We start from the raw sequence: 57,671 nt of genomic DNA on the forward strand, positions 1-57,671 counted from the left end.
CATATAGAATCTCGCCATTTTCTTGAGTTTAGGATAGACTGCATCTCTAAATTTAATCCAATGAGTGTTGTCGATATCCGTGCTAAATGTTTTTGTTGTTAGCTTGAAAAGAAGCGTACATCGCCGTGAAAAAATTTCGAAAGAAATGGCTGAGAAAAATATCTCGTTTACATTTTTTGATGCTGTCGATGGTAGCTTAGGTATACCGGAACTTGCCCTTGATTACGATTACGCAAAACGTCTTTGGTTAACAAGTGGTTACATGCCATCCAAAGGCGAACTTGGTTGCTATGCCAGCCATTATGCTCTTTGGGTTAAATGTTTGGAAATGGGAGAACCAATTGTAGTGTGCGAGGACGACATCACACTATCAGAAAATGCGTCTAGTACACTTTCATTGGCACTTGAAAAAGTGCAGCACTATGGTTTTTTACGCCTTGAAGAAGTAGAGCTCGGGAGCCCAAGTGTTCCAGTCGAAGACTTGGGGAGCAGCACTATTAGTTTGATGAAAGACAATTATGGAGGGCTTCGCAGTTATGCGATATCTCCAAAAGCTGCAATGCGCTTGGTAAAACACAAATGGTATTTTCCTGTCGATTGTTTTGTCGGAGCGAATTATATTCACGGTCAATATTCTTACCAACTATCGCCTTGTCTTGTTGAATCACACGGTCAATATGAATCGACTATTCAGGAGCCTAAGGTGTACTCAAAATCGAGGACGCCAATCTACAGAAAACCGTCGCGGGAATTATATACACTCTATAAAAAAATCATGCTTTCGCTTATGTATTGGAAAAAGCGGAAGGAACTAAAAGTAAGATAACTCAACACTGGACTCTCTCAGTCTAACGCGCATGGAAATGCATTGTATTCGAGTTTCCCGTTTAGATATTTAAAGATGACCGTGACTACTTTTCAATTTATGTCCCCACAAAGTAAACAGCGTCTTGAGGCGCTGTTTTTGCTTAGCCCTCTTATTGTTTTGTTTGTGGGCATATTTAACATTCCTGATACAAAGTCGATCCTATCTAGATTGATTCCAATGATTGGTATCTATTGTTTGTTCTTTTACCGTAATGAAATAAAGCACAACTGGAAAAACGTACACACTCGTCTGTTTATTATTGCAAGTCTGCTAGCATTTTTTTACTTTGGGCTTATGCATCTTTTTCGGGGGGATGACTTCGGCTATTCGCGTACATTAGTTACTTGCTTAGTATATCTTATGCTACTTCCTTGGAAGCGATTACCAAGTAAGTACTTGACGAGATTTTTGCCATTCGCGGCCATCTTATGTGGGTTAAACGCCATGTATGAATTTTGGATCCTCGATATTCCGAGGGTAGGTATGGCAACTAATCCGATTCCTTATGCCTTATTTTGTGCATTTATGGCGTTGAGCTCTCTTCATCAACTACTGAACGATAAGTCGTGGCTAATGCGCTTGGTTTCGCTTCTCGGTATTGGTTTTGCGAGTACAGCATTGGTGCTCACTGATGTCCGAGGAATGATTATTTTCCTACCTATCGTCATGATGTTTCTGGCGTTGCGCTTATTGCCTCTGTCTTGGCGCGCTTATTCTGGAGTGCTAATTACTATTGTGTTAATTTGTGGTCTTGGGTACAAGGCTTTTGAGTCAAAAATCGATCAACGTATCGAGTCAACGCAAATAGAGCTTTCACAGATTGCTAAAGGTGATTTTAACACTTCGATTGGTATTCGATTTACGCTTTGGTTGCAAGGAAAAGACACAGCTCTTCGTGCCCCTATTTTTGGTGTCGGTGATGAAGCGTTGCAAGCCGATATTAAAGCTGTGATGGGTATTGCTGCAATTCAACCACATCTGCACAATCAATACATTGACACTCTCGCCCGCTATGGCGTGATTGGGCTACTCATTTTGCTCGCTTGGATGGTCTCACCGCTTCTGTATTCCAAGCCTAATGGTGGTGTTGGCATCCAGTTTGAACCATTGCTAAGCAGCATGATTTTGATGATAGCCTTAGCAGGGCTGACGGATGTGCCTTTCCACCATACACACTTGGTTTATTTGTTCACTTTGTTTACTGGTGCCTGGTTAATGATGGCGAAGGATGACAGAGAGATCACTGTGCAGAGCAATAGCTGACATTACCACTCTGATGAGAGCTTATGTAACCAAGGTACCCTAAAATAAGTTATCCCTCCCAGACCATGTTTGTGAGGGATTTTTTCTTCTTTGTGTTAAGGCATGATGGAGCGAATACTCACACGCAAGGTGCGATATGCACATCACTCACCACGGCGCCAGAACTGGCGTAACGGGTTCATGCCATCAACTCACTACGGAAAAAGGAAAGCTGCTTATTGATTGCGGTTTGTTTCAAGGTGACGAAACGCGGCCGCTCGATATCGAGTTTGATGTGCATGATATCGATGCTCTGATCCTGACCCACGCTCACATAGACCATATTGGTCGTCTGCCTTGGCTTCTCGCAGCCGGTTTTCAAGCCCCGATTTACTGCACACTGGCCACCGCAAAGCTGGTTCCCATGATGTTGGATGATGCCCTTGGTCTTCAGCTTGGGCTCAAAAGAAAAGACCGCCAGCGCATCCTCAAACTTATCGAATCCCTGACTGTCCCCGTCAATTATCATACCTGGCATACTTTGAATCATCAGCGCAGCGTGGTCGCCGATATCCGCTTCCAGCCTGCAGGTCATATCCTTGGTTCAGCGTATGTTGAAGTTAAATTCCCCACCAAAGAAGTGGTCGTCTTTTCAGGCGATCTCGGTCCTAACAACACGCCTTTACTCCCGGACCCAACACCACCAGGAAAAGCAGATGTACTCGTCATCGAAAGTACCTACGGTGATGGGGTACACGAGTCTATTGAACTCAGAGCGCAAAGACTCAAAACCTTAATAGATCGTTCACTGCAAGACGGTGGCGTAATACTGATCCCCGCATTCAGCGTTGGGCGAACCCAAGAGCTGCTCTTTGATATCGAAGCCATTATTGCCACCCAACTAGATGATGTTCAAAAGCGAGAGTGGTCGAAAATTCCCGTTTTTCTTGATTCCCCCATGGCGGCAAAAGTGACTGACCGCTATCGTGAATTCAAAACCCTTTGGGGAGAAGAAGCGAAAACCAGATTGGAAGCGGGTAGGCATCCACTCGGTTTCGAACAATGTATTACCATCGATTCGCACCGCGACCACCAAGCGCTTGTTAACCGTCTTAAACAAACTGGCGAGCCTGCTATTGTCGTTGCCGCCAGTGGCATGTGTAATGGCGGGCGCATTTTAAATTACCTGAAAGCGCTATTGCCTGATGCCAGAACTGACGTGATATTAGCAGGCTATCAAGCCAGAGGAACGCTGGGGCGTAAACTACAACGCGGGCAAAAGCAGGTAGAAATCGACCATCAACGGATTGATGTTAACGCCCACATCCACACCATGTCAGGTTACTCCGCCCATGCTGACCAAAGCGACCTGCTGCAATTTATTGAAGGCATTCCCACAAAGCCAAAAGAAATCAGAATCGTCCATGGTGATAGCGACGCGCAAGAAGCGCTGGCGAAAGAGATAGAGCAGCGGGGTTTGGCGGAGAGGGTGGTGATGGCAAAAGACAGCCCCTAGGGTAAGAGAAAGTGATTTAAGGGACGAGAATGGGAAACAGGAAAAGATGACTCCAGAAAAGCTTGAACTGGTTGGGGTATTGGAAAAAATCCGTAATCCATCACCTCCTACCCCCTAAATAGCCACAAAACCTCCAGTCTCCCTCCAAGCAAATAAGCCATCCACCTTCAGCCCTCCAACAGCCCCTCACCGGTATTATCAAAATCTATACACCCTGTAAGGCTAACTTGGTCGAGTATTAAAACTCAGTCATCTTGTCTGGCTATTTGTAGAGGTAGATATGGAGAAGTCCATTCTTATAGTGACTCACGGAATGGGAGATCATGATGCGCAAAGTCTTAAGAAAACCGTGGTCGATGCTGCCAACCTCTCCCTGAACCGTTATCCCACCATCAAGGCTCGCTTACAGCAGGAAAATAAGGCCTTTGAAGACTATGTCGATGTTGTACCGATTGAATACAACAACATCTTCGAGGAAGAGCGGCAAAGGCTGGTTGAAGCCAATAAACCCGTCAGTGATTATTTCCGGACGGTGGCCAATGCCGACCTGCGCTTTGTGAAAGAGTTGGTGAAGTTGGAAGGGAAGCTGGCTGACGATAATTTCTATACCACCCACCTTGCTGACGTGCTTTTTTACGCCAGTCTTCTGTGTGAGCGGGTACGGGTACAAATGCTAAAAGTACTGGTGGAAGTGCTGAGCGGGCGTGGTAACAGGGATGTACATATTCTGGCTCACTCTTTGGGAACGGCTGCCATGCACGATACGCTGGAAAAGGCCTTTACCGGGGGGATTATCGACCAGAATACCGGTCGCAGGTATGCCTTGGATTCGACAAGAGACAAAATAGACAGTTTGTGGATGGTGGCCAATATCAGCAATCTGCTGTTTGAGCTTAATCCTATCCGCACTGGGTTCGATCCGTATAGCAGCCGGGTAAAGCCCAGTGGCACCGGAACGGGCGCTATTCGCTATTTTTACAATGTCTATCACCGCTTTGACCCTTTTACCCTATTCAAGCGTTTTGAACCGGAACTTGAAGATAACTGGGTTGCCGCTGACGATTTTGAGGAAATTTACCGGGAAATACGCACCAAAGACTTGTTCACTTCAAAGAACCCTCATGATCTCGGCGGATACCTTTCCGACCCCTTGGTGGCTGACCCGTTTTTACGACGCGTGATGCCCTCTGGCACTTTCTCTCCCCCTAGGGAGGAAGCGAGACAGGTCAGAGACAGTGTTGTCGGTGCCTTCGCTAAGATTGACCAAATCGGTGACCATGTGAAGGAGATAGATTCGGTAGAGGACTTCAGTGCCTTCATTAAGATGCTGAAAGATTTCAAAACATTCATTGATGACCTCTGAATACAATTATCTTCAGGTTGTTTGGTTATAAGCAGGAGACACATGATGAAACTATCGGTTCAGTTAATTGTACTGCTTTTGGCTTCTTTGTTCAGTGTGAGCGGGGGTGCTGCAACCTGCAAGGTGCCGGATAGCGGCACCGCCTATTGGTCAAAAAAAGTGGCAGGCTCTTCAAAAGCACTGGGTGATGCCTTGCTGTTGGCGAAGTTGGAATCGCGGCCATTAAGCAGTCAGGAAATCCAGAAAGCCCGGGATTGGAAGGAGTCGATACAGCGCAGTGCGGTGGAGGTGAATACTGTGTTCGGCGTTCAGCAGGGGCGTGGGGCGGACTGGCTGGTCACACTGTTGCTTGAACAGAATCTGGTTGATGGTGAGTGGCAGTCAAATACAGAAAGCTTGGCTGGGCTCAAGTTTGCCGTCAATGATGATCTGGACGATCTCCAGGGTGATAGGGTCCATTTTGGCGCAAAAAACACCCAAGAAACGGTGTATTTTGATACGGAAAGCCGAGAGGCCGCTTGTGCTGCAGTCATGGGCTGTGAAGTGCCCGGCGGCGGGACGAATGTCTGTCAGTCTTACTTAGAGGGTTGGTCAGATGCGGTGGCTTCTTATCGGAATGCGGTGAGGGAAGAAAATGCCCTCCAGATGGCAAAATTATCAATTGCATACAGTGAGGCCTGGGATCGCTATCTTACAGAGGCACGCTCACAAACATTGTTCGATAGGCTGTTGACGGCGGGTATCTATAGTGATTACCTGAAAGAAAGTCATTTCCAGTTGCCACCGGAATACCAGTTTTTTGCCTTTCACCCAAGTGTGTTGATGGAATACGTTGATGACGCCGCTGATGGCAGTCAATTCAAAGCGGCACTGGCTGTGGAATGGATAGGTATTAATGCCTGGCAATCCTGTTTCGGCGCAAACTTTGCCTGCGGAGCGTCGATTGTCAGCACCTATTCCGACCGGGCGGGCGTTGATGACTTCGGTCATGGTCTGATGTTCCATATCGAAAACAGTTATTCATTCGGCGTCACCGAACGCGATGGTGACGTAGGCTATTTTCTGACAGTCGATTTGCTTAAAGCGTTTGAAGATAAGAAAAGCGAAGTGAAAGGGTGGCAAGAGAAGGCGAATGAGCTGTTGGGTAAGGAGTGACCAAGACTAACATGTCTTCCCAGTTTAACACTCCCTTTATCTGGAAAGGTTCCTATTGGGGAGCCTTTCTATTGTTTAGCCTTTAGGTTCGTAATCACCGGAAGATAGGAGAATTCGACCTTTGAGCTAAACCTTCATCTCCATGACTCTAAATAATAAGAAAAGTGTCATCCTTGACACTTAACCTGAAGCTAATTGACTACGTGCTTTGCTGAAGGGATGAAAAGAGGATGGACGATAGATGAAGGTAGCAGTGGTTGGTACTGGGTATGTCGGTCTTTCCAATGCAATGCTGCTGGCACAACATAACGACGTCGTTGCGGTTGATATTATTCAGGACAAAGTGGATTTACTGAATCAAGGTCAATCTCCTATCTCAGATACCGAGATAGAACATTTTCTCCAAGACCCAGAGCTGAGATTCTACGCGACCACCGATGCTCACACTGCCTACCATTGGGCGGAGCTTATTTTGGTGACCACTCCCACCGATTACGATCCGGAGACCAACTTCTTTGATACCAGTAGTGTCGAGACGGTTGTCGCTGACATTCTGTCGGTGAACCCTGCTATCCCCATCGTGATTAAATCGACGGTGCCCGTCGGCTTTACCCACTCGCTCCGCAAGCGGCATCATGCTGACAATATTTTGTTCTCCCCGGAGTTTCTAAGAGAAGGTCGTGCGCTTTACGACAACCTTTACCCTTCCCGAATCATCGTCGGTGATTTTTCTGAGCAGGCAAAAACCTACGCGGCACTGATGAATGAAGGCGCGTTAGCAGAAGAAGTCCAAACTCTGTTTGTGCATTCGACGGAAGCAGAAGCGGTGAAGCTTTTTTCCAATACTTATCTTGCGATGCGCGTTGCGTACTTTAACGAGCTGGACTCTTATGCGGAATCTTTGGGGCTGGATTCGAAACAGATCATTGAAGGGGTGTGTTTAGACCCGCGGATTGGCCATCACTACAACAACCCTTCTTTTGGTTATGGTGGCTATTGCTTACCGAAAGACACCAAGCAGCTTCTCGCCAACTATCAGTCCGTACCCAATAACATTATCGGCGCCATTGTTGATGCGAACCGCACGCGAAAAGACTTTATTGCTGAATCTATATTGAAACGAAAGCCCAGAACCGTGGGTATTTTCCGCCTGATCATGAAGTCGGGTTCTGACAACTTTCGGGCTTCTTCGATTCTTGGCGTGATGAAAAGGTTGAAGGCGAAAGGCATAGAGATTGTGATTTATGAGCCTGTTTATAAGGAACAGACCTTGTTCAACTCGCTGGTGGTGACGGATTTGGCCGTGTTTAAAGAGGCGGTGGATATTATTGTTTCTAACAGAATGGATGACGCTTTGTTGGATGTAAAAGATAAAGTCTACACGCGGGATTTGTTCCAAAAAGATTAGGGTCTATTGACCTTTGGTGATGATTTTTGCAGCAGTGTGTGGGGGCTTTATACAAGGCAGAGGCTTCGATGTGTAGCTGGCCTACATGAGAAGCCGATAACGCAGGAGAAAGTCCCCACAAACGCTGCCCGAAGGGTTCTGCCCTAACCGTTTTATGCTTTGTTGAGGTGTATTTGCTTAGAATAACTAGGCGTCACACACCTCGCCGCGCCTAAAACGCTTAGGGCTAGAACAAAATTTAACCACCAAAGATCAACAGACCCTATGGTAGCAAATCACTACCCTTTATCGTTCGTTTAAGAATGGTACTGCTCACAGGCCAGCAGCGTATTCTCAATTAGCGTTGCTACTGTCATTGGGCCTACGCCGCCGGGTACTGGGGTAATATGGCTGGCTTTCTCTGCGGCCACACCGTATTCCACATCACCGACCAGTTTTCCATCATCTAAGCGGTTAATACCGACATCAATCACCACAGCACCCGGTTTAACCCAATCACCCGGAATGAAGTTGGGTTTACCTACCGCGACAACCAGTAAATCTGCCTGGCGGACATGGCCTTCCAAATCTTTGGTGAAACGGTGGCACGTGGTGGTGGTGCAGCCCGCCAGAAGCAGTTCCATCGTCATTGGGCGGCCGACAATGTTGGAAGCACCAACAACAACAGCATGCTTACCACGCAGCGGCACATTGTAGCGTTCAAGCAGAGTGATGATGCCTTTTGGTGTGCATGAGCGTAGCTTTGGCATGCGCTGGCACAGGCGGCCGACGTTGTATGGGTGGAAACCGTCAACATCTTTCTCTGGGTGAATGCGCTCAAGCACATTGGTTGGATCCATTTGTGCGGGAAGCGGCAGTTGAACCAGGATGCCGTCGATGTCTGGGTCAGCATTCAGGTCATCAATCAAACCCAGAAGCTCTGCTTCGCTGGTGGTCGAAGGAAGGTCATAGGACTTGGAAACAAAGCCGACTTCTTCACAAACACGACGTTTACTGCCAACGTAAACTTGCGAGGCAGGGTCGTCGCCGACCAGCACTACCGCAAGGCCGGGGGCTCTGAGGCCAGCCGCTTTTCTTGCTTCAACACGTGCAGCAACTTCTTGTCGAACGGTCTGCGAAATAAGTTTTCCATCAATGATTTGGGCGGCCATGTTTTTCCTTTGGCGAAGATAGACGGGAAAGTGCCGCTATTTTGACAAAAAAAATGTGACATGGCTATAGCGCAAACGTTTGCGTAGGTCGCGAATTTAAAGCCCAACGTCTTGTGTTGGGCTGAATGATTAGATATCGACAGATACCGCTTCGTCGACGCCATCTGTGCCGGTAGAGCGGTTACGTTTGGTGGAACCCAGCATATACAGTAGCGTTGCCGCGAAACAGACCACGAAGTAGAGCATCAGGCCGCCTTTCATGGACATAGCTTCACCGGCCACGATCGGACCAATCACCGAACCCACGCTGTAGCTCAGTAGCATCAGCTCTGCTGCTGCCACGATTTTTGATTCATCGACGTTGCGGCAAGCCAGGGTGATCGCCACCGGGTAGAGTGCAAATGCTGATGCACCCAACAGGAACATACCTGCCATCACGCCGCCTGTTACTGTGGCGATTTCAATCATGGCGATGGAAAGCAAGCCCAGGAAACAGAACAAGGCCATCAGCAGGGCTTTTTCCATGCGAGAGTTCAGCCAGCTCACCAGAGGTTGCACTACCATGCCGCCCAAGATCACGATTGCCATCAATGCGCCGACTTGATCGTGGCTGTAATTGCTTTCAAGCTCCAATGGCAGCAGGCCATAAATTGATCCCAACACCAAACCTGATACGATGCAGCCAATATAAGCAGCAGAAGGTAAAGTTTTCATTTCGCTGACTTTGATACTGGCATGGCCAACAGCTTTCGGTCGGCCTCTTTTGAACACCAGTGGTGGCAAAATCGCAGCTGAGAACAAAGTGGCAACCACAATCAGTGGCATGACGCCTTCAGTGCCAAACATACCGATGCCAAGCTGGCCGAGCGCAGAGCCGCCGTAAAGCGAAGCCATGTAGAGGCCTAAGCGTTTTGCGCGGGCTTTCTCTGAGTCAGCCATCAGCAGCCATGATTCAATAACAACAAAAACACCGGCTACGGCAACACCAGCCACAAAGCGTGCAAACAGCCATGCTGCCGGTGATGCGCTGAATGCCATCAAGCCCACAGTACTGACGACGATAAGTAAAAACGCAACTAACGAACTGCGATGGCCAAATTTGCCAACGATGCGCGCACTGATCAACGCACCGCCAAGCAGGCCTGCGTAAAACAAGCTCGCGAGCCAGGAGGCAAGATTCACCGACATGCCATGTGCGTCAAGCGCAAGCGGAATGAGGCTCATCAGGAAACCTGACGCAACGGCAAAAAGGCTTAGGCTAAGAACAGGCACAAGAGGACTGTTGCGATCAGCCTGCATAACAGGGTTCTGTTGCAATGTTTTTCCTTAATGGTCTGAATTGAAATTAAAAAACCTGCACAGGAAGCACAGGTTTTCACGCAGAGAAAGGTGCGTTCAGGCGCGATTATTGTTTCGCCACCCACAAACGTAAAGAGAGATAATTTTGTGGTGACGATGAAATTTTTTAATGAAAATGGTCACACAGAATGACCACTTACTAGTCGATGATATCTGCATGTTTTTCCGTCTTTTTCCGCTTTCCCTCCCAGCGTTTATGCACGCCTTTTGTGAGGGAAGAAAAGGTGGTTTCCACTTTATCTAGGCCAACCAGAACAAAAAGTACGAACGCACAAAGCAGCATTGCCTGGCGTCCATAGTCAAAAGCGATCACCATGCCGAGGCCTGCCATCAGCCAGACGACAGCCGCAGATGTCACTCCTTGAATTTGACCATCACGTGCCATCATCACGCCAGCACCCAGAAAGCCGACGCCTGTCACTATCTGACCCAATACACGGGCATGATCCAAAGAGTTGTCTGAAAGGGACATTGCCAGACGCATAAAGAGGTAGGTCCCAAGAATGATCAGGATGGCCGTTCGAATACCAACGGGCTTACCACGGAGTTGGCGTTCCAGGCCTAAAATCCATCCGCAGGCCGCACAGGTGAGCACGCCTTCCCAGCTAAATGGGGTGATATCCCAAAATTCAGTCATTTCTTTCTCTTCTTGGCTAGGGGCTGTTGACCCTTGGTATTTGTGGCGCAGAAATATCCGCTTTAGACAGAAAAAGAACAATAGCGAACTCGATGAAATCATTTTATCGTCAGTGCGTAAGTTTTTTAATGACGAAGGTAGAGGATAAAAGAAGGGATTTTTTCGTCTCAGGGCATTAACTGTGTTTGTTTCTTAGGCATTTAACAGCAAAGCGCAAGGAAAAGCGTTGACGATAAAACTCGTGCCTTTATAATCCTGCCCTGCGTTCGCACACTGTGTGAATGAAGTGCGCCCTTAGCTCAGTTGGATAGAGCAACGGCCTTCTAAGCCGTGGGTCACAGGTTCGAATCCTGTAGGGCGTGCCACTTTATCTCTCTTGACTTCTCCATAAACACTCATCGAACATCTTCCCCGTAACCCGTAACCCGTAACCCGTAACCCGTAACCCGTAACCCGTAACCCGTAACCCGTAACCCGTAACCCGTAATCCGTCCGTTTTGCCACCGCTTTATTCGGTTCAAATACACGCCAAAAACCTGCATTCCACCCCTTGAAATCCATTTTCCCGCCCCAATCTCACAGAAACATGACGATGGACCTAGCCCGTCTCGACTCGACAGGGCGGTGCCGCTATAATGGCGCGTCTTAAAAATCATGCCTCGTTTGTTGAGGCTAATCGATACCCGCGCAAACGCGCCGTGTATCCAGATTCACAGGCGCTATGGCGAACGATTCGCTGTAGCACGAAAGGATGCTACCGGCAGAAGCCGGGCAACATCACTCAGCGACCCTGAGTAAGTTTTGAGGTTATTAATACAATGCAAGTTACCGTTGAAACCACAGAAGGCCTAGAGCGCCACCTGACAATCACAGTTCCAGCAGCAAACATCGAAGACGCAGTAACTGCAGAGCTTCGCAACATTGCTAAAAATCGTCGTTTCGATGGTTTCCGTAAAGGTAAAGTGCCTTTGAAGATGGTTTCACGTATGTACGGCAAAGCAGTACGTAACGACGTGATGGGTGAAGTGATGCAGCGTCATTTCATCGAAGCGATCATCAAAGAGAAAATCAACCCAGCGGGTGCACCAACTTTCACTCCAGTTGACGCTGAAGAAGGTAAAGATCTGGTATTCAAGGCTTCTTTCGAAGTTTACCCAGAAATCGCGCTGAAAGATCTGGACAAAGTTGAAGTGGTTAAGCCACTGGCTGACGTTAAAGAAGAAGACGTTGCTGAGATGATCGAGACTCTGCGTAAGCAGCAGGCTTCTTGGTCAGAAGTTGACGCAGCAGCTGAAGCTAGCAGCCGCGTAACGATGGACTTCTCTGGCTCTGTTGACGGTGAAGAGTTCGAAGGCGGTAAAGCTGAAGGCTTTGCACTGGTTATGGGCCAAGGCCGCATGATTCCAGGTTTCGAAGACGGCATCGTTGGTAAGAAAGCCGGCGAAGAGTTCACTATCGACGTGACTTTCCCAGAAGATTACCACGCTGAAAACCTGAAAGGTAAAGCCGCGAAGTTCGACATCAAACTGAGCAAAGTTGAAGCGCAAGAACTGCCAGAGCTGACTGAAGAGTTTGTAGCACGTTTCGGCGTTGAAGATGGCAGTGTTGACGGCCTGAAAGCAGAAGTTCGTAAAAACATGGAACGCGAACTGAAGCAAGCAGTTAAGAACAAAGTGAAAGAGCAAGTGATCGATGGTCTGGTTGCTAACAACGACATCGACGTACCTGCTGCTTTGATCGATCAAGAAGTTAACGTTCTCCGCCAGCAAGCAGTTCAGCGTTTCGGTGGCAACATGGAAAACGCACCAGAGCTGCCAAGTGAGCTGTTTGAAGAGCAAGCAAAACGCCGCGTAGTGGTTGGTCTTCTTCTGGGTGAAGTGATCAAGTCTGAAGAGCTGAAAGCTGACGAAGACCGCGTGAAAGCGCTGATCGAAGAAATGGCTTCTGCATACGAAGATCCATCAGAAGTTGTTGCTTACTACGAGAAAGACCAGCGTCTGATGGAAAACATGCGCAACGTTGCTCTTGAAGAACAAGCTATCGATGCACTGCTGGGTAAAGCACAAGTTTCTGAAAAAGAGCAAGCTTTCTCTGAGCTGATGAACCCAGCTCAAGCATAAGTGCTAGAATTGTTGAGTGGACAATTGACTTAGAATTCACTCTTCTGATAACAATGGTCCGTATGAAGTAATTTCATCCGGGCCATTTATTTTAGGGATATAACACTATGAGCTTTCAAGAAAAAAACGGAATGCCGTCTATCATGGATGCATTGGTGCCGATGGTGGTTGAACAAACTTCCCGCGGTGAACGTTCGTATGACATCTATTCCCGCCTTTTGAAAGAGCGTGTGATCTTCCTGACCGGTCAGGTTGAAGATCATATGGCGAACCTTGTTGTTGCACAGCTGCTGTTCCTGGAATCAGAGAACCCTGATAAAGACATTTTCCTTTACATCAACTCACCGGGTGGATCGGTGACTGCAGGTATGTCTATTTACGACACTATGCAGTACATTAAACCAGACGTGAGCACGGTTTGTATGGGTCAGGCATGTTCAATGGGGGCTTTCCTGTTAGCGGGTGGCGCGAAAGATAAGCGTTACTGCCTGCCGAACTCACGTGTGATGATTCACCAGCCACTTGGCGGTTTCCAAGGTCAGGCGTCCGACATTCAAATCCACGCGCAAGAAATTTTGACCATCAAGCAAAAGCTGAATACTTTGTTGGCTGAGCACACGGGTCAACCGCTGGAAGTGATTGAACGCGATACTGATCGTGACAACTTTATGGCTGCACAGGATGCAGTGGACTATGGTCTGGTTGACGCAGTACTGAATAAACGCGATTAATTATTAATTCTGAGACAGTTAGGTTCGTCTGACACTTCCTGTCTCTGAATTGAGTCTCTCGGTGCTCGGAAAAATTCCCCGAGATGTTATAGACTCAGATCATGGTAAACATGGGCTAAGGCCTAAAGAGGTTAGCGAATGACAGACAAGCGAAAAGACGGTGGCAGCGGTAAACTGCTTTACTGCTCTTTCTGCGGCAAAAGCCAGCATGAAGTACGCAAGTTAATTGCTGGACCTTCTGTTTATATCTGCGATGAGTGTGTTGACCTATGTAACGACATCATTCGTGAAGAAATAAAAGAGGTCATGCCTAAGCGCGACAGTAACGAGCTTCCGACTCCGCAAGAGATCCGCGCGCACCTGGATGATTACGTTATCGGTCAAGATCGGGCGAAGAAAGTATTGTCTGTAGCGGTATATAACCACTACAAACGTCTTCGCAATGGCGACACAACAGCCGATGGCGTTGAATTGGGTAAAAGTAACATCCTTCTGATTGGTCCTACCGGTAGCGGTAAGACACTGTTGGCTGAAACGCTGGCGCGCTTTTTGGATGTGCCGTTTACTATGGCTGATGCCACGACATTGACCGAAGCGGGTTATGTGGGTGAAGACGTTGAAAACATCATCCAGAAACTGCTTCAGAAGTGTGATTACGACGTGGCAAAAGCAGAACGTGGCATCGTATACATCGATGAAATCGATAAGATTTCACGTAAATCTGACAACCCATCTATCACCCGCGACGTATCGGGCGAAGGTGTTCAGCAGGCGCTGCTGAAACTGGTTGAAGGTACGATTGCTTCTGTTCCACCACAAGGTGGCCGTAAGCACCCACAACAGGAATTCCTGCAGGTCGATACCTCCAAGATCCTGTTCATTTGTGGTGGCGCGTTTGCCGGTCTCGACAAAGTGGTAGATCAGCGTGTGGCGAAAGGCAGTGGTATCGGCTTTGGCGCGGAAGTGCGTTCAAAAGATCAGGAAGCGACACTGAGCGACCTGTTTAGCAAAGTAGAACCAGAAGATTTGGTGAAATACGGTCTTATTCCGGAATTCATCGGTCGTCTGCCAGTGAGTGCGATTCTGGGTGAACTTGATGAAGATGCATTAGTGCAGATTCTGCGTGAACCAAAGAATGCGCTCACTAAGCAGTATGGCGCGCTTCTGGAACTGGACGGCGTTGAGCTAGAGTTCCGTGACGATGCACTGACAGCGATTGCGAAGAAAGCCATGGATCGTAAAACAGGTGCTCGTGGCCTGCGTTCGATTGTGGAAGCAGTACTTCTGGACACCATGTATGACCTACCATCAAGCAAAGACGTGACCAAGGTTGTCATTGATGAGTCAGTCATTAAAGGTGAGTCTGATCCACTGCTGATTTATGAAACATCAGAAAATCAGGCGGCAGGCGCGGAGTAAAACGCACATCGCGTAGGGTTAAGTTGCTTATTTAACCAACAAAATATCGAAAAAAAGGGAGCGTGGGCTCCCTTTTTTACTTTCTGCTGACTATGCCGTTGAATCCTGACAATCTATCCCCATATACTCAGTAATAACGAAAACGGAAGAGAGAAAAATATGAACTTGGAGCGTTCCGAGCGCATTGAAATTCCGGTCCTGCCTTTGCGTGACGTGGTTGTTTATCCTCACATGGTTATCCCGCTTTTCGTGGGACGGGATAAATCCATTCGTTGCCTTGAAGCAGCGATGGACAATGATAAGCAGATTCTTTTGGTAGCGCAGAAAGATGCCGCTACTGATGACCCATCAATCTCAGACCTTTATCAAGTTGGTACTGTCGCTTCGATTCTCCAGTTGCTGAAGTTGCCCGACGGCACAGTGAAAGTGCTGGTGGAAGGCTTGCAGCGTGCGGAAGTTAAAAAGTTCCATGAAGATGACTTCTTCACCGCTGATGCTGAATACATGTTGACGCCAGAGATGGATGAGCGCGAGCAGGAAGTGCTGGTGCGTACTGCGATCAGTCAGTTTGAAGGTTTTATCAAACTGAACAAGAAGATCCCACCTGAAGTGCTGACGTCACTGAATGGTATTGAAGAGGCCGCGCGCCTTGCAGACACCATTGCTGCGCACATGCCTTTGAAACTCAATGATAAACAGCAAGTGCTGGAGATCATTGATATTGCTGAGCGCCTCGAGTTCCTGATGACCATGATGGAATCAGAAATCGATCTGCTTCAGGTTGAGAAGCGTATCCGCAGCCGCGTTAAGAAGCAGATGGAAAAGAGCCAGCGCGAGTACTATCTCAACGAGCAGATGAAAGCTATCCAAAAAGAATTGGGTGAGCTGGATGACGCGCCTGACGAATTTGAAAGCCTGAAGCTGAAGATTGAAGAATCTAAGATGCCTCAGGAAGCCAAAGAAAAAACCGAGCAAGAACTGCAGAAGCTGAAGATGATGTCGCCTATGTCGGCAGAAGCGACTGTGGTTCGAAGCTATATCGACTGGATGGTGAGCGTGCCATGGTCGAAGCGCTCGAAAGTGAAGAAAGACTTGGCGAAAGCCGAAGAGATTCTGAATTCAGACCACTATGGCCTTGAGCGCGTAAAAGAGCGCATCCTTGAGTACTTGGCGGTACAAAACCGAGTGAACAAGCTTAAAGGACCTATTCTGTGTCTTGTAGGGCCTCCAGGCGTGGGTAAAACCTCTCTCGGTCAGTCAATTGCAAAAGCAACAGGCCGTAAGTACACCCGCATGGCACTGGGCGGCGTGCGCGATGAAGCGGAAATCCGTGGTCACCGTCGTACTTACATCGGCTCTCTGCCGGGTAAGCTTGTCCAGAAAATGGCTAAAGTTGGTGTGAAGAACCCACTGTTCTTGCTGGATGAAATCGACAAGATGTCTTCTGATATGCGTGGCGACCCGTCTTCTGCGCTGTTAGAAGTGTTGGATCCAGAGCAAAACAATGCATTCAACGACCATTATCTGGAAGTGGATTACGATCTGTCTGACGTCATGTTTGTGGCGACGTCGAACTCGATGAATATCCCTGGCCCACTGCTTGACCGTATGGAAGTGATTCGTCTGTCGGGTTACACCGAAGACGAGAAGCTGAACATCGCTAAGCAGCACTTGGTTGATAAGCAAGTTAAGCGTAACGGCCTTAAGCCAAAAGAAGTTGAAATCGAAGATTCAGCCATCATTGGCATCATCCGCTACTACACCCGTGAAGCGGGTGTGCGCAACCTTGAGCGTGAAATCTCTAAGCTGTGCCGTAAAGCAGTGAAAGAAATTCTGCTGAACAAAGACACTAAAACCATCACCATCAATCAGGAAAACCTGAAAGACTACCTTGGTGTTCAACGCTTTGACTTCGGTAAAGCGGACGAGAGCAACCGTATCGGTCAGGTGACAGGCCTTGCTTGGACGCAAGTCGGTGGCGATCTGCTGACTATTGAGACTGAGTCAATGCCCGGTAAAGGTAAGCTGACACAAACCGGTTCTCTGGGTGATGTGATGCAGGAGTCGATTCAGGCAGCAATGACGGTTGTTCGTACCCGCGCTGAGAAGCTTGGTATTAATAACGACTTCTATGAGAAGCGTGATATTCACGTACACGTGCCAGAAGGTGCGACGCCGAAAGATGGCCCAAGTGCCGGTATTGCGATGTGTACGGCACTGGTTTCAAGCCTAACAGGTAACCCTGTGCGCGCTGATGTGGCGATGACAGGTGAAATTACACTGCGTGGTGAAGTGCTGCCAATCGGCGGTTTGAAAGAAAAACTGCTGGCTGCACACCGTGGTGGCATTCAGACGGTTATCATCCCGAAAGAGAACGAACGTGATCTCGAAGAGATTCCAGATAACGTAAAAGCAGACTTAGACATCCATGCTGTGCGCTGGATCGACGAAGTTCTCACTCTTGCATTACAAGACAATCCTCTCGGAATCGAGCTTGTAACCCCACAAAAGAGTGACGTGCAGCAAAATTAAGCAACGTAAAGCGCTGACAGTCGGTAAAAGGCTTGTCAGCTTTTTTTTTGAGGGCTAAGTTAATTAAAACGCTGCAAGCCCTTCATTCATAACAGCTACAGCGTTTTTAAGTCTTGTTTGATAACTACTGGTACCGAAAATTTCGGCTGCCGCCGCAAAGAATGGGATTTGTGGTTCGTTTGTAAAGGGGATGAAAAAGTGAACAAGTCGCAGTTAATTGATAAAATTGCAGAAAATGCTGATCTGTCTAAAGCATCAGCAGGTCGCGCTCTAGATGCACTGATTGAAGCTGTATCAGACAGCCTGAAAGAAGGCGACCAAGTCGCGCTGGTTGGTTTCGGTACTTTCTCAGTTCGTGAGCGTTCAGCACGTACTGGCCGTAACCCTCAAACTGGTGCGGAAATCAAGATTGCAGCTGCTAAAGTCCCAGGCTTTAAAGCTGGTAAAGCTCTGAAAGACGCGGTTAACTAACCTTAAACGTCTCGTTTTGCTCTTTGTCGCAGCAGTCCTAGTTTTAAGCTGTAAAGTATGCGACATCAGCGTATAATCAGGCTCAATCAGAGTGTAAAGGCGCATCTCTCGATGCGCTTTTTTAGTTTTAGAACCAACCTTCTTGCACCTTCAGGTTGATTGGTTTATACCGAAACAACTCCTCTTGATAAGAATTGACTGTGTACACGAATGTGTATCGGCCATTTGCTGTGCAAGAGAGGGTATGTGAAAGACGAACGTTTCAATAAGCAGGAGTGACGGCGCGTTATGATGGAGCGACTACGCGAAGGCGTAAACAGCATCGCGGTTAAGATCATCTTAGGCCTTATTATCTTTTCCTTTGTTTTCGCTGGTGTTGGCGGCTACTTGGCAGGTGGCACGGTAGTACCTGCTGCGACAGTGGGTGATCAAGAAATTAGCCGCAATCAATTCGAGCAAGCTTACCAAAATGAGCGTGCACAGATGCAAGCACAGGCCGGTGACTTCTTCTCTACTCTGTTGGGTGACCCGAACTACCTGGCACAATTCCGCCGCAATGTACTGGACCGTATGGTGAATCAGGCGCTGCTGGATCAGGAAGCCAAGGACCTCGGTCTACGAGTCAGTGATGCACAAATCAAACAGTCTATTCGTGATATGCCAGCATTCCGTGGCGCAACAGGCTTGTTTGACAACGATTTGTATCTGGCAGCACTTCGCCGTAACGGTCTAACACCTGATCAGTTTGCGGAGTATGTACGTCAGGATCTGGTTCGCGAGCAGTTTGTTAATGCACTGATCAGCAGTGAATTCGCATTGGAAGGTGAACTTGAGTCCCTTTATAAGCTCGAAGGTCAAACGCGCATGGTTCGCACACTGACTTTGCCTCTGGCTGATTTTGCTGAAAAAGCGGATATCACCGAAGAGCAGAAACAGGCTTACTACGAGCAAAACCCGTCTCAATTTGTTCGCCCAGAACAATTTAAGATTGCCTATGTTGAGTTGTCTGGTGAAGGCATCGCTGACGTTGCTGATGTAACGGAAGAAGAAGCGCAAACTTACTACGATGCCAACAAAGCAAACTATGGTACTGCTGAGCAGCGTAAAGTCAGTCACATTATGATTCAGGGTGACGACGATGCGGCAAAAGAAAAAGCAGAAGCGGTACTTGTTGAGCTGAAAGGCGGTGCAGACTTCGCTGAACTGGCGAAAACCCGCTCTGATGATACCTTCAGTGCCGAACAAGGTGGTGAACTGGACTGGTTCGACAAAGGTGTGATGGATCCTGCGTTTGAAGAAGCGTCATTTGGGCTGGAGAACAAAGGCGATGTTTCTGACGTGGTTAAGTCTGATTTTGGTTTCCACATCATTAAGTTGGATGACGTGAAGCCATCGGATGCTAAACCTTTTGCTGAAGTTCGTGATGAAATCATGGCTCAACTGAAACAAAATCACGCGGTAGAGAAGTTTTATTCCCTTTCGAACGAGCTGGCTGAAAAAGCATTTGAAATGCCAGACAACTTGGAAGATGCCGCTGAGTCAGTCAATGCGAAAGTTGAGAGAACAGATTTCGTGTCTCTGTCTGAACTGCAAGGTGCACTGGCTAACCCATTGGTTGCCCAGGCGCTGCAACAACCAGAGGTGCGTGAAGACGGCCTGAACTCTGACATCATCGAAATTGCCCCAGAGCATGTTGTGGTGGTTCGTGTCGACGAAGTTCGCCCTGAAACGGTACTGCCTTTTGCTGAGGTAGAAGCTCAGGTAACAGAGCAACTGAAGCGTCAGGAAGGCGAAAAAGCCGCTGAAGCGTTGGCAAATACACTGGTTGCTGAACTAAGCGACGGCAACGACGCAGGTCTGAATGCTTCAGGTTACGCGTTTGGCGAAGAAGTAGAGCTGGCGCGCGTTTCTCCTGAGCGTGAAACAGTAGAGCTGGCATTTACCATGAAAACGCCGGTAGAAGGCAAAGCGGAATACGGCTTTACCCGTAACGTCAATGGTGATGTGTTGGTAGTGGCGCTTGATTCAGTGAAAGAGCCTGCGACTGAAGAAATCAGCCTACAAAGCCAGATGGCAGAGCGAGTGGCGCGTAGCACAGCGAACATCGATCTGGAGTCTGTTATCGCGCAGTTGAAAGAAAACACTGAAGTGACTTACACACTGGATGCTGTTGAGCAATAAATCAATCCAACTTGATTTGATTGCCAAGCGACTGTAATTGATAAGTTGCATCAACGGGGGACTTTACGTCCCCCGTCGTTTTTTTATCCCTTCCAATGGCATGTCTCAAGCCGATCTGTATCTTTGTGAAACATTTTAAACAACACAATGGAAACAGATATGAAATCAATTCTATCGGCAATCTTTTTTGCCATCACACTGATACTTTCGCCTTTGGCATCAGCTCAGGATGGTGCGCTGGTTGCACCAGCAGAAGTGAATATTAACACCGCTGAAGTCGAAGAGCTCGACAAGTATTTGGATGGTGTTGGGAAAGCAAAAGCCCAAGCGATCGTAGATTACCGAAACACCAATGGTGCATTTGAATCGGCAGATGATCTGAAAGGCGTGAAGGGTATTGGCGATTCAATTGTTGAGAAGAACCGCGACCGCATCGTGCTCTGATCTCAACAGGCCCTAGTATCCTTATTGGTGTTTGCTGGGGAGCACGTTCTCCCCAATTTTCGCTATCCACGATTATACCCACAACCTGAAGATGCTCTCATTCAGAGGCATTTTCAGGTTGTGTGTGTATAGGGCTTGAGAAATTCGGCTGACGACAACAGAATGAGTAAAGAACTGTTCTAATGACATCAAGGAAGCCATGAGTCAGAAAACAAGCCATTTCTTTGCCCATCTCGCGCGTATGAAGCTTATTTATCGCTGGCCGCTGATGCGCAATGTCTCTAATGAAAACATCTCCGAGCACAGCCTTCAGGTGGCGTTTGTCGCCCATGCGCTGGCACTGATAGAAAATAAGAAGTTTGGTGGGCAATACTCGCCAGAGCGTGTCGCCCTTCTTGCCATGTTTCATGACTGCAGTGAAGTGCTGACAGGTGATCTGCCAACACCTATTAAGTACTTCAATCCAGCCATTGCGGATGAATACAAAAAGATTGAGCGTGTTGCGGAAGACAAATTGGTTGGCATGTTGCCGGAAGAGTTCCGGGAAGACTACAGGTCGCTTATCGATAGCGAGGCCATCGATGACGATGATTATCGTTTGGTGAAACAAGCTGATGCGATTTGTGCCTATTTAAAATGCCTCGAGGAACTTTCTGCGGGGAACCACGAATTTCAGCAGGCGAAACGTCGTTTGGAAACAACCATGAGTGAGAGGGGTAGCAAAGCGACCGAATATTTCATGACGACCTTTGCCCCAAGCTTTGAGCTTTCTCTGGATGAAATCAGCGATGACTGAACTGACACTTTCACTGGAATGGGAAGCGCGGCTTGCCGAAGAAAACAAAAAGCGTCGCAACGACAAGCGTTCTGTGTTCCAGCGTGATCGTGCCCGGATTCTCCATTCCGCAGCGTTCCGACGTCTTCAGGCAAAAACGCAGGTACTTGGCGCGGAACATAGCGAGTTTTACCGTACGCGCCTGACGCATTCGCTCGAAGTGTCACAAATAGGTACCGGTATTCTTGCCCAAATCAAAGAGAAACAGCCCGAGTTTCGCGATATTTTGCCTTCCACCAGTCTGATGGAGAGTTTGTGTCTGGCTCATGACATTGGCCATCCTCCTTACGGTCATGGTGGTGAAATTGCGCTGAATTATATGATGCGTAACGACGGCGGCTTTGAGGGAAATGCTCAGACCTTCCGTATCGTTACCTTGCTCGAACCCTATACCGAACACGACGGTATGAATCTCGCCCGTCGCACCTTACTAGGGTTATTGAAATACCCGGCGCCAATTGCTTCTGTAAAGCGTTTGGTGCTACCACCGGATGTGATGGAGTTTCGTCATCTGAAAGCCTCGGAGTGGCATCCTGCAAAAGGTATCTATCAGGACGACCTGGATAGGTTTAACTGGGTATTGGATGGCATGTCTGAAACCGATGATACTCTGTTTACTTCACTGAGAATGGCACCAACGCAAGACCAACATGGCCGTACCCGTTATAAATCGCTGGATTGTTCGATCATGGAGCTGGCGGATGACATTGCTTACGGCGTTCATGATCTCGAAGATGCCATTGTGATGGGTATTGTTCACCGCGACCAATGGCAGGAAGCAGTAGCCAGCAAACTGGCGGAGTGCGGTGATCCTTGGCTGGAAGAGAACATTGGGCATTTGAGCGATCAAATGTTCGGTCCGCATTATGAACGAAAAGATGCTATCGGTGCATTGGTCAACACTCTGCTGACATCCATTGCGATTGAGCCTTCTGTGCAGGACGGTGTGAACCGCTTTGATGATCCCTTGCTTCAATGGAACGCCAAGCTGACGGATATCATGGATACGGTATTGTCAGTGCTGAAAGCCTTTGTCAGTGAGTTTGTGGTACAGAAACCAGAACTTCAGGTGGTTGAATACAAAGGTCAGCAACTGGTGATGGAACTTTTTGATGCGTTTGATGCCGATCCACAAAGGTTGCTACCTGTTGCGATTCGCGCCCAATGGCAACAGGAAATAGCCGAAGGAAAAAGCGGTCGCCGCACCATCGCGGATTACATATCCGGGATGACAGATGGTTATGCGCAAAGGCTTCACGCGACCATGTTTACCGCATCAAGTCACGGACCACTGTATCCGATTCGATAGATTTTAGGTCCTAGGGAAAGAAGATCCTAGGAAGAGCAAAGAGCGGTCCTAGATCCTAGATAAAGCAAAAGCTTGACGTCGTAGCTGCAACTTTAAAATCTTTGTAGGACCCTAGGACCCTAGGACCCTAGGACCCTAGGACCCTAGGACCCTAGGACCCTAGGACCCTAGGACCCTAGGACCCTAGGACCCTAGGACCTATCTTTCCCCCCATAATGCCGCTCAAACACACCGGGCGGCATTTGTTTTATCTGAAACTCAATCATTTCATTGAAAGCATTCATTAGCGGCTTGAAAGGTTCGCTGTCGCCCGCCATCGCTGACAGGGCGTAGAAGCCGGCCTCGACGGTTGAAAGGCCACCGTCGATTGGGGATTTTCGTATGCGGTAATTTCCGCTCTGGATATCATCCAGCTTCACGCAAGGAAGTGCCTGCAGGTTTTTGGAGAGCTGATACATTTTAAAGGCTTTTCGCCAGGTACCGTCGAGCAGAATCAAACCGCGGCGTTTGCCAGTGTCAACGTGCCAGTCCCTAATCGGCTCAGATGTTTCAGCTGGGTAGAGCAGGGTATAATGAACATCGCTGTCCAGAAGTTCATTAAGCTCATCATTGTCACTGAAGTCTTCTCCTACGATGAGTCGACAGTTAGGGAGCGACAGGGAAAGAATACGCGCCGTACCGATGGGCTGCTTAACCTCTGAAGGGTGCTGGAGGACGATCACAGGCATATCACTTTCAATCTTCTGGATGAAAGGGCAGATGCAGGCTTTGTTGGCTTTTCCGCACTGCGGACAATATCGACTGGCTTTCTGGTTCATGACCACGGTACGCTATAACTTACTAATATCACGAAGCTTGGAGCACATATTGGCTCATCTTAGGTTTGTTGGCTTGCTTGCCATCATCATACTGATTGCCCAAATTCCTATCATTCACCAACTCATGGTGTGGGATCGCACAGATATTCTTGCTGGGCAGTGGTGGCGAATCGTAACAGGAAACCTGACGCACACCAATTTTATCCATCTTGCCATGAACCTGACAGGGCTGGTGGTACTCACTTTTCTTCATCGCGAATACTATGGCAGCCGAAGCCTTATTCCCATGATTTGGGTGATGATGGTCGTGATAGGCGCGGTCATGTTCGTCAGTCCTTTTGATTGGTACGCTGGGCTATCAGGTGTCTTACATGGCTTGTTTGTTTGGGGTGTGGTGCGGGATATCCAGAACAAAGTACCTCTGGGATGGATTATGCTTGCAGGTGTGATAGTAAAACTCGGATATGAAGCTTATACGGGCGGAGATGCAATGACTGCGGATTTGATAGAAGCAGGTGTTGCCTATCAGGCGCATGTGGCAGGCGCGTTAGTTGGGATAGCTTTTGCGCTGGTATGGAAAGAAGGTCCTGGGCAGAGCGGTCCTAGATCCTAGGGAAATCAAAAGCTTGACGTCTTAGCTACGACTTTAAAATCTCTATAGGACCCTAGGACCCTAGGACCCTAGGACCCTAGGACCCTAGGACCTATTATCTTACTGACGATACGTCGACAGGAATCTCTCGAAACGGCCAATCGCCATTTCCAAATCATCCACACGCGGAAGTGTCACGATACGGAAGTGATCCGGTTTGTGCCAGTTAAAACCCGTACCATGAACCATCAACACTTTTTCCTGCAGCAAGAAGTCCAGCATCATTTTTTCGTCGTTATGGATGCTGTATTTCTTGGTGTCGATTTTTGGGAACAGGTACAGCGCACCTTTTGGTTTCACACAACTGATACCAGGAATTTGGTTTAGCAGTTCCCATGCCTTATCACGTTGTTCCAGCAAACGGCCACCTGGCAGAATCAGTTCATTGATACTCTGGTAACCACCCAACGCGGTTTGGATTGCATGCTGCATCGGCACGTTTGCACACAAACGCATTGACGCCAGCATCTCCAAGCCTGCGATATAGCTTTTCGCCAGATGGCGGGGGCCTGACAGGATCATCCAGCCAGAGCGGAAGCCACACACGCGATAGGATTTCGACAGGCCACTGAAGGTTACGCAGAACACATCCGGTGCCAATGGCGCCATAGAATGGTGTTGAGCACCGTCATACAAGATCTTGTCGTAGATTTCATCGGCGAAAATGATCAGGTTGTTCTGACGGGCGATTTCCGCAATCTCTAATAGGAAATCACGGCTGTAAACCGAACCCGTTGGGTTATTTGGGTTGATCAGCACGATACCTTTGGTATTTGGCGTGATCTTAGCTTTGATGTCATCCAGATCTGGATACCAGTCCGATTCTTCATCACACATGTAGTGAACGGGTTTGCCGCCAGACAGTGATACTGCCGCTGTCCACAGTGGGTAGTCAGGAGAAGGTACCAAGAGTTCGTCGCCACCGTTCAGCAGCGCCTGCATTGCCATTACGATCAGTTCTGAGACACCGTTACCGAGGTAAACGTCCTCAACATCCAAATCCAGCATGCCGCGTTTTTGGTAGTGCTGAACCACCGCTTTACGCGCCGAGTAAATTCCTTTGGAATCACAATAACCCTGAGAAGTTGGCAGGTTTCGGATCACGTCTACCAGAATTTCATCTGGTGCGTCGAAACCAAATGGTGCTGGGTTGCCGATGTTCAATTTTAGAATTTTGTGGCCTTCTTCTTCGAGGCGTTTTGCCTCTTTCATCACTGGGCCACGTATGTCGTAACAAACGTTGTCCAGCTTGGTCGACATCCCGATTTCTTGCATCTTGGTTCCTGAGCTTAAAAATTGCTGTTTTGCAGTAAATTACACTAATAAAAGTCGATTTATAAGTAGTCAATAGTAAGAAATGGCGAAAACACCCAAAATCAGTGATTAAATCCTAAGTATGGGTGTTTTGTTCTGTTGAAGGTGAGTTTCGTCACAATTGATAGTGTCTTAGTCCTAATTATCAAAAGGAAATGTTGGTAAAAATCGGATGGATGAGCGCACGTGATTCCCCGTTTTATAGGCTGCTACAAGTTATTTGGCCTTCCAGAGTGGTCGTAGCAAGTAAAAATGGCTGGGGATTAATTTTTTTAAAAGTAGCACGTGAAATTGATCTAGATGAAAGCAATGAATGCAAAGGTCATCGTAGCATTGAGGAGGAATGATTGTTTTCTTAGCCACACCGCGAGTGCCTCGAAGCATCAACTTCTGGGAACTTGAACATTTACCCACAAGAACTATTGCGTGTGGGCCGTGGCTTTAAGCGAGGTTAGTTTGACAAATTTGCGGCAAGCTATTGATAGACTGATAAAATCCCTTTTAACGGTATCACCATTACCGCCTCAGCTATCTGAGCCATTTTGTTGGTCGATGAATACTGATCCGCTGGATTGGTTTCACTCGCAGCCCTTGTTCCCTAAATTCTACTGGCAAACCCGGGATGGTAAAGAACAGGTATTGGCACTTGGACAGGTTAAAACATTTTCTGAACCTGCCTGTGCAGAGCGTCAACTCGCTAAAGGCCAGCGAATTTGGGGCGGGCGGTCGTTCGATGGACGGACAGAGCGCGACCAACGTTGTCTCAAGTCTTTCTTTTTCCTTCCCCAGATCGAGATAGTTTGCCGTGATGGACAGTGGTTCATCACGCTGAACGTTTGCGATGACCTATTAAAAATTCGCGCCACATTATCCAAATTGATCAGCCAGTCCCAACCGCTATCCCATCCGGACTGTGAAGTACTGGCAACTCAGCATCAGCCAGAGTTTAAACAATGGTCAACCATGATGAGGAATGCTCTGTCGTCGATTGAAACAACTGATCTTCAGAAAGTGGTATTGGCACGTAAGACGACACTGGAGCTCGACAGAGCTTTGCCGGCTGCCAGCCTGCTGAAAGCCTCTCTCGACAGTAATAAGTCAAACTTTCACTTTCTACTGGCGCTGGATGAAAAGCACTGCTTTGTTGGTTCGACGCCAGAGCGTCTATTCTGGCGAAACGGCGACGAGCTATATACCGAAGCATTGGCAGGCACCATAGGTCGCGGTAAAGACTCCGAGGAGGACCTATCGCTGGCGAACTGGCTGCTCAATGACAGCAAGAATATCTATGAGAACCGTCTGGTTGTTGATGACATTACGCAACGGCTTATACCCCATAGCGAGCAATTGGATGTGGAAGTCACGCCACATTTAGTGCGCCTTCGTAATGTGCAGCACTTAAAGCGCGATATTGAGGCGAGTTTGGTCGCTGATGTACTTTCTTCTACTTTGCTGGATTTATTACAGCCAACTGCAGCTGTGGCTGGGTTGCCCCGCGAGAGAGCGGTGGATTTTATCGTCGAGAATGAACCTTTCGCTCGTGGATGGTACAGCGGCTCAGTGGGTTACCTCAGCGCTGAGCAAAGTGAATTCTGTGTGGCGATCCGAAGTGCTCTGGTTGTTGATAACAAAGTCCATCTTTTTGCGGGCGCCGGTATCGTGCCGGGCTCTGTGGCGGAGAGTGAGTGGAAAGAACTCGACCGGAAAATGGCGACACTTCGAAATCTCTTGGGTCCTTCACCGGAAAAACAATTGGAGAAAAAAGCCGGATGAAGCCTTCAATCATCAACCGTATCTGGGCGCGACTGATTTTGATGTCAGTGCAACGTGCGGGTGTGAAAGACATTTGTATTGCTCCGGGCTCGCGCTCAACACCGCTAACGCTGGAAGCGGAAAGACTTCAAAGCCTTGATTCCTCCATTCGCCTGCATACCCATTTTGATGAACGCGGGTTGGGATTTTTGGCGCTGGGATTGGCGAAAGCCTCTGACAAACCCGTTGCCGTGATTGTCACGTCAGGTACAGCGGTAGCGAATTTGCTGCCAGCTGTGGCAGAAAGCCGTTTAACCCGCGAAAAGCTGGTGCTTCTGACTGCCGATCGTCCGCCTGAGCTTATTCAATGTGGCGCTAATCAGGCAATCAGCCAGCAGGACATTTTCAGCGAGCACGCAGAAGTGACGAGTTTCTTGCCGTCACCCACAGAACAAATCTCGCCAGCTTGGTTATTGTCGACAGTGTCAGAGGGGCTGCATCGTCAGTCAGAACTGGGCGGGAGTTATCATATCAACTGTCCATTCCCTGAACCTTTATACGGGGAAATGGAAGACGTTTCGTCCTACCTTGAGCCAGTACGAATCTGGCTGGAGAGTGATGAGCCTTACTTGTCCTTCATGCCTTCACGCGAAGATTTAAGTCAGCCTTTGCGCGATTGGGCTCAGCTCCAGCACCAAAAAGGCGTGTTAGTGGTGGGTAAGGCCTCTTTACGTGAGCGCCAAGCCATTGAACTGCTAGCGCAGAAGCTTCAATGGCCTATTTTCTGTGATCCTCAAGCGAGCCAAGGCTCTGCATTTGCCGGTTTTGATGTTTGGTTGCAAAACCCCACGTGTGCCGAAGTGCTAAAACAGGCTGATGTTATCGTTCAATTTGGTAGCCGTTTGGTATCAAAACGCCTAGGCCAATTCATCAACCAGTTTGAGGGTAACTACTGGTTGGTAGAGAAACATCCAGGAAGGCTGGATCCCAGTCATCGAGGCGGTTTGCGCATCAATGCGTCATTGGCTGATATGGCGCTGGCATTGACGGAAATCACCCGTGATGCCGAACAAGCACGTTGGGCTGATGCATTGGTTGTGGCGAGCCAACAATATTTTGAGCAATTGGCGGCTTTCAACGGTTTGTCTGATGAATCGCTGTCAGAAGTCTCGTTAGCTGCTGACTTCAGCCATTGGCTTTCGGAACAGAGCGACCTCTTTATTGGAAACAGCATGGCGATCCGCCTGTTGGACATGTGTAGTCAACTGCCAGAAAAAGCCGTGTTTGCCAATCGCGGTGCATCGGGCATCGATGGTCTGATTGCCACGGCTTCAGGCGTTCAGCGCGAAAGACAGCGTCCGATGGCAATGCTGATGGGGGACACTTCCGCGCTCTACGATCTTAACAGCCTCGCGTTACTGGCTAACAATCCGCTGCCATTTGTGCTGATCATCATCAACAATGATGGCGGAGGCATTTTCGATATGCTTCCGGTGCCGGATGCGAACAAAGAAACTTACTATCGCATGCCGCATGGTGTTGATTTCTCCCACGCAGCCGCGATGTTTGGGCTCAATTATGTGTGCCCTTCATCGCTGGAAACCGCGCGATCACAATGCATCGATGCGCAGTCTACGCCGGGAACAACGGTGATTGAACTCAAGACTCGGGCGGGCGAGTGCGGCAAGGCACTTAAAGCACTGTTTAGTGAAATTGCCAATGCAGAACTGCTCTGAAAGATTGAGCTATTCCCTCCAAGGGCAGGCGGACAAACCTGCCCTTGTATTCCTTCATGGCCTGCTTGGTGACCATAGGGATTGGCAGCCTGTCATCGAAGAGCTTTCCAAAGAATATCTGTGTCTTGCTATCGATTTGCCGGGGCACGGCGGCAGCCAACATTTCGAAGCGGTCGGCTTTGAAGATACCTGCAACAAAGTGATAGCAACGATCAGTGAGACATTGTCTTCACCTTTCTGGCTGGTGGGCTATTCGCTGGGCGCACGCATTGCTATGTATCTAGCTACCCATTGCTCATGTTCTCGCGGGGTGACCAGCGTACCTTTCGCTGGGCTCATTATCGAAAATGGGCATCCAGGTTTACCTGAACCCGAGAGAGTGGCAAGACGTGAACATGATGAAAAATGGGCGGTGCGTTTTGAAAATGAGCCCATTGTTGATGTGCTTGAAGATTGGTACCAACAACCAGTGTTTTCCTCACTAAATCATGCGCAAAGACAAAGTTTGATCGTTAAGCGCAGTGATAACCTCGGTACAAAAGTGGCAAGCATGCTGCGTGCTACATCCTTATCCCAACAGGATTTTCTGGGCGATTTGCTTAGAACGTTGCCAGCAAAGGTGCACTACCTGTGTGGCGAGAAGGACAATAGGTTTCTGGCATTGGCGATGCATTCGGGGCTGTCTTATTCCATTGTCCCAGACGCCGGCCACAACATTCATGCAGAGCAGCCTTTGCTGTATTGCCAGTCGATTAAGCGGCTGATTGAACCTCATTAATTCAATAATTTAAATGGTAATGCTATGGCTAGAACAACAGGTTTAACCGAACAGGAACTGTATGCACTAGTGGTGTGGAATGATTGCTCTGAAGGCTATGAAGACATCCTTTTTGAAAAATCGGAAGACGGTATCGCGCGAATCACCATCAACCGTCCTGAAGTACGTAATGCATTCCGCCCTCAAACAGTGAAAGAGATGATCAAAGCGCTGGCCGATGCACGATACGACGAAAAAGTGGGTGTGATCGTGCTGCGTGGTCAGGGTGAGCATGCATTCTGTTCCGGTGGTGACCAGAGGATCCGTGGCGACTACGGCGGCTACCGTGACGATGAAGGCACACACCACTTGAACGTGCTGGACTTCCAACGCCAAATCCGTACCTGTCCTAAGCCTGTGATTGCTTCCGTGGCAGGATACGCTGTGGGTGGTGGTCATGTGCTTCACATGATGTGTGACCTGACGATCGCAGCGGATAACGCGCAATTTGGTCAGACTGGCCCGAAAGTCGGTTCTTTCGACGGCGGCTGGGGTGCATCTTACATGGCGCGTATCGTCGGTCAGAAGAAAGCCCGCGAGATCTGGTTTCTTTGTCGTTTTTACGATGCGCAAGAAGCCGTGGATATGGGTCTGGTTAACCACGTTGTGCCTTACGCAGAGCTTGAGCGTGAAACTGCACGTTGGTGTCGTGAAGTGCTTCAGCACAGCCCAATGGCGCTGCGCTGCCTGAAAGCGGCACTAAATGCGGACTGTGATGGTCAGGCGGGTCTGCAAGAGTTGGCGGGTAACGCGACCATGTTGTTCTACATGACCGAAGAAGGTCAGGAAGGCCGCAACGCTTTCAATGAAAAACGTCGCCCAGACTTCGACAAATTCCCACGTAACCCATAACAGGGCGGGAAGATGAAGCAAGCAACGTTTTACCGTTATTCGTTGCCGATGGACAGTGGTGTGATTTTGCGCCACACCCGTCTGGCGCAGCGAGACGGTTTAATTGTCGAACTTAAAGATGGTGAGAAAGTGGGCAGAGGCGAAATTGCGCCTTTGCCGGAATTCAGTGCTGAAACCATCGAGCAAGCACAAACTCAGATTGAGCTTTGTTTAGCGCAGTGGATGGAAGGCGGCGAAATAGATTGGGACTCGCTCTATCCTTCGGTTGCGTTCGGTTTATCCGTCGCACTGGCGGAACTTGATGGTGAAATCCCCGCTGAAGGAAATTTCCTCACTGCGCCCTTGTGTAGCGGCGATCCGGATGAGCTGGTTGAAAAGCTTGCAGAATTGCCGGGCGAGAAAGTGGCGAAAATTAAGGTGGGCCTTTACGAGCCGATTCGTGATGGCATGGTGGTGAATATGTTTCTGGAAATCCTTCCAGATTTGCGCCTTCGACTGGATGCCAACCGCCAGTGGACAACGGAAAAAGCAGCGCAGTTTGCCAATTATGTGAATCCCACTTTCCGTTCCCGTATCGCCTTTTTAGAAGAACCTTGCCAGACGCCCGAGCAAAGCCTCGAATTCAGTAAAGAAACCGGCATTGCCATTGCGTGGGATGAGACCCTACGCGATGAAGGCTTTTCGTTAGAATGCAAAACCGGATTATCTGCAATTGTGATTAAACCAACCTTAGTGGGCTCACTTCAGACGGTGAAAACATTGGTTGAACAGGCACATACCATGGGGTTGGAAGCGGTGATCAGCTCCAGTATTGAATCCAGTTTTGGCCTCAACACACTGGCGCGCATCGCCCAATGGCTAACGCCAGAAAGCGTTCCGGGGCTCGATACAGTCTCATTGTTTGGTGAGCAGTTAGAGCAAGCGTGGCCAGGCTGTGAGTTACCAATGAAAACACTGACTGACTGTGAAGTAGTATGGCAGGCGCACCAATAAGCTTCGACACTTGGCCCTGGCTTTACTGGGGTGAGGTTAAACCCCAACATACCGCTTTATTTCTGGAAGGCGAGGTTATTAGCTGGCAGCGCCTTGTTTCAGATATAGGCAGTATGCCGTTGCTGCCCAAACCGCATAGTCGCTACTTAGCCATCCTCTCTCAAAATGATTACCAAACCCTTTTGGTTATCCTCGCTGCCTGGCAACAAGGCTTGAAAACGCTGCTGATCAATCCGGCTTTCTCTCAAGCACTCCAGAAAGAAGTGCTCGAGAAAGCGGCGATTGAGATGGTTATTGATCCGCACACCGTTTTTCCTTCAACTGAGTCGCAACAGTGTGTAGTCGTGCCATTTGATACCAATGACATCCTGACCCTTGTGCTGACTTCTGGCTCAACGGGGACACCGAAAGCGGTCACTCACAATGCCAATGCCCATATGACAAGTGCCAGCGGATTGTTTTCATTGATGCCGTTTGGTGAAAGTGATTGCTGGCTTCTCTCTCTACCGATTTTTCATATTTCCGGTCTTGCCATTATCTGGCGGTGGTTACAACGTGGAGCAGCGCTGAAGATTGCAAACACCAAAGGTGATGCGTTGCGCTCGGCTTTGGAAGGTGTGACGCACGCTTCTCTGGTACCGACGCAATTGCAGCGATTGATGCAAGGAGAGCGTCCTTCTTCATTAACATCCGTGCTTTTGGGCGGTGCAGTGATCTCCCAAGCGCTGGTGGACGAAGCAGAAACAAAAGGTATTGGCTGTTGGTGTGGTTATGGGATGACAGAAATGGCATCAACTATCTCGGCAAAGCGGGCGGATAGACGTTTCTCTGTAGGTAGCCCGCTTCCGCATCGCGAACTTATGCTTTCCAGCCTCGGGGAAATCATGGTGAAAGGAGAAACCCTTTCATCGGGTTACCTGATTGGCGGAAAGTTGGAGCCTTTGTCGGACGGATGGTTTGCGACTAAAGATAAAGGTGAATGGGTAGAGGGCGAGCTTCATATTCTTGGCCGTTTGGATAACATGTTTATCTGTGGCGGCGAGAATGTGCAGCCGGAAAGTATTGAAAGGGTGCTTTCAGTCTTTGAAGGCGTAAAGCAATTGTTTATTTTGCCAGTTGCTGATGAGAAATGGGGGCAGGTCCCCGTTGCTTTGGTGATGGGCAATGTTAATCAAGGTGACTTTCTTGCTTATGCCAGCTCGTTGCTGCCGCCCCATCAGGTGCCTAAAACCGTGTACTCGATACCGAAGCATTTGCTTGATGTCGGGATAAAAATCTCCCGCCGCGTGTTAGCTGATTGGCTGGCTAAGGAAAAGATGGCTCAACGATAATCGGATCTTAGCGCTTTCACATCATCGAACAGCCGATCGCATCTTGCATCTTCTGGCTGAACTGGACTTCCTGCCTCGACTTCCACTTTTGACCAAAACCGTTTTGGTAATTTGAGCAGGGCGCGACCACCTTCCCGGCTAAAGTAGCTTCCCCATAAACCTTTTAGTGCCATGGGTATCACGGGAACCGGTGATTGCTTCAAAATCAGATCAATACCACGTTTGAATGGCTGCATGTCACCATCAGACGTGAGCTGGCCTTCTGGGAAAATACACACTACTTCGCCGTCACTGAGCTGATTTTTCACTTCCTTTAGCGCACAACGTATGGAGCCGCTAGTGAGTTTGATAGGAATAACGCGGCTGGCACGGAAGAAATAGTTCAGGACGGGTAGGTGGTAGTAATCTTCGTCCATCACAAAACGAATAGGGCGCGGACAAGCGCCTGCCAGAATCAGGGCATCGACATAGCTGACATGGTTACATACCAGTAATGCGCCGCCTTCTTTTGGAATATTCTGGAGGTTTTTGTGTGTCACGCGATAGAAGCTGTGGCTTAAGAACCAAATAACAAAGCGTAAAGCGAACAGTGGAACCTGCTTGCCCACATAGAGGGTGACAACGAGATTCAGCAGGGCCAGCACGAGGAAAAAATCAGGGATACTCAAGCCGACAACACCTAGCAGCACCATGGCGAGAATCGCACTGGTGACCATAAACAAGGCGTTGTATATGTTATTAGCGGCGATGACCTGTGAGCGCTCACTATCTTCTGAGCGTGCCTGCATCATGGAATACAGGGGAACAATGAAAATACCCCCGAAAATACCAATCAACAGTAAATCAACAAACACCCACCACAGTGACGGGTCGGCAATAAATTCTACAAAGCTTGCAGCAGTTGAAGGCGCTGCAGGCGTCGAGACCATCAGGTGGATACCAAAAATGGTCAAACCCATTGCGCCAATTGGCACGATACCGGGTTCAATACGATGGCCTGAAAGCTTGTCACAAAGTAGTGAGCCGACAGCAATCCCGACGGAGAAAAGCGTCAGCAGGAAGGAAACGGTTGCTTCATTACCGCCAAGGTGAAGCTTGGCGAAATTCGGGAATTGCGTGAGGTAGCTTGCACCCAGAAACCAAAACCAACTGATCCCAAGAATCGACTGCAGCACAACTCTATCTTTACGGGCAATCGCCAGCGTGGTTTTCATTTGTCGGATAGGAGAGAAACTGACTTTGAGAGAAGGGTCGCCAGCAGCCACCTCAGGAATAGAACGGGCGCTCAGATAACCGAGCAAGGCAAACACCACCACAGAGATAGCAGCAATATCTCTTGCACCATCCATATTCGCGATGACACCCGCCACCATGGTACCTAGCAAAATCGCAAGGAACGTACCGGTTTCAACCAAAGCATTACCCGAAACCAATTCCTGGGGTTTCAGGGTTTGCGGCAGCAAGGCGTATTTAACAGGGCCAAAAAACGCTGACTGTGTTCCCATCAAGAAGAGAAGAACCAAGAGCGCCATATAGCTTTCGTAGATAAAAGCAATGGCAGCGAGACTCATGATGCCGATTTCAAGCAATTTGACGCCACGAATAAATCCCGATTTTTCGAATTTATCCGCGAGTTCCCCGGCAAAAGCAGAGAACAAAAAGAAGGGGAGGATGAACAACCCGGCAGCAAGATTGATAAAAAGGTCTGTACTAATCCCGATAACACCGGGACCGGCAAAGGCAACAAGGATCAACAGGACATTTTTATAAACGTTGTCATTGAATGCGCCGAGTGCCTGGGTGATAAAGTAGGGCAGAAAACGTCGCTGTTTCAGAAGCCCGGTCTGGCTTGTCATTCTTTCTTTCCCGGCTATTAAGCGTCAGTCCAGCTCTTCAGGTAGCCTGTCAGTAGGTTATCAATAAGCTCTGCACCATTGACAGGCACTGAGGTGAAGAACTTGTCGTCAACTGCGAGCAGCGTGATGCCATGAACTCCCGCCCAGAGTACGCGGCTTGCCTCTACCACTTCCTCTTCACTCTTTGCCGGAGAAAGTTGTTTAAGCAAGCTTTCCAGCATACCTGTCATGCTCTGGATACGATCGCTCTGCCAGTCAGGAAGCTTGTCGCCCTTCATGCTGTGCTCGAAGACCAACTGCCAGCGATAAGGATTTTTTGATGCAAACTCGAGGTAAAGGTGCGCGAGGGTAAACAAGGCTTCACGGCAGTTAGAGGTGCCAGTTAGCTTTTGTTGAGCCTGATGACGTAAGTCATCAAGAGTACGTGCCACAACATGCAGCAGCAGAATATTATAACTGCCAAAGACATTGACCAATGTACTGGGTACATAGCCGATTTGAGCAGCGACTTTTCGTAAACTCAAAGCATGATAAGGCTGGTTGTTCAAGTACTCTTCAACGCAATTAAGCGTCATTTCTACCAGCTCTTCGCGGCTATGGTCATTTCTGCGTGCCATTACTTTTACTGCAAATAGTGAACAATGTTCGATATTTTAGGAGTGGGGTCTGGAAAGGGCAAGTTACAAGCCTCTCAGTTTAGATATGAGCACTTTACTGAGAGGCATCGAAGACAAACTTTAGCTGAAGCGCTCAGCATTTTTGATAGACACTTGGTCGTTGAGCGTCCAGAAATCGTAAATGACACCGATAAGGAAAAACCCGGCGGTAAAAAGGTAAAGAATGCCAGTCAGCCATTTCCCCATATACATGCGGTGAATACCGAATACGCCGAGGAAAGTCAGCAAAATCCAAGCAACAGAATAATCTACTTGTCCGCTGTTGAAGCGGAGGTCTGCTTCACGGTCCATTGAGGGAATCAAGAACAGGTCTATCAGCCATCCGATACCTAGTAGTCCAAATGTGAAGAGCCAGATCGTTCCCGTTACTGGTTTACCATAATAGAAACGGTGTGCACCGAGAAAGCCAAAGATCCACAAAATGTATCCAACGACTTTACTGTGTGTATCATTCATCGCATCAACCTTTAATTTTGTTACACCCAAACAATCTGAATGCGAGCATCTTTGGGTTTATTTCCTCTCTATGAATATGGACTGCATTGTAAGGCAATTGTTCATCTAGGATCGCCATCTCCTCAAAGGTTTACCTCATTGTTCTCAAAAATTCGCCAAAAAGGAGAAATCTTGCTCGCAGTTACGTATAGCCATTTAGAGAAAATTTAAACGATTGGTAACATTTTCGCCCGCAACAGGGTTTGACTTTCCGTGCTGCTGACATAGCATGGAGTTACCTTACGCTTGTTGCGTTATTTGACATTGAAACAAAAGGTTTGCAATGAAACGCTTTTTTACTCTGTTCGCGCTGATGTTCGTGATGGTGGTATCCGCACCACATGCTGAGGCGAAGAAGTTCGGTGGTGGTAAGTCTTTCGGCAAAAGCTTCAAGACGGCGCCAGCGCCAAAATCACAACCTACTAACACCAACTCTATCAATAAGCAAAACGATCCTGCGGCAGCAGCGAAGTCGTCATCTAAGAAAGGCTTGATGGGTGGCTTGCTGGGCGGTCTGTTGGCTGGTGGCTTGATTGCAGCCATGTTTGGTGGTGCGTTTGAAGGTTTCCAAATGATGGACTTCCTTATTGTCGCAATCATCGCATTCGTGCTGTTTAAGATCTTTAAGAGCATGATGGCGGCCAAGAGTGGTTCGATGAACCGACCAAATCAACAGGCTTACGCTGGTGGACAAGAGCCGCAAAACAAAGGTTACTACCACGAGGAACAGCAGCCTCAGTTCCGTGAGTCAGCGGCGACATCTTCGACGGGTGGTTTTGGTGCAGTGAATACCGATGTACCGTTCAACTTCCCGCCGAACTTCGATATGGCAGGTTTTGTAAACGGTGCCCGTGAGCACTACCGTATTCTGCAAGGTGCATGGAATCACAACCAGCTTGAAACCATTCAGGAATATGTGACGCCTGAACTATATAACGATCTTGCTGAAGAACGCCGTAAGCTGGAAGGCGAGCAGCATACTGAAGTGATGTATGTAGACGCGGAAATCGTGCGAGCTGATTACGACAGCAAACGCGCGCAACTGAGTTTGCAGTTCAGTGGCCGCTACACTGACCGTCAGGAAGGTGTTGAAGAAGACATTACGGATATTTGGCATCTTGAACGTGATATGACGCAACCAAATGCGCCTTGGTTGATTGTTGGTATTCAAGCCTAATGATTTAGCAAAAATCCCCCTGATCTAGAGCAGTCCAAGTGGCTGCTCTTTTTTTGTTCATCATTATTGAACAATCACTTCAATGATTCACGTTAGCTTATTTGTTGATTCGCAGTTACATTGGCGGAAACGACTTTGAACAAATATCGAGAAACAATAACGTGGAACGCTTTAGAACTCCCGCCCATCTTCTTGTTGCGATGGCCTTTATCATGGCTATGGCTTTTTCTGTCTGGAACGTATTACTCAACAATTTTGTGGTAGAAAAAGCCGCGTTTACCGGTAGAGAAATCGGCATGCTGCAAAGTCTGCGTGAAGTCCCAGGTTTTCTGGCGTTCACCGCAATTTATCTCTTGTTATTTATTAAAGAGCAGCGCTTTGCCTTGCTGTTTCTGGCGGTGATGTGTCTCGGTGTTGCCGTGACAGGTTGGTTTCCAACGGTATGGGGACTGTATTTGACGACGATTGTGATGTCGATTGGCTTTCACTATTTCGAAACCGTCAACCAGTCACTGACTTTACAGTGGATAGATAAAGACAAAAGCGCGCACTTTATGGGACAGGTTCTGGCCTGGAAGGGGGCGGCAAGCCTTATCGCTTACGCTGCAGTTTGGCTGTTAATGGAGTGGATGGCGGTTAGCTATAACATCGTGTACATGCTGTTTGGCTTTGTCAGCTTGGTGGCGGTGCTCGCACTGTGGGCCGTTTTCCCTTCTTTTGAGAGCCCGCATGCTCAGACCCGTAAGCTAATTCTTCGCAAAAGATATTGGCTTTATTACGGCCTGACTTTCCTTAGTGGTGCCCGTCGTCAGATCTTTGTCGTATTTGCTGGCTTCATGATGGTTGAGAAGTTCGGTTATTCCGTGGGTGATGTGAGTCTTCTGTTCATTGTCAACTACCTCTTCAACATGCTGTTTGCGGCAAAAATTGGTGCTTGGATTGGCAAGGTTGGTGAGCGTCGTGCACTGACCGTGGAATATGTCGGACTTGCGTGTGTGTTTACTGGCTATGCCTATGTGGAAAGTGCCACGATGGCGGGTGTGTTATACGTGGTAGACCACCTGTTCTTTGCCATGGCCATTGCGATTAAAACCTACTTCCAGAAGATTGCCGATCCGGAAGACATTGCTTCCACAGCGGGTGTGAGTTTTACCATCAACCATATTGCGGCGGTGGTTATCCCTGCAGCGTTGGGCGTGGTGTGGTTGTATTCTCCAACAACAGTCTTCTTAGTTGGCACCGGCCTTGCCTTAGGGTCACTGACTTTGTCGCGAATGGTGCCTTTGGCGCCAGAATCAGGCAATGAAGTCAGTTTCTTAGGTCGAAAACGGGCTCAGGATGTGGCGTGAATCAAACTCCTGTCTATTTGTCGCTGCATAATGGTGCTTATCGATCAGTTCTTGATCTCGGCACAAATTCTATGTGGCACGACCAACTATATTCAAGGGTATCGAAACACGGATAAATGTTGGAGGTGCTATGCCATTTACTTCTGAACTGGTCGACGAAATGAACGTCCTGGTGAAGTTTTCTCGTTCTTCTGATCTCATGGGTATCAAGGTTCACAGCGATGCGGATCCTGATATTGTGGCTGCAACAGAACGCCTTTATGACAAAAAGCTGATCACAGCAAAAGATGGTGGTTACTTAACTTCGATTGGTCGAGATGCGGTTGAGCATGCGAAAGAAGCGCTGCGCATTTTAAGATCGCACCCTGAATAAACCGGAACACTTAAAAAAAAGGAAAGGGAGCCCATCGGCTCCCTTTTTTGATGTTGTGTTTTTTGGGTCTGTTGACGTTTGGTATTAGATTACCAAACGTCTTTGTCGATCTGCTTGTCCAGTTTCGGGAACTTGGTGCGGTCGAACGTCGGCTTTTTGCCTTCTTTACGCTGGGTTTCATAGTCTTTAAGCAGCGCGAACACGATGCCAGACAGCGCAAGGATTGCCACAAGGTTGATGAGAGCCATCATACCCATCGACAGGTCTGCAAATGCCCAAACCGTCGGTAAGTCAACAACAGCACCGATCACTACCATTGCCAGCACAGCAACACGGTAGACATTGATCGCTTTTTTGCTTTTGAAGATGTACTCGATGTTTGATTCACCGTATGAGTAGTTGGCAATCAGCGAGGTGAATGCAAACAGGAGGATAGCGATAGCAATAAAGCCTGCACCCCATGCGCCCACTTCTTCAACCAGAGCCGCTTGAGTCAGCGCAATGCCGGTGATACCGCTGTCAGTGTCCAGCATACCTGAGAGTAGGATGATAGATGCGGTTGCAGTACAGATAACGATGGTGTCGATAAACACGCCCAACATTTGTACATAGCCTTGCGCCACTGGGTGGTTAGGGCGGGTGGTTGCTGTTGCCGCTGCGTTAGGCGCAGAACCCATACCGGCTTCGTTTGAGAACAGACCGCGTTTGATACCTTGCATCATGGCTGCACCAATCGCACCGCCTGCTGCTTGCTCAAAACCAAGCGCACTGCCGATGATGGTGCCGAAAACGTCAGGAAGCAGTGTGATGTTAATACCGATAACGTAGAAGGCTACAACGAGGTAACCGATCGCCATAAATGGTACGATCAGCTCTGCTACTTTGGCGACAGAACGCATACCACCAAAGATGATAGGTGCTGTTGCCAGCGCCAGAATCACACCTACCCAAGTGTTATCAGTGCCGAAAGCGGTGTTCATCGCTGCAGCGATAGAGTTTGACTGTACGCCGTTGAATGCCAGACCAAACGCGATGATCAAACAGATAGCAAAGGCGATACCCAACCAGCGCTGACCCAAACCCTTTTCAATGTAGTAAGCCGGACCGCCGCGGAAGGTGTTGTCTTTGTGATTGATTTTGTATGCCTGTGCCAGTGTCGATTCTACAAAGCTGGTAGACATACCCACCAGTGCAGTAATCCACATCCAGAACACTGCGCCAGGGCCACCAAGATAAATCGCCACGGCTACGCCTGCCATGTTACCTGTACCTACACGAGCGGCGAGACTGGTGCTGAATGCCTGGAATGATGAGATACCACCGTCGGCGCCTTCACGGCTACCTTTGATGAGCTCAAACATGTGCCCGAAAGAGCGGAATTGGAGGAAACCGGTGCGGAAAGTGAAGTAAAGACCGGCGCCGATCAACAGGTAAATAAGCACGCTTCCCCACAACAAGCCATTCCCGGCGTCGACAAAGGAAACGAATAGTTCTTTTAGTTCCGTCATATACAAACTCTACTGTCGTCAAATTTAAAGTGGCAGTTGAGTGAGAAGGAGGAGACAAGGGATCTGAAACTTCCTTTTCAGCTCTTTGCCCCGGACAAATAACTTGTCCTGGCGACGCTTCCGTGCAGAGATTCCAGCCAGCAGATTTGCGCTTCTATTGCGCTACTTACAAATCCATTTGAGCATGATCTGTGGCCGTTTTTTGCTCTCTTGACGTCAAGATAAGCAAAATAAAGCGGCGGGATAATACTCTAAATTTAATCTTCTGGCATCTGTAAATTTCACTAAAAGAATAAATGTTAGGCAAATAGTTTAATAAAAGGATATTTTTACAACATTATTTACTATTAGTGTTAACATTTTTGAGGTGTGAATTTAGCTTCTCAATCGAGGGAGTTAGAAGATGTTACTGCGAGTTAATCGTTGCTTTCGACACTTTTCGTTCAAGGTCAGTTCTGACGATTTCCAGCGCTTTTAATGCAGTTTCAGGATCGACCTCATTGCTTTCCAATAGATAGATTAAATCAACGGCAAGTTTGATTTCATCGGGGGCGTTATCCAGTCCTGATTGACTCATGGCTTTGCACTCCATTTTGGGTAATAGGTATTGAGCGCCGCTTTTATAAGCTCCGCATGAAGTGGAACTAGGGCTTTCTGCTCTGTGCGGTATCCACCACCGATAACCGCGGCGATAGGAACACCATTTTGATGGCAAGATTCCATGACGGCTTTATCTCTTTCGGCGATACCGCGTTGACAAATATTCATATAACCAAGCTCGTCGTCGACGTGAATATCAACACCTGCGTCGTAGATGACCATATCCGGTTGGTGTTGGGCGATAGCAAGCTTTAGTACAGGCACGAACTCGGAGAGGTAGGCATCTGACTCAATGCCTATAGGCATCGGGATATCAATGTCCGAGTCTGGCTTTCGTGATGGGAAGTTTTTGTCACAGTGCACCGAAAGGGTAATGATGTCTTCCCTCTCCTGCGCGATTGTCGCTGTGCCATCGCCATGATGAACATCGCAATCGACGATAAGCACCTTGTCTATGTTCGGATAGGAAAGCGCGTGGTCGGCTGCGAGAATCAAATCATTGAATAGGCAAAAACCACTGCCAAAGTCTCGGTGTGAATGGTGATAGCCACCGGTCAGATGAATCGCTACACCTTGCTCAATCGCTTTATCGACGGTGAGAGTGGTTCCTCCCAGTGATGTGAGGCTACGTTGTATCAGTGTCTCACTCCAGGGGAATCCAATACGTCGCATTTTTACCAGAGGTAAAGAGCCGCTCACCAAAGCATCGACATAGTCTTCGTCATGGAAACGCTTCAGATGTCCGTGCTCAAGGCGTGTTGGTTGAAACGTTGTTACTGGCCAGCCCAACTTATCAATGTGCTCCTTGAGCAGTTGGTATTTTTGCAGCGGGTACCTGTGACCTTCAGGCAATGGAAAGTCAGAGTAGATCGGATGATAAACAATAGGCAGCATGAAAACTTCAGCCTTTACGCTCACGGAAAGAAATACGGGATTCGATTTTTTGTCTGGCCTCACGACAGCGAGAGAGACGCTTTTCAATTGCGAGCAACTGCTTCTGGGCTTGTTGCTGTTCGGTAAAGCTGGCGTACTGTCCAAGCTTTGCTTCTGCATCACGTACCATATCTTCCAGCCTTCTTTCCCACCCTTGATGCCGTGCTAGATCCTGATAGAGCTGGCTGATAGAAGCTCCACTTTTTGGCGTCATGGCTTTTTCTTGCTGTCGAATAGACAGTGTTGCCATTTCTCTCTGAAGCGCACCGATTTGATTAACCAGCTTTTCGCATAGGTGCTCGGCACGCATCGCTGAAAGGCGTCCGCTTGCCTGCTCGCGTTCAAGGGTATCAACGACACTTTTTGCTTCCGACACACAAGGCGTAAGCAGCTTAGCGAGACAGGAGAATAGGCGTTCATCGAACAACGGCTTTGCACTCTCACCGCGCTTACGGTCGATCTCCGCGGCTCGGTTTGCCAGCGTTTGAAGCTCGGTTCTGAGGGATGATAAATCCATAGCTATTAATACCTATTGGGTTTTAAAGCCAAGCGTCGATGGCCAGTTTAACGGATAGAACTACAACCACAGTAACAAACACAGGGCGAATAAACTTAGCGCCAAACTTAATAGCAGAATGTGCGCCGATGTAAGCACCTACCATCAGGCACATACCCATAGTCAGCCCAAGCGTCCAGTTCACATGACCCAAAATGATAAAGGTAACGAGTGATGTGATGTTGCTAACGAAGTTCATTGCTTTGGCCAGACCTGACGAAAGCAGAATATTCATTTTATACGTCGACATAGAAGACACGGTCCAGAACGCGCCGGTTCCGGGCCCTGCAACCCCATCATAGAATCCTAAGGTGAGCCCTTGACCCCACTGTTTTTCTTTTAAGTGAGGTTCATCCTTCGGCAGATTGTGATTCTCTGCTTTTGGTTGGCGATGCCAAATGGTGTAGGCGGCGGTTGCCAGCACGACAAGTGGCAAGGCTTTTTCGAGCCACTCGGTGGAAATATAGTCCACAACCAAAGTACCCAAAATGGCACCAATGAAAGTGGCGATAAAGGAATGAATCCAAAAAGAAGGTGAAAACAGCTTTTTCCGGTAATAGGTAAACGCTGCTGTTGATGATGCAAACGTTGCTGACAGCTTATTGGTTCCTAACGCGATATGCGGGGGCAAACCAATGGAAAGCAAGGCAGGAACCATTAACATGCCACCACCACCGGCAACAGCGTCGATAAAACCTGCCGCAAGTGCCACCATTCCCAAAATAATGAGGGTATTGGGATCCAGAAGTTCGAGCATTTTTATTTTTCTACTTAGTGTTCGATAACACGCTTAAAGGGAGGCAATGAATCCAACAAGGCTTTCCCATAACGCCTTGTGACAACCCGTCTGTCTAGCAAAACGACTCTACCAGAGTCCTGTTCTTTGCGCAGCAGTCTACCTGCTGATTGAACAAGCTTTTTACTGGCTTCCGGCACAGAGATCTGGAGGAATGCATTGCCACCTTTTCGCTCTAGATACTCAGCATGAGCTTCTTCAACGGGTGAAGTAGGTACGGCAAACGGAATTTTGGTGATAATAAGGTTGGTCAGCTGCTCTCCGGGTAAATCGAGGCCTTCTGAAAAACTGCCCGTCCCGAAAAGGATGCTGACCCGCCCTTTCTCACAACACTTGCGGTGCGCATCTAATATAGATGAACGTGACGCTTCTCCCTGCACATGAAGATGCCAGCCAAGCTTTTTGATATCAGCACGCATTTTCTCCGCAACCTGATTCATCTGCCAGTAGGAGGAAAACAGTACTAGGGTTGCTGTTTCTCCTTCGATGTATTCCATCAATATACCGGGAAGATGGCTTGTGAATTTCTCGTCTTGCGGTTCGCAAGGCATGGCGGGAACAACTAGACGCGCGTTTTCCTGGTAATTAAACGGCGAGGGCAGGGCGAGAAAGGTGGTGCCATCGTTTTCGTCTAATCCCACCTGACGGCAAAAGTAAGTAAATGAGTTCAATGCGCGTAACGTAGCGGACAGCAAGCAGACTCCGGCTGCTCGTGACCAAAGCAATTGGTCTAAGCGCCAACCGATTTCCAGCGGTGACACATGAACAATAAGGTCGGATTCGCGCTCGGAACATTTTTGAATCCACCTTGCCATTGGCGCTCCTTTGTCCGAATTAGGTTGTGCCATTAAGGTCCACACTTTTTCAAGGTTTTCCAAACGCTGTAAGAAGAAGGCGGATTCGGCAAGAAGTGGGTCGGCAAGTCGGGATGCGAGTTCGCCATCTTTTACCCGTTCTGAGATAAGGTCATGAAGCTTTGCTAGTGATTGATTAGCTTTTTTTGCTGCTTTTTGCATTTCTTTAGATTCGAGATGCAAGGCGTCTGGCAATTCGCCATCTGCAAAGCGATAAATACCATCATTATTAAGTGGGAACCCAATCAGCATATCGCGGATGCCTCGAAGCCCGGGAATAAGCACTTGGATTCCTGACTGCAAGGCATCTAAAAAACGGCCACTGCGTTTGATGTCGCCGCCATTGGCAATCTTAGATGCGCTTTGATTGAGTTTTTCCAGCCAGGATGCTGCGCCAACCAAGCTGGCGGACGCAGCAGAAAAGTCGCGCGCAACGGTGGGCAAGTGGTGCGCTTCGTCGATCATATAAAGAGCATGTTCTGGCTCGGGCAGGATAACACCGCCACCAAGCTCTAAGTCCGCCATCAATAAACTGTGGTTAGCAACAACAACATCTGCTTTATCCAGATGCTCTCTGGCTTTTGCAAAAGGGCAGTTGCGGTGAGTGGTCAACCCTGAGTGGCAGGTATGTTTGTCGGACACAATAGTTTGCCAGAGGTGATCTGGAATCGTTTTGGGCCAGGCATCTCTGTCACCATTCCATTTGCCGCGGGAGTATGCGCTATACATGGTATTAACCATGTCGAGATCGGCTTTCTTCCGTTTCTCCGTAAATAGCGCTTGCTGCCCATGCCCTTCTGCACTAGCTGCAGCGGCTAACTTTTCGCCACAGCAATAACGCTGTCGGCCTTTTGCTAGGACAAAGCTGAATTCTCGGGGAACGACACAGCGAAAAAGGGGGAGGTCCTTTTCTATTAACTGCTCCTGTAGAGCCACAGTGGCAGTGGAAACCACCACCTTTTTATTATTGTTGAGGGCGTAGCAAATGGATCCCATCAGGTAAGCCATTGACTTACCGATACCTGTTCCCGCTTCCGCCACCAGAATGCGTCTTTTGGGGTTGTATTCCCCTGCAAGGGTTTTGGCGATTTCTGCTACGAGGTAATTTTGTGCTTTTCGTGGAATAAAATTCTGTAATTGCGCTTTCAAATTCTCGTAGCTGGAGCGGATGTCTTTTTTAGTTGATGGGCTAAGCATGATTGTCACAATTTGGGTTGTAGAACCGCAGTATATCACGTGTGGAGAATGTGAAAGAGTTCAAGTATTCGATCATCCATTCTGAATTATGAGACATAGATCACGAATATCAATTGAACTAATATTAGCTATCACTATGAAATCCAAAGGGAATGCCATTCACTGCATAGATTGCCTGAATGTAGAATAATATTCTAAATTTTTATTTAAAATTAAACCCATTTGGTTTTTTGCTCTGATTAGGCTTTGCGATCAACTTTACATAAATTTGACAATGCTATTTAGTTTTCGTGACCTTGCTCAAGGTTGATATTTTAACCTTATGTATTTGAAAGCAATTTTTATTTTTTGATGTTGATTTTGGTTGATTTGACAGATTTTAGATTTCTCTGCACTCTAAGTTTCGAAGTTTAAGCGTATTTGTAACGGCGTTGTAGTGACGTTGTGACAAATACAAAATAAAAGGGATCCTGGAACAGGAATTCCAATCTAATAAAGAAAAGGCAGTGGATTAACATGAAAAAGACTATCTTAGCGATGGCAGTACCAGCTCTGCTGGCTGCTGGTGCAGTAAATGCAGCAACTGTTTACGATCAAGACGGTGTGACTGTTTCTATCGGTGGTGCTGCAGAAGTACAAATCATCCAAGGCTATGAATTCGACAAAGAAGACGTAGATTTGGATGTTCGCCTAGACGACGGTGAGCTAAATTTTGGTATCGATGTGGCAGTTAATGATAGCTTGACTGCTCTGGGTTACTTTGACTTTGAAAACGAAGGCGGCTCAGTAAATAACACCGAATTGTGGGCTGGTTTTAAAGGCGATTTCGGCCAGTTGACCGCTGGTCGTATGTATACTTTATGGGATAGCGCTAACATCAACGAAGACATCGAACTTGGTCTTAAGGGTGTAAATGGCAGCCTTCCAGCTAGCGGTAATGATGTAATCAAGTACGAGTATGAAGGTGATGCTTTTTGGTTTGGCGTTGCACACAACCTCAAGCAAAGCGGTGCTGAAGAAGAAACTTTCAAAGACGTAGGCGGCACCTTGGTTCGTGACGTAAAAGTTACTGAAGCATCACACACTGATGCAGGTGTAGGTGCGTCTTTTGCCGGTGTAGATCTGTCAGCATATTTTGTTACAGGTGAGAAAACTGACACCAATAATGGTACCAAAGGCAACAAGATAGAGACAGATGCTTTCCAAGTTAGCGCTGTATATAATGTTGAAGCGTTCACTGTAGGTGCTTCTTACACCGATTTTGAAGAGAAAAACGGTGGTGTTCAAAACAAAGCCCACTCTGGCCATTATGTAGAGCTGCTTGCTGGTTACGGTGTTGGTGATTTCCAATACTACTTGGGTTATAACTTCGGTGAAAACGACGACAAATCTGACGGCAGCAACATCTACGCCAATGCTACTTACAAGATGCACAGCAACGTTAAAACCTACGTAGAACTAGGTTGGGCTGAGACCAAAGAGGAAAACGCGAAATCTGACGATGCAACTGGTTTCCTAGTAGGTATGGAAGTTAAATTCTAATTTAACTGATATCTATAAAAGCATTATTTGAGCTGCCCTTATGTGGCAGCTCTTTTTATATCAGGATGAGGGAAATTAATGAGACGGTTAGTCGCGTATAGTGCCTTATTCGTTTGTAGCTCTGTCGTTGTAGCGACCGAAATTGAAATTGGCACAGATCTGCAAGCGTATGTTTTGAACGGAAAGGAAGTAGATGCTGACAGTGGTGATAGGCTCAATTTAGTGGATGGAGGCAATCAATTAGTTGTTCGCTATAAGTCCATCTTAAGCGATGGCTCTAACACCAAGTTTTTTGAATCAAAACCTTATGTTTTCCAGTTTACAAATACTGGAAAGAGTCTTTCGATTTCGATTGAACGTTTCCGTAAATACATCAAAGCAGAAAAAGCCTTTGAAAAAGGCAATGTAGAATGGTCTATCGAGGACGCCAACGGGAAGGATATTCCATTCCAGCTTGATGAGCTTCCCGGCAACTCAGGTTTTCTTCCCTACGCGGATCTTTCCAAAGCAGTAGCGATGTACAATAAGAAAAACGGTATCTACTTTGAAGGTCAGGAAATTAAAGATCTCAATGAAGAGGTTGTCGTTGCTGTTTCTGAAACAGGCAAAGTGGAATTAACTGGCGATGCACTTGCACAACTCAAACTCTGGTACACCAAAGCGTCAAGAGAAGAACGCAAAGCATTCCGTATATGGGTGATTAACCAAGAGTAAAAAAACGCCGTAAGGCGTTTTTTTATGCGTGGTGATAACGGCTATGCTCTCGGCAAGCCCTGCAGCGCGACTCAGCCGGGTCAGAAATAATATCCCCAACTTCTATTTCTTCCTCACAGTCCGCACACAGCCCAATTAGCCCTGTATGAATAGCACAAAGTGCGGCGTCGATTTTCTCCAGTCTTAATCCATCATCATGCAAATTGGTGCTTCTTTCTTTTCTACATAGCTTAATCAGATGTGCTGTAGGGACATTTGAAACGTCCAGTCCCGTTAAGCCAATCAGTACATCTTCTAATCTGCTGCGTACCGCTTCCTTCTCATTCGCGAGCTTTTGTTGTAGCTGTGCTACAGTTTCTGTATCAATCATTGTGATGTCTCGGTGCGCGTTGTAACCGGGACAGTGTAGTGAAATCGACTGTCTTTGTTCTGATATATATCAAGACAAAAAGAGATAAACCCTGCTGTTTGTCGGTATTTAACCATAGATTTAACGGTTATATTTGCAGCCTGCTCGATAATAGTCAGAACTAAAAGGATGTAAAAAGATGGACGCTAACTTCAAAGACCCGTTTAACTTTGCTTATTTCTTGGGAATGATTGCAGTACTGTTTATCCCAACCTTGCCTGCAACCCTCACTTGGATTGGCATGCTAAGCAGATAAGAACCCTTTAGGGAGGAAGAGTGCAAGAATCGATAAAACGTGTATTTTTGCTGAGTGTTGGATGGCTCTGTGTATTTTTAGGTGTCATCGGCATTTTTCTCCCGTTGTTACCCACAACGCCTTTCTTGCTCCTCGCCAGCGCATGCTTCGTGCGCGGCTCACCTCGTATAGCCAAGTGGTTACATAATCATCCTACCTTTGGTCCAGTCATCACTAACTGGAACGAGCATCGCGCCATCGACAAAAAAATTAAGCGTCGTGCGACATTGTTTATTGTTCTCAGCTTTTCCCTCTCGATAGCGATCGTGCCCGAACTTTGGCATAAGATTATGTTGGCTTCGATGTGCGCCGCACTTTTATTTTGGTTTAACCGTTTGCGCGAAATTGAACCTGTTGTCCGCGCCACAGAAAATACATAACATGGCCCCTTCGTCTCCCCATCTGCTGGCTTTTGATAGCGGGCGAAAATGGGGTCATTTACTTCCAGTATTATCGGAAGCCACGCACTGTGGTGAGTCATTATGAGCCAAGATCAAATCGCATTTATCAAAGACAGCATCAAAACCATCCCTGACTACCCAAAGCCAGGCATTATGTTCCGTGACATCACCAGTTTGATGGAGAACGCGGAAGCGTACAAAGCAACAATTGAACTGCTTGTCGAAAAATATAAAGACCAAGGCTTCACAAAAATCGTAGGAACTGAGTCCCGTGGTTTCCTGTTTGGAGCGCCTTTGGCTCTGGAGCTGGGTGTAGGTTTTGTTCCTGTTCGTAAACCAGGAAAACTACCGCGCGAAGTGATCAGCGAGAGCTACGAGCTGGAATACGGTACAGATAAGCTGGAAATCCACACCGATGCTATCGTTGAAGGTGACAAAGTTCTGATGGTTGATGACCTGCTTGCAACGGGTGGCACGATTGAAGCAACGACCAAGTTGATTCGCCGTTTGGGTGGTGATGTGGCTCACGCTGCTTTTATCATCAACCTGCCGGAAATTGGTGGTGAGAAGCGTCTTCAACAGAATGGTATTGATGTATACAGCATCTGCCAGTTTGACGGTCATTAATCGAGCGTTAAAGCGCTTAAAGTGAAAGGAGCGTGATCGCCAAGATCGCGCTCTTTTTGTGTCTGTGCTAGCATGGCAAAAGACTATAGAAAGAATTTATAACGCATGAGTTATCAGGTACTAGCCAGAAAATGGAGACCACACCAGTTCCGCGATGTGGTCGGCCAATCCCATGTATTGACAGCTTTGGCGAATGCGCTCGACCATAATCGTCTGCATCACGCCTATCTTTTCAGCGGTACGCGCGGTGTGGGTAAAACCACTATCGCCCGCATCTTCGCCAAGGGCTTGAACTGCGAACAGGGTGTCACCTCCACGCCTTGTGGTGTTTGTTCAACTTGTCAGGAAATCGATCAAGGCAGATTTGTTGATCTGTTAGAGATTGATGCAGCCTCTCGTACCAAGGTTGAAGACACCCGTGACCTTCTAGACAACGTTCAATACAAACCCGCTCGTGGCCGTTACAAAGTCTATCTGATAGACGAAGTACATATGCTTTCGCGTCATAGCTTCAATGCGTTGCTAAAAACGTTGGAAGAGCCTCCGGAGTACGTAAAGTTCCTGTTGGCTACTACTGATCCGCAAAAGCTGCCTGTGACGATTCTGTCGCGCTGTCTGCAGTTTCATTTGAAGCATTTGGATGCCACTCAGATTAAAGACCAACTGGCATATGTTCTTGAGCAAGAATCTGTTGTGGCAGAACACAGAGCGCTTTCCCTTATCGCGAGAGCTGCTGAAGGCAGTATGCGTGATGCCCTGTCTCTGACAGATCAAGCGATTGCCCTTGGTAATGGTAGCGTGCAGGAAGGGCAGGTAACAGAGATGCTGGGTACTTTAAGTACCGATCAGGCGATTTTGCTGCTTGAGGCGTTGGCAGAAGGCCATGCAAACCATGTAATGCAGTGTCTGACACATTTGGCTGAAGTGGGCGTTGAGTGGGACGGGCTATTAAAAGAAATTGCTGGTCAGTTGCATCGCGTGGCCATGGCACAGGCCTTGCCAGAGTCTGTTGATAAAGCATCACCGGATGCAGAACGTATTTTAATGCTCAGTCAATCCATCTCGCCGCAAGATACGCAACTTTTCTATCAGATAGCGCTACAGGGACGCCAAGACTTGCCTTACGCACCGGATGGTCGTGCCGGTCTTGAAATGGTGTTACTGCGTATGTTGGCGTTTAGGCCTGTTACGTCTCAGCAGTACCAGCCTTCGGCGGTTGGCGAGCCTTTGACTGAGCCAGATAAGCAAGCAGTAGCGTCGGTCCCCCAGTCAAATGCTCGACTGGAAACCCTAAAAGCACAGGTAGAAGCCAGCCGAAAAGTGAGTAAAGCGGCTCCTGCTCAGTCAGAAGTGACGCCACCACAACTGCAACATTCGCCGGATTCTCAGCCAAACTTGGCTCAGGATGATCCTCAGATGTCTGCGCACATGGCTGCGATGGAAATGGAGGCGCAACGGGAAACAGAGTCTCATTCAGATTATGATATCCCAGCCCAGCCAACGGCTGCGCCCGAACAACCTCAGTCAGCGGCGCCTTCTTCTGCAGGAAGCCTGGTTGCAGCCCGCAATATGTTGAGAAGTCGGGTTCGTCAGCAAGAGGGCCAATCGCCAAAAAAGGGTAGTGCGGCAACAGCCGGCGGTGATGCACTGTCGGTTATCGACCGTATCGCAGCAAAACATAAGCCTGCTGATCCTGCTGTTTTCCAGCAAGCATTGATGCCGAATGAAAGTGCCGCCACCCAAGATGAAGCTTATCGCTGGAAGCCAACTAAAGTAGAAACGACAGAAGAGAAGATCGTTTCAGTCACACCAGACAAAATCAAAAAGGCGCTTCAACATGAGCGCACGCCGGAAATGCGCGATAAGCTTGAAAAAGAGTCAATTGAACTTGATGAATGGAGCCGTATTGCCAGCGCGTTGGAAGCACCTCGTTTGGTGAAGCAGATGGCACTCAACGCTTCTATGGAGCTGGATGGTAATCAGATTAATCTCTGCCTTCGCTCTGAACAGGCCCACTTGAATACTGATAAGGCGCAGGCAGCTTTATTGGCAGCTTTGAGCAACCAACTGGGCACCTCATTAACACTGTCGGTCACGCTTGGAGAAGCAGGTACCACACCGCTTGAATGGCGCGACAGACTTTATACAGAAAAATTGGCTCAGGCTTCCCAAAGCCTGAGCGATGATCCCAATGTTCGCTTCATCTGCCAGCGTTTTTCTGCGCAGATAGATGAAGAGAGCGTTAGACCTATATAAACCTAATGGGCTGCGATTCACCGAATCTCAGCCTAAAGCTACATAGAGAGAAGAATATGTTTGGTAAAGGCGGAATGGGCAACCTGATGAAGCAGGCGCAGCAAATGCAAGAGCGCATGCAGAAGATGCAGGAAGAAATTGCGAACATGGAAGTTACCGGCGAAGCGGGTGCAGGCTTGGTAAAAGTCACTATCACCGGCAGCCACAGCGTTCGTCGCGTTGAGTTGGATGACAGCTTGATGGAAGACGACAAAGATATGCTGGAAGACCTGATTGCTGCGGCATTTAATGATGCAGCGCGTCGCATTGAAGAAGCTCAGAAAGAGAAAATGGCTTCGGTCACTGGCGGCATGCAAATGCCACCAGGCTTTAAAATGCCATTCTAAGTATGCGTACAAGCCAATTGCTTGAGCAGTTGATGGAAGCCTTGCGTTGTCTACCTGGGGTCGGTCCTAAGTCAGCACAGCGTATGGCTTTTCACCTTCTGCAGCGTAACCGCCAAGGCGGTGTAAAGCTTTCCGAAGCTTTGCTTGCCGCAATGACCGATATCGGCCATTGCGAAAAATGCAGAACCTTCACTGAAGAGGAAGAGTGCGTTATTTGTGCTAATCCTCGTCGTCAGGAAAACGGTCAAATCTGTGTGGTCGAAAGCCCGGCAGACATTGCCGCCATAGAGGCAACGGGCCAGTATTCGGGTCGTTACTTTGTTCTTATGGGACATTTGTCACCACTGGATGGTATAGGCCCTTCTGACATCGGTCTGGATTTGCTTGAAAAGAGGTTATCCAGCGAGTCAGTGTCTGAATTGATTCTGGCTACCAACCCGACCGTGGAAGGTGAAGCTACAGCACATTACATCAGTGAGCTTTGTGCCGAGCATGGTGTGATTGCCAGTCGCATAGCACACGGTGTTCCGATGGGAGGGGAGTTAGAGTTGGTGGACGGTACAACACTTTCTCACTCGATTATCGGACGTCACCGTTTGGGATAGAAAGCAAAAAGGCCGCTTAGCGGCCTTTTTAGTCGGCGTGTCTTTGATCAAGACTTACTATAAAGCACGAGCGAACCGTGGTTTAAACTCGTAAGCAGCAGTGAGCCGTCATTCAATACGTCAATACGACGTACCTTTTCAGCACCGAGGCGATAGAAAGTACGCACCAGTGTTAAATCCTCTTCAGAGAATTCGGTGGTATCGCCTGTTGTGACATCTTTAATGTTTCCCAGCTTTAGCTTCAAATAACCGCCGCTGATTTCCCATTCTCCTGACTCGGAAACCGACATCACCACTTGAGTATTCTGCTTTTCATTTTTTAACACAATTTGAGTGTCGCGCGAATAGGTATTGTTCGGCAAAAATACCATATTACTTTGTTGTTCCGTTGCCGTCAGGCCAGTCACTTCGCGGTACTGAGACTCTTCGATATGGTTAATCGTCCGAGACTTCCACTCTTTAGAAAGCAGCAAGTTTGAGGTGCGCATGTCTTCGCCGAGAAATACCCATAAGCTGGAAACGAAAGAGACTAACAAGAGCACAAATGGGCCAAACCGCTTGATCTGATCTCGGCGTCTTGGTGCGTGGTGACTTATCGACATAGTGCAGCACTCCCCTCTTGGCTGGTCAGCAGAACGTAAGTGATATTGTCATCTGCATCTTTTGCACTGTGGATATAGTTCAGCGAAATCTGATTATCCTGTCCACCCGTGACGATGACTTCTTCCAGGTCCCGTTCCTGACGGTAAAAGCCGATGTATTTTTCCACACATCGTTGAACCATGGGTTGCCACTGCGTAATACGGGCATTGGTGACTGGGATGTAAACGGGTACGTTCTCCACCTTCAGGATTTCACGGAATGCTTCTGATTTAGGGGTAGAGGCCACATAGAAAGCTAAAGGCACCAAAAGTGCTAGGACAAAAGCTACCCATGAACCCAAAGGCACTTTGAGCGCGACTGGTGTTGGAGGGGCGACCACGAGTTCTGGCTGTGGCACCGAAGCTGTTGTTTCTGCCAAGGCTTCAGGCTCTTCGCTTTTGACTTCGCTCGCACTGATTTCCGCTTCTGTTGATTCTTCCTCAACGATTGGAGTGGGAGGTTTCGGCAAATCAACTTCCTGATCGTTGTAGAGCTCAACGGAACAAACAACTTGATATCCGCGCTTTGGAACCGTTTTCACAAACATTGGGCTTTTTGTGGAATCTTTCAGGCCTTTTCTCAGGGTGGAAATGGACTGTGTCAGGCTGGAATCATCCACTTCGAAACCTTGCTTGCGCCAAACAAAGTCGTGAATTCGGTTTCGGGTGACAATGGCGTGGGGTTCTTCGATGAGAACCATCAATACTCGGCACTCGTTACTGCCCAGTCGGATCAAGTCATCATTTTCATAAAGATCGATCAAAGAACTGTCGCTGGGAGAAAAAACAAAACGCTCTCCCAGAAGGTAACGGTTCGATTTATTTAACATTCGATTTACTTACCTGCGCGAATCTTGAAAAGTTTGGCGGGTTAACCTCGAACTTAGAGGTGAATAGCGCCTAAATTGGCTAAAAATAAAGACGATTATACCTGAAGTGCGAAAAATAGCTCAAGAAATCAAAAATTCCTTATCTGCCCTTGAATTGGAAAATCGTGACCATATTTACAGGAAGTGATTAAACCAAAAATACATTTAGTTTGGGGTTAAAATGAGCGATCAAGCGACTCTACAAAGCAAGGAAACACGTGGTTTCCAATCTGAAGTGAAGCAACTGCTGCACTTGATGATCCACTCACTCTATTCCAACAAAGAGATCTTCCTACGTGAACTGATCTCTAACGCTTCGGATGCTTCGGACAAACTGCGCTTCAAGGCGCTCTCTGATTCCGCACTTTATGAAAATGATGGTGATCTTCGTGTCCGTCTGAGTGTGGACAAAGAAGCCGGCACATTGACCGTTGATGACAACGGTATTGGTATGAGCCGTGATGAGGTTATTGATAATCTGGGTACCATTGCAAAATCCGGTACAGCAGACTTCTTCAAACAACTTTCAGATGACCAATCGAAAGACAGCCAATTAATTGGGCAGTTCGGTGTAGGCTTCTACTCCGCATTTATCGTCGCAGACAAAGTCACTGTTGCAACCCGCGCTGCGGGCACTGATGCCTCTGAAGGTGTTCAGTGGGAATCCGCCGGTGAAGGTGAATACACCATTGAAGGCATTGAAAAAGAAACGCGTGGCACCACGATTACCCTTCACCTGCGTGAAGAAGATAAAGAGTTTCTAGACGAGTGGCGTTTACGTGACGTAATTGGTAAATACTCCGACCATATTGGCATCCCAGTTGAAATGTGGGAGCAGGAACGTGACGAAGAAGGCAACGAAACTGGCGAGGGTAAATGGGAAAAGGTCAATAAAGCTCAGGCGCTATGGACCCGTTCAAAGTCAGATATTTCTGATGAGGAATACAACGAGTTCTATAAACATCTGTCCCATGACTTTGCTGATCCTCTCCAGTGGAGCCACAATCGCGTAGAAGGTAAAAACGACTACACCAGCCTGTTGTACATTCCTTCAAAAGCGCCTTGGGATATGTTCAACCGCGACCACAAACATGGCTTAAAGCTATATGTACAACGCGTATTCATCATGGACGATGCGTCGCAGTTTATGCCTAGTTACCTGCGTTTTGTCCGTGGTTTGATTGACTCTAACGATCTGCCATTGAACGTTTCCCGCGAAATCCTGCAAGATAACAAGGTCACGCAATCTCTTCGCAGTGCTTGTACCAAGCGTGTTCTGACCATGCTTGAACGCCTTGCAAATAATGATGCAGAAAAATACCAAGGCTTCTGGAAAGAATTTGGTTTGGTGTTGAAAGAAGGGCCAGCAGAAGACTTCTCAAACAGAGAGAAAGTCGCGGGTCTGCTGCGCTTTGCGTCAACAGAAACAGACAACAGCGAGCAAACCGTTTCTCTGGCTGACTATGTGTCACGAATGAAAGAAGAGCAGGACAAGATTTACTATCTGACAGCAGATTCTTACCAAGCGGCGAAGAACAGCCCTCACCTAGAGCAGTTTAAAGCGAAGGGTATTGAAGTGGTCCTGATGTACGATCGCATCGATGAATGGCTGATGAGCTATCTACCTGAGTTTGATGGCAAGCAGTTCCAGGCGATCACCAAAGCAGATTTGGATCTCAGCAAGTTTGAAGATGACGCTGAGAAAGAGAAACGTGAAGAAACTGAGAAAGAGTTTGCGTCTGTAGTAGACCGCACCAAAGCGTATCTCGGTGACCGTGTGAAAGATGTTCGCCCGACCTTTAAACTGTCAGGTACGCCAGCAGTGGTAGTAACCGACCAGTTTGAAATGGGAACACAAATGGCGAAGCTATTGGCCGCAGCTGGTCAGGAAGCGCCAGAAGTGAAGTACATCTTTGAAATGAACCCAGAGCACACTCTTGTGAAGCAAATGGCTGACGAAGCGGACGAAGAAGTGTTCGGCCGTTGGGTTGAAATGTTGTTGGGACAGGCAATGCTTGCAGAGCGCGGCTCGATGGATGATCCGTCACAATTCTTGAGTGCGGTAAACCAACTTCTGACTAAAGGCTAATTGCATAACGATTCAAGATCGTTATTAATAAGACGAGCCCAGCGGGATTGCTGGGCTTAGTCATACCTAAACGATTTTGTGATTTGTCACGTTTTCTTTTGCGTAAGGTCAGCGGACATTAGGGGCTGTTGAACGAAGTAACCAAGAGACCAAAGCGTAGAACGACGCCAATGTGTTGAAAACCTTGGTAGCGAGGTTGTTTAGGTATCAATATCCGTGTATGTTTCGTGTTTTTGCGAAACTCCAAAGTCAATAAAGGGGATAACTATGCGCATCATTCTTCTGGGCGCACCAGGTGCAGGTAAAGGGACTCAAGCGCAGTTCATCATGGATAAATATGGTATTCCACAAATTTCCACTGGTGACATGTTGCGTGCAGCAATCAAAGCCGGCACCGAGCTGGGCAAACAGGCGAAAGCAGTTATCGACGCAGGCCAACTGGTATCTGACGATATCATTCTGGGTCTGGTTAAAGAGCGCATTGCACAAGAAGACTGTGTGAAAGGCTTCCTTCTGGATGGTTTCCCACGCACTATTCCACAGGCTGACGGCCTGAAAGAAATCGGCGTAGACGTTGACTATGTGCTGGAGTTTGATGTGCCAGACAGCGTTATCGTTGAGCGTATGAGTGGTCGTCGTGCACACCTGGCATCTGGCCGAACTTACCACGTTGTTTACAACCCACCTAAAGTGGAAGGTAAAGATGATGTGACGGGCGAAGATCTGGTTGTCCGTGATGACGACAAAGAAGAAACTGTGCGCGCACGACTGGGTGTATACCACGACCAAACCGCGCCATTGATCGCTTACTACTCGAAAGAAGCAGAAGCAGGTAGCACCAAGTATCTGAAATTTGACGGCACTCAGCAAGTGGCTGAAGTGAGTGCAGAAATCGCCAAAGCACTGGGTTAATTACCTAAGTTTTGACCAAAAGGGCAATCAAATCGATTGCCCTTTTTTGATCTTTTCTATCCTGGGGAAAGTAGTGGTATTCTCGGGTTAAACAAACTGTGTTGTAGGACGAAATGGAAAATAAAAACAACAAAATAGGTGTGCTACTCGCTAACCTTGGTACTCCGGAAGCTCCAAACGCCCAAGCAGTAAAAGCATTCCTTAGCGAATTCCTTCATGATCACCGTGTTGTCGATATGACGCGTTGGCTTTGGTGTCCGCTATTGCACTGGATCATTCTCCCCGTTCGTTCACCCAAAGTCGCGAAGCTTTACCAAACAGTCTGGATGGAGGAAGGTTCGCCGCTGATGGTTTATTCCAAACGCCAAAAAAAGGCGCTAGAGCGGGAAACGGGGTTACCTGTTGAATTGGGTATGACTTATGGCAATCCAAGCATTCTGATGGGTGTAGAAGCATTGAAAGCCAAGGGCTGCGAAAAAATCCTCGTGCTACCGCTTTATCCGCAATACTCGCGTACCACGACCGCAGCCGTTTTCGACAAGCTGGCA

General features: G+C 48.0%; 52 protein-coding genes and 1 tRNA gene (1 of these 53 only partly in view). 36 read left to right on the forward strand and 17 right to left on the reverse strand.

Annotated features, from left to right (window positions below; genetic code table 11):
• Positions 1-79 precede the first annotated feature (79 nt).
• From VP504_RS16065 to VP504_RS16090, 6 genes are all read left to right on the forward strand, one after another.
• Positions 80-826 (forward strand): glycosyltransferase family 25 protein, encoded by a 747-nt coding sequence (locus VP504_RS16065; RefSeq protein ID WP_325892045.1) that lies wholly within the window; start codon positions 80-82, stop codon positions 824-826.
• A gap of 75 nt (positions 827-901) precedes the next feature.
• Positions 902-2,131 (forward strand): O-antigen ligase family protein, encoded by a 1,230-nt coding sequence (locus VP504_RS16070; protein WP_325892046.1) that lies wholly within the window; start codon positions 902-904, stop codon positions 2,129-2,131.
• Positions 2,132-2,267: 136 nt separating this feature from the next.
• Positions 2,268-3,626 carry an MBL fold metallo-hydrolase gene (locus tag VP504_RS16075; protein WP_325892047.1) on the forward strand — a complete coding sequence of 453 codons (1,359 nt, stop codon included), beginning with the start codon at positions 2,268-2,270 and terminating at the stop codon, positions 3,624-3,626.
• Positions 3,627-3,906: 280 nt separating this feature from the next.
• On the forward strand, positions 3,907-4,989 hold the full coding sequence (locus VP504_RS16080; protein ID WP_325892049.1) for a hypothetical protein: 1,083 nt from the start codon (positions 3,907-3,909) through the stop codon (positions 4,987-4,989).
• A 42-nt stretch (positions 4,990-5,031) separates the two neighbouring features.
• Positions 5,032-6,144 carry a hypothetical protein gene (locus tag VP504_RS16085; RefSeq protein WP_325892050.1) on the forward strand — a complete coding sequence of 371 codons (1,113 nt, stop codon included), beginning with the start codon at positions 5,032-5,034 and terminating at the stop codon, positions 6,142-6,144.
• A gap of 241 nt (positions 6,145-6,385) precedes the next feature.
• The gene (locus VP504_RS16090) at positions 6,386-7,552 is read left to right on the forward strand and encodes a nucleotide sugar dehydrogenase (protein ID WP_062704739.1); all 1,167 of its coding nucleotides are present in this window, start codon (positions 6,386-6,388) and stop codon (positions 7,550-7,552) included.
• A gap of 296 nt (positions 7,553-7,848) precedes the next feature.
• Here the strand turns inward: VP504_RS16090 and folD are convergent, their stop codons facing one another.
• The 3 genes from folD to VP504_RS16105 all read right to left on the reverse strand — a co-directional run bounded on the left by folD (position 7,849) and on the right by VP504_RS16105 (position 10,699).
• On the reverse strand, positions 7,849-8,703 hold the full coding sequence (gene folD, locus VP504_RS16095) for a bifunctional methylenetetrahydrofolate dehydrogenase/methenyltetrahydrofolate cyclohydrolase FolD (protein ID WP_062704742.1): 855 nt from the start codon (positions 8,701-8,703) through the stop codon (positions 7,849-7,851).
• Positions 8,704-8,832: 129 nt separating this feature from the next.
• Positions 8,833-10,020, reverse strand: a complete 1,188-nt coding sequence (locus VP504_RS16100) for an MFS transporter (RefSeq protein WP_325892052.1) — start codon at positions 10,018-10,020, stop codon at positions 8,833-8,835.
• A gap of 181 nt (positions 10,021-10,201) precedes the next feature.
• On the reverse strand, positions 10,202-10,699 hold the full coding sequence (locus VP504_RS16105) for an MgtC/SapB family protein (RefSeq protein WP_325892053.1): 498 nt from the start codon (positions 10,697-10,699) through the stop codon (positions 10,202-10,204).
• Between the two features lie 288 nt (positions 10,700-10,987).
• On the opposite strand from VP504_RS16105, the gene VP504_RS16110 reads away from it, so the two are divergent.
• The 10 genes from VP504_RS16110 to VP504_RS16155 all read left to right on the forward strand — a co-directional run bounded on the left by VP504_RS16110 (position 10,988) and on the right by VP504_RS16155 (position 22,741).
• Positions 10,988-11,064 (forward strand) — tRNA-Arg (locus tag VP504_RS16110).
• Between the two features lie 453 nt (positions 11,065-11,517).
• Entirely contained in the window at positions 11,518-12,819 is a 1,302-nt protein-coding gene (gene tig / locus VP504_RS16115; RefSeq protein WP_325892054.1) for a trigger factor, read from the forward strand.
• Positions 12,820-12,926: 107 nt separating this feature from the next.
• Positions 12,927-13,550, forward strand: coding sequence for an ATP-dependent Clp endopeptidase proteolytic subunit ClpP (clpP, locus tag VP504_RS16120; RefSeq protein ID WP_062704751.1), 624 nt, complete (start codon positions 12,927-12,929; stop codon positions 13,548-13,550).
• Between the two features lie 138 nt (positions 13,551-13,688).
• On the forward strand, positions 13,689-14,969 hold the full coding sequence (clpX, locus tag VP504_RS16125; RefSeq protein ID WP_062704753.1) for an ATP-dependent protease ATP-binding subunit ClpX: 1,281 nt from the start codon (positions 13,689-13,691) through the stop codon (positions 14,967-14,969).
• Between the two features lie 159 nt (positions 14,970-15,128).
• Positions 15,129-17,501 (forward strand): endopeptidase La, encoded by a 2,373-nt coding sequence (gene lon, locus VP504_RS16130; RefSeq protein ID WP_325892055.1) that lies wholly within the window; start codon positions 15,129-15,131, stop codon positions 17,499-17,501.
• Positions 17,502-17,699: 198 nt separating this feature from the next.
• The gene (gene hupB / locus VP504_RS16135; RefSeq protein ID WP_062705075.1) at positions 17,700-17,972 is read left to right on the forward strand and encodes a nucleoid-associated protein HU-beta; all 273 of its coding nucleotides are present in this window, start codon (positions 17,700-17,702) and stop codon (positions 17,970-17,972) included.
• A gap of 288 nt (positions 17,973-18,260) precedes the next feature.
• Positions 18,261-20,153, forward strand: coding sequence for a peptidylprolyl isomerase (ppiD, locus tag VP504_RS16140; protein WP_325892056.1), 1,893 nt, complete (start codon positions 18,261-18,263; stop codon positions 20,151-20,153).
• 159 nt (positions 20,154-20,312) lie between these two features.
• Entirely contained in the window at positions 20,313-20,597 is a 285-nt protein-coding gene (locus VP504_RS16145; RefSeq protein WP_062704759.1) for a ComEA family DNA-binding protein, read from the forward strand.
• Positions 20,598-20,796: 199 nt separating this feature from the next.
• Complete coding sequence (gene yfbR, locus VP504_RS16150) at positions 20,797-21,393, forward strand: 5'-deoxynucleotidase (protein ID WP_325892057.1); 597 nt, start codon at positions 20,797-20,799, stop codon at positions 21,391-21,393.
• Positions 21,386-22,741 (forward strand): anti-phage deoxyguanosine triphosphatase, encoded by a 1,356-nt coding sequence (locus VP504_RS16155; RefSeq protein ID WP_325892058.1) that lies wholly within the window; start codon positions 21,386-21,388, stop codon positions 22,739-22,741. Before yfbR ends, VP504_RS16155 begins: the two co-directional genes overlap by 8 nt.
• A gap of 191 nt (positions 22,742-22,932) precedes the next feature.
• Here the strand turns inward: VP504_RS16155 and VP504_RS16160 are convergent, their stop codons facing one another.
• The gene (locus tag VP504_RS16160; RefSeq protein WP_062704765.1) at positions 22,933-23,559 is read right to left on the reverse strand and encodes a tRNA-uridine aminocarboxypropyltransferase; all 627 of its coding nucleotides are present in this window, start codon (positions 23,557-23,559) and stop codon (positions 22,933-22,935) included.
• Positions 23,560-23,608: 49 nt separating this feature from the next.
• Here VP504_RS16160 and rrtA point away from each other — a divergent pair, with 49 nt between their 5' ends.
• Positions 23,609-24,172, forward strand: a complete 564-nt coding sequence (rrtA, locus tag VP504_RS16165) for a rhombosortase (RefSeq protein WP_325892059.1) — start codon at positions 23,609-23,611, stop codon at positions 24,170-24,172.
• A gap of 99 nt (positions 24,173-24,271) precedes the next feature.
• On the opposite strand, the gene VP504_RS16170 is transcribed toward rrtA, so the two are convergent.
• A complete protein-coding gene (locus VP504_RS16170; protein WP_062704769.1) occupies positions 24,272-25,486 on the reverse strand; it encodes a pyridoxal phosphate-dependent aminotransferase in 1,215 nt (404 codons plus the stop codon).
• Positions 25,487-25,981: 495 nt separating this feature from the next.
• On the opposite strand from VP504_RS16170, the gene VP504_RS16175 reads away from it, so the two are divergent.
• The 6 genes from VP504_RS16175 to menE are packed head-to-tail and all read left to right on the forward strand — an operon-like array spanning position 25,982 to position 33,006.
• Positions 25,982-27,298, forward strand: coding sequence for an isochorismate synthase (locus VP504_RS16175; protein ID WP_325892060.1), 1,317 nt, complete (start codon positions 25,982-25,984; stop codon positions 27,296-27,298).
• Positions 27,295-29,013 carry a 2-succinyl-5-enolpyruvyl-6-hydroxy-3-cyclohexene-1-carboxylic-acid synthase gene (gene menD / locus VP504_RS16180; RefSeq protein WP_325892061.1) on the forward strand — a complete coding sequence of 573 codons (1,719 nt, stop codon included), beginning with the start codon at positions 27,295-27,297 and terminating at the stop codon, positions 29,011-29,013. Before VP504_RS16175 ends, menD begins: the two co-directional genes overlap by 4 nt.
• Positions 28,997-29,791: a 2-succinyl-6-hydroxy-2,4-cyclohexadiene-1-carboxylate synthase gene (menH, locus tag VP504_RS16185; RefSeq protein WP_325892062.1), complete on the forward strand. Its 795-nt coding sequence runs from the start codon at positions 28,997-28,999 to the stop codon at positions 29,789-29,791. Before menD ends, menH begins: the two co-directional genes overlap by 17 nt.
• 24 nt (positions 29,792-29,815) lie before the next feature.
• On the forward strand, positions 29,816-30,682 hold the full coding sequence (gene menB / locus VP504_RS16190; RefSeq protein ID WP_325892063.1) for a 1,4-dihydroxy-2-naphthoyl-CoA synthase: 867 nt from the start codon (positions 29,816-29,818) through the stop codon (positions 30,680-30,682).
• A gap of 12 nt (positions 30,683-30,694) precedes the next feature.
• Positions 30,695-31,675, forward strand: coding sequence for an o-succinylbenzoate synthase (menC, locus tag VP504_RS16195; protein ID WP_325892064.1), 981 nt, complete (start codon positions 30,695-30,697; stop codon positions 31,673-31,675).
• Entirely contained in the window at positions 31,657-33,006 is a 1,350-nt protein-coding gene (gene menE, locus VP504_RS16200) for an o-succinylbenzoate--CoA ligase (RefSeq protein WP_325892065.1), read from the forward strand. The genes menC and menE overlap by 19 nt, the downstream gene beginning before the upstream one ends.
• Here the strand turns inward: menE and VP504_RS16205 are convergent.
• The 3 genes from VP504_RS16205 to VP504_RS16215 all read right to left on the reverse strand — a co-directional run bounded on the left by VP504_RS16205 (position 32,997) and on the right by VP504_RS16215 (position 35,995).
• Positions 32,997-34,862 carry an MFS transporter gene (locus VP504_RS16205; RefSeq protein ID WP_325892066.1) on the reverse strand — a complete coding sequence of 622 codons (1,866 nt, stop codon included), beginning with the start codon at positions 34,860-34,862 and terminating at the stop codon, positions 32,997-32,999. The genes menE and VP504_RS16205 overlap by 10 nt on opposite strands.
• A 17-nt stretch (positions 34,863-34,879) precedes the next feature.
• A complete protein-coding gene (locus tag VP504_RS16210; RefSeq protein WP_062704785.1) occupies positions 34,880-35,479 on the reverse strand; it encodes a TetR/AcrR family transcriptional regulator in 600 nt (199 codons plus the stop codon).
• 120 nt (positions 35,480-35,599) lie between these two features.
• Positions 35,600-35,995: an NINE protein gene (locus VP504_RS16215; RefSeq protein ID WP_062704787.1), complete on the reverse strand. Its 396-nt coding sequence runs from the start codon at positions 35,993-35,995 to the stop codon at positions 35,600-35,602.
• A gap of 322 nt (positions 35,996-36,317) precedes the next feature.
• Here VP504_RS16215 and VP504_RS16220 point away from each other — a divergent pair, with 322 nt between their 5' ends.
• The 3 genes from VP504_RS16220 to VP504_RS16230 all read left to right on the forward strand — a co-directional run bounded on the left by VP504_RS16220 (position 36,318) and on the right by VP504_RS16230 (position 38,933).
• Positions 36,318-37,211, forward strand: coding sequence for a Tim44 domain-containing protein (locus VP504_RS16220; protein ID WP_325892067.1), 894 nt, complete (start codon positions 36,318-36,320; stop codon positions 37,209-37,211).
• Between the two features lie 161 nt (positions 37,212-37,372).
• Positions 37,373-38,560, forward strand: a complete 1,188-nt coding sequence (locus VP504_RS16225; protein WP_325892068.1) for an MFS transporter — start codon at positions 37,373-37,375, stop codon at positions 38,558-38,560.
• Positions 38,561-38,690: 130 nt separating this feature from the next.
• The gene (locus VP504_RS16230) at positions 38,691-38,933 is read left to right on the forward strand and encodes a TIGR02647 family protein (RefSeq protein WP_062704791.1); all 243 of its coding nucleotides are present in this window, start codon (positions 38,691-38,693) and stop codon (positions 38,931-38,933) included.
• 89 nt (positions 38,934-39,022) lie between these two features.
• Here the strand turns inward: VP504_RS16230 and VP504_RS16235 are convergent, their stop codons facing one another.
• The 6 genes from VP504_RS16235 to dinG form a co-directional block, all read right to left on the reverse strand.
• Positions 39,023-40,441 (reverse strand): alanine/glycine:cation symporter family protein, encoded by a 1,419-nt coding sequence (locus VP504_RS16235; protein WP_062704793.1) that lies wholly within the window; start codon positions 40,439-40,441, stop codon positions 39,023-39,025.
• Between the two features lie 406 nt (positions 40,442-40,847).
• Positions 40,848-41,018, reverse strand: a complete 171-nt coding sequence (rsmS, locus tag VP504_RS16240) for a pleiotropic regulatory protein RsmS (RefSeq protein WP_062704795.1) — start codon at positions 41,016-41,018, stop codon at positions 40,848-40,850.
• Positions 41,015-41,935, reverse strand: coding sequence for a histone deacetylase family protein (locus tag VP504_RS16245; RefSeq protein WP_325892069.1), 921 nt, complete (start codon positions 41,933-41,935; stop codon positions 41,015-41,017). The genes rsmS and VP504_RS16245 overlap by 4 nt, the downstream gene beginning before the upstream one ends.
• A 7-nt stretch (positions 41,936-41,942) precedes the next feature.
• Positions 41,943-42,491: a primosomal replication protein PriC gene (priC, locus tag VP504_RS16250; RefSeq protein WP_062704800.1), complete on the reverse strand. Its 549-nt coding sequence runs from the start codon at positions 42,489-42,491 to the stop codon at positions 41,943-41,945.
• 22 nt (positions 42,492-42,513) lie between these two features.
• On the reverse strand, positions 42,514-43,287 hold the full coding sequence (locus tag VP504_RS16255) for a sulfite exporter TauE/SafE family protein (protein ID WP_325892070.1): 774 nt from the start codon (positions 43,285-43,287) through the stop codon (positions 42,514-42,516).
• A 14-nt stretch (positions 43,288-43,301) separates the two neighbouring features.
• Positions 43,302-45,377: an ATP-dependent DNA helicase DinG gene (gene dinG, locus VP504_RS16260; protein ID WP_325892071.1), complete on the reverse strand. Its 2,076-nt coding sequence runs from the start codon at positions 45,375-45,377 to the stop codon at positions 43,302-43,304.
• Positions 45,378-45,893: 516 nt separating this feature from the next.
• Between dinG and VP504_RS16265 the strand changes: the two genes are divergently transcribed.
• Both VP504_RS16265 and VP504_RS16270 read left to right on the forward strand, forming a co-directional pair.
• Complete coding sequence (locus VP504_RS16265) at positions 45,894-46,919, forward strand: porin (RefSeq protein WP_325892072.1); 1,026 nt, start codon at positions 45,894-45,896, stop codon at positions 46,917-46,919.
• Positions 46,920-46,997: 78 nt separating this feature from the next.
• Entirely contained in the window at positions 46,998-47,633 is a 636-nt protein-coding gene (locus VP504_RS16270; protein ID WP_325892073.1) for a YccT family protein, read from the forward strand.
• Positions 47,634-47,655: 22 nt separating this feature from the next.
• On the opposite strand, the gene VP504_RS16275 is transcribed toward VP504_RS16270, so the two are convergent.
• Positions 47,656-48,003, reverse strand: a complete 348-nt coding sequence (locus VP504_RS16275) for a hypothetical protein (protein ID WP_062704810.1) — start codon at positions 48,001-48,003, stop codon at positions 47,656-47,658.
• Positions 48,004-48,318: 315 nt separating this feature from the next.
• Between VP504_RS16275 and VP504_RS16280 the strand changes: the two genes are divergently transcribed.
• From VP504_RS16280 to recR, 5 genes are all read left to right on the forward strand, one after another.
• Complete coding sequence (locus tag VP504_RS16280; protein ID WP_325892074.1) at positions 48,319-48,717, forward strand: YbaN family protein; 399 nt, start codon at positions 48,319-48,321, stop codon at positions 48,715-48,717.
• A gap of 102 nt (positions 48,718-48,819) precedes the next feature.
• Entirely contained in the window at positions 48,820-49,365 is a 546-nt protein-coding gene (apt, locus tag VP504_RS16285; RefSeq protein ID WP_325892075.1) for an adenine phosphoribosyltransferase, read from the forward strand.
• 105 nt (positions 49,366-49,470) lie between these two features.
• A complete protein-coding gene (gene dnaX / locus VP504_RS16290) occupies positions 49,471-51,621 on the forward strand; it encodes a DNA polymerase III subunit gamma/tau (protein WP_325892076.1) in 2,151 nt (716 codons plus the stop codon).
• 56 nt (positions 51,622-51,677) lie between these two features.
• Positions 51,678-52,007 carry a YbaB/EbfC family nucleoid-associated protein gene (locus VP504_RS16295; RefSeq protein ID WP_002539630.1) on the forward strand — a complete coding sequence of 110 codons (330 nt, stop codon included), beginning with the start codon at positions 51,678-51,680 and terminating at the stop codon, positions 52,005-52,007.
• A 2-nt stretch (positions 52,008-52,009) separates the two neighbouring features.
• The gene (gene recR / locus VP504_RS16300) at positions 52,010-52,612 is read left to right on the forward strand and encodes a recombination mediator RecR (protein WP_325892077.1); all 603 of its coding nucleotides are present in this window, start codon (positions 52,010-52,012) and stop codon (positions 52,610-52,612) included.
• 47 nt (positions 52,613-52,659) lie between these two features.
• On the opposite strand, the gene VP504_RS16305 is transcribed toward recR, so the two are convergent.
• Both VP504_RS16305 and VP504_RS16310 read right to left on the reverse strand, forming a co-directional pair.
• Entirely contained in the window at positions 52,660-53,214 is a 555-nt protein-coding gene (locus tag VP504_RS16305; RefSeq protein ID WP_325892078.1) for a regulatory protein ToxS, read from the reverse strand.
• The gene (locus VP504_RS16310; protein WP_325892079.1) at positions 53,205-54,083 is read right to left on the reverse strand and encodes a transcriptional regulator; all 879 of its coding nucleotides are present in this window, start codon (positions 54,081-54,083) and stop codon (positions 53,205-53,207) included. The genes VP504_RS16305 and VP504_RS16310 overlap by 10 nt, the downstream gene beginning before the upstream one ends.
• A 220-nt stretch (positions 54,084-54,303) precedes the next feature.
• Here VP504_RS16310 and htpG point away from each other — a divergent pair, with 220 nt between their 5' ends.
• From htpG to hemH, 3 genes are all read left to right on the forward strand, one after another.
• Complete coding sequence (htpG, locus tag VP504_RS16315; RefSeq protein ID WP_325892081.1) at positions 54,304-56,211, forward strand: molecular chaperone HtpG; 1,908 nt, start codon at positions 54,304-54,306, stop codon at positions 56,209-56,211.
• Positions 56,212-56,478: 267 nt separating this feature from the next.
• A complete protein-coding gene (adk, locus tag VP504_RS16320) occupies positions 56,479-57,123 on the forward strand; it encodes an adenylate kinase (RefSeq protein ID WP_325892082.1) in 645 nt (214 codons plus the stop codon).
• A 113-nt stretch (positions 57,124-57,236) separates the two neighbouring features.
• Positions 57,237-57,671, forward strand: partial view of a ferrochelatase gene (gene hemH, locus VP504_RS16325; protein WP_325892083.1) — the start only. Its footprint extends 537 nt past the window's final position; 435 of the gene's 972 nt are visible here — the first part of the coding sequence; its start codon is at positions 57,237-57,239; the stop codon falls past the right edge of the window.

It is taken from the genome of Grimontia sp. NTOU-MAR1 (genome assembly GCF_035758505.1).
GTDB lineage: Bacteria > Pseudomonadota > Gammaproteobacteria > Enterobacterales > Vibrionaceae > Enterovibrio > Enterovibrio marinus.

Excerpts from the sequence above, each read along its gene's own strand:
- VP504_RS16070 (WP_325892046.1), top strand. The coding sequence starts at position 902 with ATGACCGTGACTACTTTTCAATTTATGTCCCCACAAAGTAAACAGCGT.
- VP504_RS16075 (WP_325892047.1), top strand. The coding sequence starts at position 2,268 with ATGCACATCACTCACCACGGCGCCAGAACTGGCGTAACGGGTTCATGC.
- VP504_RS16080 (WP_325892049.1), top strand. The coding sequence starts at position 3,907 with ATGGAGAAGTCCATTCTTATAGTGACTCACGGAATGGGAGATCATGAT.
- VP504_RS16085 (WP_325892050.1), top strand. The coding sequence starts at position 5,032 with ATGATGAAACTATCGGTTCAGTTAATTGTACTGCTTTTGGCTTCTTTG.
- VP504_RS16090 (WP_062704739.1), top strand. The coding sequence starts at position 6,386 with ATGAAGGTAGCAGTGGTTGGTACTGGGTATGTCGGTCTTTCCAATGCA.
- folD (WP_062704742.1), bottom strand. The coding sequence starts at position 8,703 with ATGGCCGCCCAAATCATTGATGGAAAACTTATTTCGCAGACCGTTCGA.
- VP504_RS16105 (WP_325892053.1), bottom strand. The coding sequence starts at position 10,699 with ATGACTGAATTTTGGGATATCACCCCATTTAGCTGGGAAGGCGTGCTC.
- tig (WP_325892054.1), top strand. The coding sequence starts at position 11,518 with ATGCAAGTTACCGTTGAAACCACAGAAGGCCTAGAGCGCCACCTGACA.
- clpP (WP_062704751.1), top strand. The coding sequence starts at position 12,927 with ATGAGCTTTCAAGAAAAAAACGGAATGCCGTCTATCATGGATGCATTG.
- clpX (WP_062704753.1), top strand. The coding sequence starts at position 13,689 with ATGACAGACAAGCGAAAAGACGGTGGCAGCGGTAAACTGCTTTACTGC.
- lon (WP_325892055.1), top strand. The coding sequence starts at position 15,129 with ATGAACTTGGAGCGTTCCGAGCGCATTGAAATTCCGGTCCTGCCTTTG.
- ppiD (WP_325892056.1), top strand. The coding sequence starts at position 18,261 with ATGATGGAGCGACTACGCGAAGGCGTAAACAGCATCGCGGTTAAGATC.
- VP504_RS16145 (WP_062704759.1), top strand. The coding sequence starts at position 20,313 with ATGAAATCAATTCTATCGGCAATCTTTTTTGCCATCACACTGATACTT.
- yfbR (WP_325892057.1), top strand. The coding sequence starts at position 20,797 with ATGAGTCAGAAAACAAGCCATTTCTTTGCCCATCTCGCGCGTATGAAG.
- VP504_RS16155 (WP_325892058.1), top strand. The coding sequence starts at position 21,386 with ATGACTGAACTGACACTTTCACTGGAATGGGAAGCGCGGCTTGCCGAA.
- VP504_RS16160 (WP_062704765.1), bottom strand. The coding sequence starts at position 23,559 with ATGAACCAGAAAGCCAGTCGATATTGTCCGCAGTGCGGAAAAGCCAAC.
- VP504_RS16170 (WP_062704769.1), bottom strand. The coding sequence starts at position 25,486 with ATGCAAGAAATCGGGATGTCGACCAAGCTGGACAACGTTTGTTACGAC.
- menD (WP_325892061.1), top strand. The coding sequence starts at position 27,295 with ATGAAGCCTTCAATCATCAACCGTATCTGGGCGCGACTGATTTTGATG.
- menH (WP_325892062.1), top strand. The coding sequence starts at position 28,997 with ATGCAGAACTGCTCTGAAAGATTGAGCTATTCCCTCCAAGGGCAGGCG.
- menB (WP_325892063.1), top strand. The coding sequence starts at position 29,816 with ATGGCTAGAACAACAGGTTTAACCGAACAGGAACTGTATGCACTAGTG.
- menC (WP_325892064.1), top strand. The coding sequence starts at position 30,695 with ATGAAGCAAGCAACGTTTTACCGTTATTCGTTGCCGATGGACAGTGGT.
- menE (WP_325892065.1), top strand. The coding sequence starts at position 31,657 with ATGGCAGGCGCACCAATAAGCTTCGACACTTGGCCCTGGCTTTACTGG.
- VP504_RS16205 (WP_325892066.1), bottom strand. The coding sequence starts at position 34,862 with ATGACAAGCCAGACCGGGCTTCTGAAACAGCGACGTTTTCTGCCCTAC.
- VP504_RS16210 (WP_062704785.1), bottom strand. The coding sequence starts at position 35,479 with ATGGCACGCAGAAATGACCATAGCCGCGAAGAGCTGGTAGAAATGACG.
- VP504_RS16215 (WP_062704787.1), bottom strand. The coding sequence starts at position 35,995 with ATGAATGATACACACAGTAAAGTCGTTGGATACATTTTGTGGATCTTT.
- VP504_RS16220 (WP_325892067.1), top strand. The coding sequence starts at position 36,318 with ATGAAACGCTTTTTTACTCTGTTCGCGCTGATGTTCGTGATGGTGGTA.
- VP504_RS16230 (WP_062704791.1), top strand. The coding sequence starts at position 38,691 with ATGCCATTTACTTCTGAACTGGTCGACGAAATGAACGTCCTGGTGAAG.
- VP504_RS16235 (WP_062704793.1), bottom strand. The coding sequence starts at position 40,441 with ATGACGGAACTAAAAGAACTATTCGTTTCCTTTGTCGACGCCGGGAAT.
- rsmS (WP_062704795.1), bottom strand. The coding sequence starts at position 41,018 with ATGAGTCAATCAGGACTGGATAACGCCCCCGATGAAATCAAACTTGCC.
- VP504_RS16245 (WP_325892069.1), bottom strand. The coding sequence starts at position 41,935 with ATGCTGCCTATTGTTTATCATCCGATCTACTCTGACTTTCCATTGCCT.
- priC (WP_062704800.1), bottom strand. The coding sequence starts at position 42,491 with ATGGATTTATCATCCCTCAGAACCGAGCTTCAAACGCTGGCAAACCGA.
- VP504_RS16255 (WP_325892070.1), bottom strand. The coding sequence starts at position 43,287 with ATGCTCGAACTTCTGGATCCCAATACCCTCATTATTTTGGGAATGGTG.
- dinG (WP_325892071.1), bottom strand. The coding sequence starts at position 45,377 with ATGCTTAGCCCATCAACTAAAAAAGACATCCGCTCCAGCTACGAGAAT.
- VP504_RS16265 (WP_325892072.1), top strand. The coding sequence starts at position 45,894 with ATGAAAAAGACTATCTTAGCGATGGCAGTACCAGCTCTGCTGGCTGCT.
- VP504_RS16270 (WP_325892073.1), top strand. The coding sequence starts at position 46,998 with ATGAGACGGTTAGTCGCGTATAGTGCCTTATTCGTTTGTAGCTCTGTC.
- VP504_RS16275 (WP_062704810.1), bottom strand. The coding sequence starts at position 48,003 with ATGATTGATACAGAAACTGTAGCACAGCTACAACAAAAGCTCGCGAAT.
- apt (WP_325892075.1), top strand. The coding sequence starts at position 48,820 with ATGAGCCAAGATCAAATCGCATTTATCAAAGACAGCATCAAAACCATC.
- dnaX (WP_325892076.1), top strand. The coding sequence starts at position 49,471 with ATGAGTTATCAGGTACTAGCCAGAAAATGGAGACCACACCAGTTCCGC.
- VP504_RS16295 (WP_002539630.1), top strand. The coding sequence starts at position 51,678 with ATGTTTGGTAAAGGCGGAATGGGCAACCTGATGAAGCAGGCGCAGCAA.
- recR (WP_325892077.1), top strand. The coding sequence starts at position 52,010 with ATGCGTACAAGCCAATTGCTTGAGCAGTTGATGGAAGCCTTGCGTTGT.
- VP504_RS16305 (WP_325892078.1), bottom strand. The coding sequence starts at position 53,214 with ATGTCGATAAGTCACCACGCACCAAGACGCCGAGATCAGATCAAGCGG.
- VP504_RS16310 (WP_325892079.1), bottom strand. The coding sequence starts at position 54,083 with ATGTTAAATAAATCGAACCGTTACCTTCTGGGAGAGCGTTTTGTTTTT.
- htpG (WP_325892081.1), top strand. The coding sequence starts at position 54,304 with ATGAGCGATCAAGCGACTCTACAAAGCAAGGAAACACGTGGTTTCCAA.
- adk (WP_325892082.1), top strand. The coding sequence starts at position 56,479 with ATGCGCATCATTCTTCTGGGCGCACCAGGTGCAGGTAAAGGGACTCAA.